A 54,444-nucleotide genomic window follows, 5' to 3' on the forward strand; every position below is an offset into this window, starting at 1 on the left:
CCCCACGGCCAGCATGACCACCCGGCCGGCCGGGTGGTCATGCTGGCCGTGGGGTCCGTGCTGCTGCTGGTCGGCACGGGCCTGCTCGGGGCGGGGGGCACCGCGCTCGCCGCCGACATCGGCGCCCGCGACGATGCCGGGTTTCTCAGCTCCGACGTGCAGCGTGCCGCGTCCCCCGGCTATGCCCTGCGCAGCGAGCCCGTCGTGCTCGCCGACGGCCCCGCCGACCCGTCCGGGCTGGCCCGCTTCCTCGGCGACGTGCGGGTCCGGGCCCACGGAGCAGGGGACCGTCCGCTGTTCATCGGAGTGGCACCCGCCGCCCAGGCCGCCGGCTACCTGCACGGCGTCGGGCAGGGCGTGCTCCGTACCGACACCGCCCTCGGGCTGTCCGTCACCTCCGACGACGGCGTTGCACCCGCCGGCCCTCCCGCCGAGCAGCGGTTCTGGGCCGCATCCGTCACCGGAGCCGGAACCCAGTCCCTGACCTGGTCCCCGGTCGCCGGCGACTGGATGGTCGTGATCATGAACGCCGACGGCGGCGCCCCGGTCGCCGTCGAAGGGACCGTCGGGGCCACCGTTGCGGCGCTGCGCGGCCTCGCGATCGGCCTGCTGGTCGGCGGCGGGCTGCTGCTGGTCGCCGGGGTGTGGCTCGTCGCGGCGGGCGCCCGGCCCGAGGACCGTTCCGCTGCTGCCGGTGTCCATGCCGGGGAGCCGGTATGACGGGCCGTGTACGCCTCCCCGAACCGCCCGGAGTGAGGTAGTCATACCGGATGGTGAGAACGGTGCGTGAGACCGAGCGCAAGTACGAAGCCGGGGACGGCGGGGTGGACCTGCCTACGCTGGTGGGGCGGCTGGCCGGCGCGGTGGGCGGCCCCGTGCCCGCGGGGCCCGCGCAGCTCGCCCTCTCCGCGGTCTACTACGACACCGACGACCTGAGGCTGGCCCGCGCCGGGCAGACGCTGCGCCGCCGCCGCGGCGGTGACGACCCGGGGTGGCACCTCAAGCTGCCGGTCGGCAGGGACACCCGCGACGAGGTCCGGTTGCCGCTCGGCCGCTCCAACCGCCCGCCCGAGCAGCTGATCGAGCTGACCCGCGCGGCCCATCGCGGCGCGGCGCTGGCGCCGGTCGCGCAGCTGGACAACCGCCGCCGGCAGTGGGTGCTCACCGGCGACGACGGGCGCCCGCTCGCCGAGGTCGTCGACGACCGGGTGACGGCGACGCGGCCGGGCGACGCGTCCGCGCCGATGTCGTGGGGGGAGATCGAGGTCGAGCTCGCCGAGGGCGCCGATCCCGAGATCCTCGACCGCATCGAGACCGAGCTGCTCGCGGCCGGGGCCCGGCGCTCGGCCTCGGCGTCCAAGCTGGGGCGGGTGCTGGCCGACCGGCTGGGCGACGGCCCGCCGCAGCCGCGCGCCCGGCGCAAGAGCCCCGCCGGCGAGGCGTTGCTGGCCTACCTGTGGCAGCAGGCCGCCGCGATCCGCCGGACCGATCCGGCGGTCCGCCGCGGTCTGCCCGACGCCGTGCACCAGATGCGGGTGGCCTGCAGACGGATGCGCAGCGCGGTGCAGGTGTTCGCGCCGCTGCTGGACGCCGAGCGCGTCGCCGGGCTGACCGACGAGTTGCGCTGGCTGGCCGGTGAGCTGGGTGCGGCCCGCGACCTCGAGGTGCTCGAGGAGCGGATCGAGGCCCGGGTGGCCGAGCTGCCCCCCGAGCTGGTGCTGGGCCCGGTCCCCGCCCAGCTCACCCGCTACTTCGCGGGCCGCCGCGCCGAGGCCGCCCGCGCCGCGACCGCCGCGCTCGACAGCGACCGCTACCTGGAGCTGCTCGGCCGGATCGATGCCCTGCTGGCCGACCCGCCGCTGACCGGGCGAGCCGGCCGGCCGGCCCGCCAGGAGATGCCCGACCGGGTGCGGCGCAGCCTGCGCCGGACCGAACGGGCGCTGCGCGACGCCGACGCACACCCCCCGGGGGAGGCCCGGGACATCGCACTGCACGGGATGCGCAAGGCGGCCAAACGACTCCGTTACGCCGCCGAGGTGAGCGAGCCGGTCGTCGGGAAGAACGCCACCCGGCTCGTCGACGAGGTCAAGGCCGTGCAGGAGCTGCTCGGCGACCGGCAGGACGGTGTGGTCGCCCGCCCGGTGCTGCGCGAGCTGGGTGCGGCGGCGCACGCCCAGGGTGAGAACGGCTTCACCTACGGGCTGCTGTACCGCGACGAGGAGGCCCGGGCGGAACGGGCCGAGGCCGGGCTGGACGACGCGTGGGCCCGGCTGCGGGGCCGGGCACAGTGGCTGCACGGCTGAGGGGGGTGCACGGCTGGGGGCGGCATCCCGCGATCCGCCACGTCCCCGTCTCAGCCCGCGCTCGCCGGCGCCGGTGCCGGGCTGCCCGCGCGGCCCAGCCGCACCTGCGGCAGCCCGGGGGTCTGCCCGCGGTGGTGGGTGGCGATCAGTACCGTGCGTCCCACGGTGGCGCGGAGCACCTCGGCGGCCAGCGCAGGGTGCCGGCCGGCCGCCCCCCGGTTCACCCGGGGAGGTGGGCCCGGCCGCGACGGTCGGGGGGCTGATGGCGTCGCGGCCGGGGCAGGAGGGGCCGGCGCGGGGCCGGCCGTGGGGAGTGTGGTGGTGGGTGCCCGCAGCGGGCGATCGGCGATGAGCGCCCGGGCGAGTGCGACCCGCCGCCGCTGCCCGGTGGACAGGGCGGTGCTCCGCTCGCCGACGAGCGTGGCCAGCGGGATGTCGAGGGCGGCCTGCGCGGCGGCGCGGCGTACCCGGCCGCGGTCGGGCCGGCGCAGGCCCAGCGGAATCAGCGGCACCGTCAACCCGATCAGCAGCCCGGAGAGCCGGTCGGCGAACAGGATCCGGCCCGCCCCGATGACGGGCACCACGGCTGCCACGAGCAGTGTCGGCAGGTAGCGGCCGAGGAACGCGCGGTCGATACCGACGGCCAGGAGCTGGGCCTGCGCCATCACCAGGACGGCGGTCGGGACGGCGACGCCGGCGGCCGGCCCGACGTGGCGCCGGGCCGCCGCGGCGTGCCGCAGCAGGCGCGGGTCGAGCGGTCTCACCGGCGGCCCGCCGGCTCGCCGGCGGACGGCCGGGCCGGGCCGTCGGCCGTTGCGGCCGGTTGCCGCGTCCAGGCGCGAGCGGTGCGGGTGAGCGACCCCGGCCGGGTGGTCGCCAGGCGCGCGCGCTTGTCCATCGCTCCTCCTGGCTCGGTTCGGGCCCACCTGGAACTGCGGGCTTTCCGGCTCGGGGAGCAGCCTGACGTGTGGGGGTCGGCGGTCGGCAGGGTCCATCGGCCCCCCATTTGGCGGGGATGCGCAGGCCGTTCGGGACCTGGGCCCGGCGATATGCGCCGTCGGTCGGCTCCGGGCCTCTCGCGCGGATCGTTCTCAAGCCTGCGACCAGGCGCGATGCCGGTTCTGGCCCGGTGAGGGACCTTGGACCCTATCGCCGCGGTGGCCGACGGGAGTGCACTCGGCCCTCGGCACGGAGCCGGTGCCGTGTGGGGGCGGTGGGGACAACGGGGCACACCGACGGCACCGGCTCCGTGCCGAGCCGTCTGTCCGGACGGCGGCGACGCCGGGCCCGCCCGCAACGGCCCACGGCCGTTGCGGAGGCTGCGAGACCTGGGACAGCCCTGGGGGACACGGTGGGCCGGCACGGCTGGTCCGGTCGCGGACCGTCGCGGCACAGGCCCGGCTCGGCGGCGCGATGCGCATCCAGGTCCGGCGCGAGATCGACCGCCGATGCACGTCCCCGGACGAGCTGATGGCGACGGCAGTGGACACCTTCTCGGGACACCTTCTCGGCGATGGAGACGTGGCTGGGCCCCCCGACGGGCGGACGGGCCGGCCGGCCGGGGCGACGCCGGGCGCCTCCGCCCGGGTCCACCGGCCGACCTGACCGACTGCCCGCGAACCGGTCATCCCCGGCGGCGTCCGGCCGCACGGGGTGCTGTTGTGCGCGCCGGCCTGTGCGAGGTCGGCGGAGGCGGCCGAGGTCCCGGGCCGGAGGGCCCGGCGGGCGCGGCCCTCCGGACCTGGCCCGGGCGCGCGGCCCTGCCGACGATGAGCGCATCACCGCCGCGCAGGTGCGGCGGCCCACGGAACGAGGGAGGCCCGATGACGACCGGTGTCCGGCAGACCCGCCCGTCCGATCCGGTCCGCCGGATCATGGTCAGCCCGGTGGCGAGCGTCGACACCGGCTACACGGTGGCCGAGGTCGCGGCCGAACTGGCTGCCGACGAGATCGGCGCGGTCCTGGTGGAGAACTCGCACGGCGCGGTCGGAGTCGTCTCCGAACGTGACGTCGTCACGGTGCTCGGCACCGGCGGCGACGTCGACACGATGCAGGCCGGGGACCTGATGAGCACCGACATGGCCTGGGTCGACCCCGAGGACCCGATCTCCGCGGTCGCCGAGCTGATGTGCGAGGCGGGGGTGCGGCACGCCCCCGTGCGCGAGGGCGGCACCGTGGTGGGCATCGTGTCGATCCGCGACGTGCTGCCGGTCTACATGGCCGGGGGCTGACCCAGGCACAGCCCGCTGCTGCTCCGCGCGCCGCCGCGCCGGCGACCGCCGCGGAGCCACCGGGCCGGCGTCACGGTCCTTCGGGCGTCACGGTCCTTCGAGTGCGGTGCGCGCCACGAAGTCGGCGACGTCGCAGGCCGCCGGGGTGCAGCCGCCGGGCACGGTCGCCTGGCGCCGCGGCGCGGCCCCGGCGACCTGTGCGGTGCACACCGACCAGCCGTCCCGGGCGTTCCAGTAGGCCCAGACCGGCAGCCAGGACGGCCCGGCGGCGGTGGCCGGCACATCGAACAGCACGGTCCCGTGGTCGCCGTGCACGATCGCCCCGTCCACCAGCAGTTCGCGGCGCACCAGTTCCTCCACCACGTCCCACAGGTAGCGCGCCGCCAGGTCGTCGCCGGGCGCCGGCTGGTCCGGCACCGGGACGGGCCCACGCAGTGCAGTCATCGTCGAGTCCTGCCTGTGATGGCCGGCGTGGCCAGCTTGCTCAACCGCCCCGGGTGCCGCCGGCGAGCACGGGGCGCAGACGGTCCGGCAGCGCCGGACGGGGGCCGACGACCGCGACCGGGCAGGCGCCGCCGTGCAGCAGAGCCCACGTGGTGCGGCCCAGGGCACGCCGGCCGTGCCCACCACGGCCGACCACGAGCAGTTGCGCGGAGTCGGAGAGTTCCAGCAGCGACCAGGTGGGGCTGCCGCGCATCACCTCCGGGTGCACGGTCAGCCCGGGATGCAGTGCCGCGGTCCCGGCCAGGCAGTCGGCGAGCAGCCGACGGGCGGCCTCCCGCGCCGGCTCGTGTTCGCGGCGGCACAGCCGGCGCAGCGCGTCGGCCGGGCGTTCGAACCACACGTGCACCGCGACGAGCACCCCGCCGCGTTCCCGGGCGATCTGCGCGGCCACGTCGACGGCGGCCCGGCTGTCCGGCGATCCGTCGACCGCGACGACGATCGGCCGCGCCCGGTCGGGCACCGGGCGGCCCGCGGCGGCACGCACGACCAGCACCGGGCACGCGGCGCGGCGGCCCACCGTCACCGCGACCGAGGAGTGGGCCGGGCGGTCCACGCCGCCACCGCCCCGGTGCCCGACGACCAGCAGACCCGCCTCCCGGGACAGCTCGGTGAGCACCTCGGCCGGTCGGCCGGCCCGGCACCGGATGCGTACCGGCACGTCGGCGACGGCGCGGGCGATCGTGCGCGCCCGGTCGAGGATGCCGGCCGCCGTGTCCGTCGGCTCCGACACACACACGATCTCCAGTGGCCTGGCGTGCAGGGCGGCCTCCTCGGCCGCCCACGCGACCGCCCGCAGCGCGGGTCCGGAGCCGTCGGCGCCGACGAGCACGGACGGCACGGACGGCATGGACGGCACGGACGCGGGAGGCGGGCGCCCCGGGCCAGGGCTGCTCACCCCGCTCGGCCCGTCGTCAGCGGCACCAGGACCACCGGTCCCTCCGCCTCCCGGTGCACCTGCGACGCCACCGGCCCCAGCTTGTCGGGCGCGCCGCCCTCACCGAGGACCAGCACGGAGGCCTCGCGGGCCTCACCCAGCAGGGCGTCGGCCGGGGGCTGGTCGGTCAGGGTGACCGTGATGACGAGCCCGGACCGCCCGGTCGTGCTGTAGCGGGCCACCCGTGCGGCTCCCGCGATGATCGCGTCGATCCGCCCCGGGTCGTCGTCGGGATGAACGGCATAGACCAGCCGCAGCGGCACCCGGCGGCGTTCCGCCTCCATGGCGGCCGCGGCGACCGCGCGTAGCGAGCACCGCGACCCGTCGACCCCGACCACGACGTTTCCGACGGCCGTCGTCCTCATCGCCCTCGCCCGTTCTCACCCGTCCACATCCTGGCCCGGCCCACACCCCGACCCTGCCCGGGGCCGGCGCCCTGCGGCAGGGCCCAAAGACCCCGGGTCGAGACCGGGCTCGGAGGATCAGCCGCGGCCGACCTGCTCCCGCGGCACGACGTGCGAGTCGGGACCCGGGTAGTAGATCGATTCGTGTCCGTCCTGCCAACGGACCCGGTAGTGGCACATATCCGCGACGCCGAGGACCTCGAGGACCTCGCCCCGCCGCGGGGGCTGGTCCAGGGTCGTCGTGGCGATGACGATCTCGTCGCCGACCTGGGCCTCCATGGGCGTCTCCTCTCCTCGGCTCGACCGAATGGTGCTCCGTTGCGCCGTCCCGGCCAAGGGCCGGAGGTCACCGGGGCTCGGGCCGGTCGGACCTCGCGGTCGGCAGTTGATGACCGCGCCGGCCTGCGGCCGCTCGGGACCTTCCGCTCTGGCGCCCGGTGGGCCGGGCTGGCAGCCTTCCGCGCGACCCGTCGGCGCGGGAGGACCACCATGGCCGATTCGGGATTCCCGACCCCCGGCACGATCGCGTGGCTGGACCTGATGACCGACGACGTGGAGGTCGCCGAGCGGTTCTACACCGGCGTGCTCGGCTGGACCTACGCGACGGCGTGGACCCCCCTCGGCGACTACGGGGTCGCCCGGGTCGGGGACCGGGACGTGGCCGGGCTGATGACCACCGACCCCGGTGTGCCGGGCCCGGCGTCGGCCTGGGAGGTGTTCGTCGAGGTGGCGTCGATCCAGATGACGCTGGCGTCGGTCCGGGCGGCGGGCGGCACGGTGCTGCAGGAGGCGGTCGAGGTGCCCGGCGGTGGGCGGATCGGGGTGTTCGCCGACCCGACCGGCGCCGTGCTGGCCGTCGTCGAGTCGCCGCCGGGGGCGGGACCGCCCGCGAGCGGGGTGCCGGGCGGGTTCGCCGGCGTCGAGTTGCGGTCCGCCGACCCGGAGGTCGCGCGGGCGTTCTACACCGCGGTGCTGGGCTGGCGGACGGAGCGCAGCCTCCCGGATCGCACCACGTTCCTGCTCGAGGGCAGTCCGGTCGCCGGGCTCGCCGCGACCTCCGACGAGGTCGCCTCGTCGCGCTGGCTGGCGTGCTTCGCGGTGGCCGACATCGACGAGGCGTTGCTGGCCGCTGCGCAGCGAGGCGGCTGGGTCGCCGGCCCGGTGACGGTGACCAGCACCGGTCGGATGGCGGTGGTGGAGGATCCCCGTGGTGCCTGGTTCGCGCTCGTCGAACCCGCCGGAGTGGCCGGTTGACCGCGCTCAGCGCGCGGTGCTGGGCTCGGGCATGAGCAGGTTCTCGACCGGCCGCCGCGGGGTCGCCGCGACCGGCCACCCGTATCCGATGCGCAGCACCGCCTGCGGCGGGTGCGCGCCGCTGATGAGCCTGCGCAGCTTCTCGCGGATCTCGGGCACCTCGGTCAGCTGGGACAGGAACGACACGGCCAACCCGTGCACGGTCGCGGTGAGCAGCACGTGTTCCAGCGCCAGGCCGGCCTGCAGTTCGGCGTCCGGTCCGGCGAGGTGCGCGCTCAGCACCGCGATGAGTGGCTCGTTCTCGAAATCCTTGCCGTCGACCCGGGTCCGGCCGCGCCCGGCGGTGAAGTCGCGCAGCACCCAGGTGTCCTGCTCCTCGGGCAGCGGGCCACCGGCCGAGGCCGGCACCCCGTCGCAGCGACCGTCCTCCGCCCCGGTCCACGCGGCGAGCTCGGCCCGGAAGCCCGGGTCGGCCATCTGGATCTCGTGGGCCTGCGCCGCGAGCCGTCCGACCTCGGCCCGCTCGGCCGGCCCGGCCACGATGTGCAGCCACCCGTTCTCGTCGAGCGCTGCCCGGCGCAGCGCGTGCTGTTCGGGCGCCGCGACGGCGGTGTCGCTGAACGGGCGGCGGTTGGTGCGCCGCAGGGGGAGCGCCCGCAGCAGCCGGGTGAGCTGCGGGGTGGGCGTCTTGCGCCCGCCGTGGCGGACGACCGCGAGGAGTTCCGGTTGCCCACGGACGGGGTACAGCGTGACGATCGGCCGGATCCCCAGACCCAGCAGGGCGGTGCGCAGGTTGAACAGCGCGGCGCCGCACGCCAGCCGCAGTTCCCGGTCGTCGGGGTCGGACACCGGCAGTCGCCGCGCCGGGTCGGTGTGCAACTCGATCGCGTGCGGCGTCACCCGGAACCGCCAGGGCTGCGTGTTGTGCACCGACGGGGCCCGGCCGGCGGCGCGCAACAGGCTCGCGACCTGGTCGGAGTCCAGTCCGAGGGCAGCGGGAATCGTGCTCATCGCGCCTCTCCGTCGGGGAGGAGGTCCGGGTCCGTACCGGCCCGGATCGCCCACACCCTGCTTGCCTGCGCCCAGGGCCGATACGGCCGAATGCCCTTCCGGGGCAAGGCGAACCGCCCCACCATCCCGGTGCGCAGGGCTGCTTGCCCGGGTTCGGGGACCGTGACACGGTGGTAGTTCCCCGGGGGGCACGTGGACCCCTGGATGCCGTACGGATCGGGTGTCGATGGACGAGGTGCCGGACGCCCTGCCCGGTCAGAAACCACCTCCGAAGGTGCTGGCCGGGTTGCGGCTCGACGAGTTGTTGCACGGCGTGCAGGAGCGGCTCAACGAGATCATCCAGATTCGGGACCGGATGCAGGGTCTGCTGGACGCGGTGCTGGCGGTGGCCGCGGGACTGGAACTGGACACGACGTTGCAGCGCATCGTGCAGGCGGCGGTCGACCTGGTCGACGCCCGGTACGGGGCGTTGGGCGTGCTGGCGCCGAACGGGGGGATCTCCCGGTTCATCTACGTGGGTCTGGACGACGTGACGCGGGCCCGGATGGGGCCGTTGCCGGAGGGCAAGGGCCTGCTCGGGCAGCTCATCCTGGATCCGCGGCCGTTGCGGCTGCCGGAGCTGAGTGCGCACCCCTCGTCGGTGGGGTTTCCGCCGAACCATCCGCCGATGCGCAGCTTCCTGGGTGTTCCGGTGCGGGTGCGGGAGTCGGTGTTCGGCAATCTCTACCTCACCGAGAAGAACGGTGGTGGCGAGTTCACCGCCGATGACGAGGTGGTCCTGGAGGCCCTCGCCGCCGCCGCCGGGATCGCGGTGCAGAACGCCGATCTGTTCGAGCAGAGCCGGTTGCGCCAGCAGTGGCTGGAGGCGTCCGGGGAGATCCGCGCCGAGCTGTTGTCCGGCGCCACGGCCGGGGACGCGCTGCGGCTGATCGCCCAGCGGACCCTGGAGCTGACCCGCTCCGACGCGACGGTGATCGTGCTGGGTCCCGACCCGGCCGACGACCACTTCGAGATCAGTGCGCAGTGCGGGGCGGAGGAGCCCAATCTGCTCGGCCGCCGCCTCGACGCGGGCTCCACGCTGCTGCAGGAACTCGTGGAGGCCCGCACGCCGGTGATCTCGGAGAACTCCGGTGACCTGCTCGCGGCGATCGACGGCGAACTGCCGCCCTACGGTCCGGCGGTCGCGGTTCCGCTGCAGTCGGTGCAGAACGTCACCGGGGTGCTGATCGGGCTGCGCCGGGAGGGCGCCGAGCCGTTCCAGCCCGGTGAGATCCCCCTGCTCGCGTCGTTCGCCGACCAGGCCACCCTGGCGCTGGAGCTGGGGGAGAAGAACCGGGCCCAGCGCCAGCTCGACGTGTTCGCCGACCGCGACCGGATCGCCCGGGACCTGCACGACCACGTCATCCAGCGGCTGTTCGCCACCGGGTTGCGGTTGCAGAGCACGCTGCGCCGCAGCACCCGTCCCGATGTGCAGGAGCGCATCCAGCAAGCCGTCGACGAGCTCGACCAGACCGTCCGGGAGATCCGCACGGCGATCTTCGACCTGCACTCGCCGGTCACCGGCGTGGACACCGGGCTGCGTCGCCGGTTGCTCGACACCGTGGCCGAGGCGGGCGCGGAGTCCGGGCTGTCACCGTCGGTGCAGATCTCCGGCCCGGTCGACACGATCGTGCCGCCGGAGGTGGCGACGCATGCGGTGGCGGTGGTCCGGGAGGCGGTGAGCAACGCGGTGCGGCACGCCCGGGCCGGGGCGCTGAAGGTGCGGGTGGACGCCGGTGACGACCTCGTCATCGAGGTCGTCGACGACGGGATCGGGCTCGATCCGGAGAGCGCGCGCAGCGGGCTGCGCAACCTGGCCGAACGGGCCGCAGAATGCGGTGGGGCCTTCCTGGCGCGTGCCGAACCGGCCGGCGGCACGCGGCTGACCTGGCGGGTCCCGTTGCGCTGAGCGCTCAGGCGGGCCGGTTGCGGCCCCCGGCCCGGCGGCGCTCGGTCGCGTAGACGGCGGCCTCGGTGCGCCGGGCGAAGCCGAGCTTGTGCAGCAGCGAGGACACGTAGTTCTTGACCGTCTTCTCGGCCAGGTACATCTCGGCGCCGATCTGGCGGTTGGTGAGCCCGTCGGCGATCAGGTTGAGGATGCGCTGTTCCTGGGGGGAGAGCGCGTCGTAGCGCGGGTCGGTGGGGTCGTCGCCCTTGCGCAGTCGTTCCAGCACGAGGGCGGTCGCCTTGGGGTCGAGCAGTGAGCCGCCGGCGGCGATGGTGCGCACCGCGCCGATGAGGTCGACGCCGGCGACCTGTTTGAGCAGGTAGCCGGCGGCGCCGGCCATGATCGCGCCGAACAGTGCCTCGTCGTCGGAGTAGGAGGTCAGCATCAGGCAGGCCGGTGGGGGTTGCACCGAGGAGCGGAGGTCGCGGCAGACGGAGACGCCTTCGCCGTCGGGGAGGCGGACGTCGAGGAGGGCGACGTCGGGGCGCAGGGCGGGGATGCGGGCCAGTGCCTGTGCGGCTGTGCCGGCCTCTCCGACGACCTCGATGTCGTCCTCGGTCTCCAGTAGTTGGGCGATGCCGCGGCGGACGATCTCATGATCGTCGAGCAGGAACACGGAGATGGTCACGGCCGACCCTCCTCCCGGTCCGGTATGCAGACGCTACCCCGGCCGACCGGCCCAGCATCCCGATCACATGACCCCCCTGGCCAGGGCCGATCGGCCCTGGCCGTGCGCGGCCGCACGAGTCAGGCCGGCAGCAGGACGGAGCTGAGCGGCCGCCGGGGGGTGGCGGGCAGCGCCGCGGCGCCGTCGGGCAGCCAGCCGACCCGGAGCATCAGCTGCGGCTGCCCGCAGGTGCGGGGTGGGTGGTCGCCCGGCGGGTGGTGGGCCTCGGGCTGGCGGAGCAGCGTGCTGGCCAGGCCCAGCCGGGTCGCCGCGAGCAGTACCGCGCTGGCCGCCTCGCCGGCCCGGAGCCGGTCGATGATCCCGTCCGCCGCCGTGGTGATCATCAGCAGGTAGCTGCCGTCGGCTGTGCGGGAGATCCGCCGCGGAGCCGGCGGCAGGTCCGCGGCCGCGTCGCCCTCCGGAGGGTCCGGGGCCCATACGACCAGCTCGTCGGAGAACCCGATGGCGTGCCGCGGGCGCGAGGCGGCCTCGGTGAGGGCGGCGTGCAGGCGCGCCCGGACGGTCTCGCCGGTGACCGGGAGCAGGGCGGCCCCGCACGCCGCGGCGTGCGCGCGGAGGGTGTCGAGGTGCGCGCTGCGGACCGGCCGCGGACCGAAGCGGCGCCGGTCGGTGCGGCGATGCTCGATCACGGCCGCCAGGCTCGCCTCGTCGGGGTCGGGTGCGTGCCCCACCACCAGCACGGTCGCCAGGTGCGCGGGGTTGCCGGGATCGGGCAGCCGCAGTGTCCGGGTGGCGCAGTCGGATCCGGCCAGCGCGACCCGGAGATGGTGCAGCGCGGCTCCGCAGCTGAGCACGAGATCGCGCCGGTCCGGGTCGAGCGCGGCCACCTGCCGGGTGTCGTCGGCGTGCAGTTCGACCGTCCTGTCCCCGACCCGCCACTTCCAGGGCTGGGAGTTGCGCGTCGACGGGGCGCGCAGGGCCTGCTCGATCGCCCGGCGCGCCACCTCGCTGCTCGCCGGGCCGGCAGACGCGCGGACGGCCGCTGTGCTCACGGCGCCAGGGTTTCCCGGGTGGCCCGCCGCAATCAGGGCCGAAGGTCCTCTCTCGGTGCTGGCGCAGCGGGTTGTGCCGGGCGGGCTGGAGGACCTGCCCGGGTGGGCCCAGCGGCCCTGGCGCCTCGCGGCGGGCCGTGCCTAGCGTCGGGTCCGGTGCCCGACCCCACCAGGAGGAAACGCATGCGCGTCCGTCAGGTCATGTCCGCCCCGCTGGCCGCGGTGTCCCCGCAGACACCGGTCGAGCGCGCGGCGGCGCTCCTCACCGAGGGCGGAGCGACCCTGCTGCCCGTGATCGACCCCGACGGTCTGCTGGTCGGTGTCGTCGGCCCTCGGGACCTGCCCACCGCCCCGGGGCGCCTCACCGTGGGTGACGTCATGACCACCGACGTGCTCGTCACGCACCCGGAGGAGGGTGTCGCGGACATGGTCACGGTGCTGCGCGAGGCCGGCCTGCGCGCCGCGCCGGTCGTGCAGGGCGACACCCTCGTCGGGATGGTGGACTACCGGGACCTCGTCCACGCCTGGGCCCGTTCCGACGAGCTGATCAGGGCCGACGTGCAGCACTTGCTGGACGACGAGCGCGGGCCCGACCGCTGGCGGGTGTCGGTGCACGACGGCGACGTGACGCTGCACGGCCCGGCTGCGGACGCGGCTGCCGTGCGGCTGGCCGACTCCGTGCTGGGGGTGACCGCGATCAGGGTCGTGGAGGAGCCCCGGGTCCGCGCCACCTGACCGGGCCGGGCTCACGGCTCGGGCACGGGTCCGCCGTCGGCCGGTACGAGGAGGGTGAACGTCGGCGGTGCGGGCCGGGCCAACAGCAGCCGGCCGCCCTCGGCCTCGGCGAGGCTGCGCGCGAGGGCCAGCCCGATGCCGTGCCCCGCGGCCTCACCGGACCGGCGCTTGAACAGCTCCGGCTCGGAGGTGGTGATGCCCGCGCCCTCGTCGGCGACGTCGATCGCGAGCACCCCGCCGCCGCCCGCGTCGCGCACCGTGACCATGACCGTGCCGGCGCCGTGCGCGACGGCGTTGTCCAGCAGCACGGTGAGGACCTGGCGGACCGCGGCCGTCGACGCCCTCGACGGTGGCGCGTCGGGGGCGGGATGGATCCGCAGCGCGCGCCCGGCGGCCGCGAGCGGGCCCGTCCACTGGTCGCGGATCTCGTCGAGCAACGCGCCGAGGTCCAGCGGGCCGTTCTGCGAGGTGGCGTCGCGGGCCAGTGCGAGCAGGTCCTCGACGGTCTGCTCGAGGCGGTCGGTGGCCGCGACGCCGGCGGTGATCGCGTCCCGCAGGTGGTCCGTGCCGGGGGTCTCGAGCGCGGCCTCGAGGCCGAGCCGCAACCCCGTCAGCGGGGTGCGCAGCTGGTGCGAGGCATCCGCGGAGAACGCGCGCTCACGCGCCAGCAGCACGCCGAGCCGCGCCGCGGTGCTGTTGAGCGCACGGCCGACCGCGTCGATCTCGGTGACGCCGACGGGGCTGGTCCGCACGCTGAAGTCACCCTCGCCGAGCCGCCCCGCGGCGGCGGCGAGGTCCTCGAGCGGCCGGGCCATCCGGGCGGCCAGACTGCGGGCCACCGCGAGCACCAACCCGAGGACCAGCACGCCCAGTCCGAGCATCGCCACCCAGACCACCGCGGCCCGGGCGAACACCTCGGCGCGCGTGGTCGCGGCGCGCACGGTCCAGGTGCCCTGCCCGTCCTCCACCACGGGGACGGCGACGACGAGGTCCCAGCTGTCGTGCGACGCGGAGATCTCCCCGGAGCGGGCGGCGAGCGCCGTGGTCTCGTCGGCCCCGGCCGGGCCGGCCCCGAGGAAGCGCCGCCCGGCGGCGTCGTAGAGGCCGAGGGCGACGGTGGAGTCGGCGTTGCCGAGACTGCTCGGGGTGCGCCCGCGGGCGAGGTCGACCGAGACCGTGAGCGCCGAGACGTCGGCGATGCGCTCGAGCTCGGCGCGCTCGTCGTCGAGCAGGTACTTCACCACGCCGGCGGCCAGCGGAATCCCGAACAGGGCGATCGCCAGCACGGCGGCGAGCACGGTGAGTCCGACGATCCGGCGTCGCACCGAGAGGTCTCCGTTCTGCTCCGGTCGCCGCGCGGTCCGGGCGACCGACGCCAGCATGCCGTCCGGCCTCGAGGGCGGTGCGGGCGGTGTGCGAATCGGCGTCCGGTGTGTCGCGGACGCCACTGGTGGGCGGCGGCTGCGCCGTTCAGACCTCGTCGTCGGACGGGATCTCGAGGCGGTAGCCGTGCCCGCGCAGGGTGACGATCCGCGGCACGGCGGCACCGGTTGCCTCGACGTGCTCGGCGATCTTGCGGCGGAGCGCGGCGACGTGCACGTCGAGGGTCTTGGTCGAACCGAACCAGTGCTCGTCCCAGACCTCGGCCATGAGGGTCTCCCGCCCGACGGCGACGTCGGGCTCGGCGGCCAGCCGGGCCAGGAGGTCGAACTCCTTGGCGCGCAACCGCAGCTCGCGGCCGGCGATCGTGACCCGCCGGCTCGCCGGGTCGACCAGCAGGTCACCCAGCGGGCGGGCCGGGGTGGCGGAGGGCTTGGGTGCGCCGCGGCGCAGGTGTGCCCGTACCCGGGCGTGCAGCTCGGTGAGCCGTACCGGCTTGGTCAGGTAGTCGTCGGCCCCGGCCTCCAGCCCGACGACGACGTCCATCTCGGTGGTCCGCGCGGTCAGCATCACCAGCACCGTCCCGGGCTGCGCGGTTCGCAGCCGCCGGCACACCTCGACGCCGTCCAGATCGGGCAGGCCCAGGTCCAGCAGCACCAGGTCGAACTCGGTCGTCGTGGCCCGGCGCAGCGCCTGCACGCCGGAGCGCTCCCAGACGACCTCGTGACCGTGCGCGCGGAGACTGGACTCCAGGACCTCTCCGATGGTCCGGTCGTCCTCCACCACCAGTAGTCGACTCACGCGCTCAGGGTAGTGAGCCGGCTCCGACGTTCGTCGCAACGGCGCTGCGATCGGGGCGCCGGTGCGGGTCCTGCGCCCGGTTCCGGCGGATGCGCGGTGTGCCGGCCGCTGTCCGGAGCAGCCGCACAGGCCCGAACCGAGTAGTTCTCGGGGCCGACTCTATCCCCTCTGACCTGCGGGAACGTTACGATCCGGGCAGCGCGACAGCTGCGTAACGGACGGGGCTTGTCCGGAGAGTTCACCGGTGTCCGTCAGCGCTCGCGCGGGGGGTGGCCGGTATGACGATCCCGGCGGGAACCGAGGTTCCGATCCGCCGGCGGCGCGCCGCACGGGTGGCGCGGGCGCTGGTCGCGCTGGTCTCTGCGCTGGTCATCGCGATCACCGGATACGGCTGGTTCCAGGTGCACGGCCTGGTGACCGGGCTGACCGGAGCCGATGTCATCGCCCCCGGGGCCCGCACGGCGGAGCAGAACATCCTGCTGATCGGCCTGGACAGCCGCACCGACGCGCAGGGCAACCCGCTACCGCAGGACCTGCTCGCCCAGCTGCACGCCGGAGCGAGCACTGACGGTGGCGGCCTCACCGACACGATGCTGCTGGTGCACATCCCCGCGGGCGGTGGGTCGGCCACGGTCATCTCCATCCCGCGCGACTCCTACGTGCGGATCGCCGGCGGGTACGGCACCCACAAGATCAACTCGGCGTTCGCATACGGCCGCAACACCGCCGTCGACGCGCTGAAGGGCACCGGGATGAGCGGGCCGGCGCTGGAGACCCAGGCCGACGCGGCCGGCGCGCGTACCGCGATCGCGACGGTGGAGCAGCTCACCGGCGTGCGGATCACCCACTTCGCCGCGGTCAACCTCGTCGGCTTCTACGACATCAGCCAGGCCGTGGGCGGGGTCCCGGTCTGCCTCCTCGCCCCCGTGCACGACGAGTTGTCGGGGGCCGACTTCCCGGCCGGCCCGCAGACCGTCCAGGGCGCCGCCGCGCTCGCCTTCGTGCGCCAGCGGCACGGCCTGCGCAACGGCGACCTGGACCGGGTCCGCCGCCAGCAGGCCTTCCTCGCGGGGCTGGCCCGCACCGTGCTCTCGGCGGGCACGCTGACCGATCCGGCCGCCCTGGGCAGGCTCGCCGCGGCTCTGCAGCGGGCGGTCACCATCGACCAGGGCTGGGACCTGACCGCGTTCGCCGGGCAACTCCGGCTCAACCCCGGCACGATCACCTTCACGACGATCCCGGTGGGCACGCTGGCCCTGCAGACCCCGTCGGACGGCGAGGCGGTCCAGGTCGACCCGCAGGAGGTGGCCGCGTTCGTCCGGGCGGTGGATGCCGGGTCGCCCGCGCCGGCGGTGCCCGGCTCGGCGCCCGTCGCCCCAGGGCCTGCGAGCAGTGGATCGGACCTGGTCCCGCCGGTGCCACGGCCGTTCACCGCGTCCGCGCCGGCCTGCGTGAACTGACCAGGGCGCCCGCGACGCCACCACGGCCGGGCATGGGGAGAATCGTGCCGAACGCTCACCGGAGGTGAGGCCGGCGCGATCCGCGCCCACCTACGGCCCGCGAACCGGTTCCGGCGAAGGAGATGGTCCGTTTCAACGTCTTCCGGCCCGACGTGCCGGGCACCGGCCCGGCCCGGCTGCTGCCGGGCATGCCCAGCGGCCCGCAGCACTACCCCGCCCCGGACCAGCGGGACTTCTTCGCCGCCGGGCTGGCGCCCGTCGCCACGCCGGTCCGGGCCCGCTGACCCCGCTCGGCGCCCGGCGCCTGCGCGGCACACGCACCGCGGGGCCCCGGGTGGGCTGTGCACCCGGCGGCCGACGCTCAGCGGATCCGCGCAGCGCCCCGGGAGCCCTCCGCGGTGGGCAGCGTGATCCGCAGGGCCGCCCCGGGGCCCGGCCGGTCGAGCACCGTGACCCCGCCGCCGTGGGCGGCCGCGATCTCGCTGACCAGGGCCAGCCCGAGCCCGTAGCGGCGCTGCCCATCCGTGGCCCGCGCCCGCCCGGACACGAACCGCTCGAACAGCCGGGGTGCCAGGGCCGGGTCGATGCCCGGCCCGTCGTCGGTGACATCGATCAGCGCGTGCCCGTCACGAACGGCGAGGGTGACGCCGACCTCGTGCCGGGCGTGCCGCACGGCGTTGTCGACCAGCGCGGTCAGCGCCCGGCGCAGCGCGACCGGCGACCCCGGCACCCGCAGCGGGTCGGCGGGCTCCGGGCCGCTGAGCCGGACGTCGTGCTCCGCGGCGGCCGGGCCGGCTGCGTCGAGGACAGCGGCGGCGACCTCGGCCAGGTCGACCGGTTGCCGGGACCGCGCGGCGACCGGGTCGGCGGCCAGCAGGAGGTCCTCGAGGATCTCCCCGAGCCGGGCGCTGTCGGCGACGATGCCGGTGGCGTCCGCCAGCGCGGCATCGGGGTCCGCGCCACCGCGCAGTCGTCTGCGCAGCAGTTGGGCGCGGGTGCTCAGCAGCGTCAACGGGGTGCGCAGTTCGTGGCCCGCATCCGCGACGAAGCGGCGCTGCAGCGCGAGCGCCGCCGACAGCGGCCGCAGCGCCCGGTGGCCGAGCCACGCCCCGGCCAGGGCAGCCAGCAGCAGACCGGCGATGCCGCAGGCCAGCATCGTCGTGATCAGCCGGTCGCGTTCGGCGTGGTTCGCGCTCAGGTCCAGCACGCCCTGCACGACCGTCCCGTCGTGCTGGCGCGCCGTCTCGATGAGGTACGCAGCGGCGCCGACCCGCCGGTCCACCACCTCGGGTGCCCCACCGGCGGCGGCCCGGGTGAGTGCCTCGGAGTCGGGCAGGCCGGCCGGCAGACCGGGCGTCGTGGCCGACCCGGCCGGGCCGCGCAGGACGAGCCAGACCCCGGACGGCGGGTCGGTCGTGTCGTCCGCGCGGGTCACCGCGGCGTTCAGCAGCGTGGTGGCCGCGGTGTGCTGGCTGTTCACCACCACGAACACGGCCGCGGCACACAGCAGCACCACGATCGCCGAGACGAGCAGCGCCGCCTGCAGGCCCAGCCGCATCGCCGCGCGCCGCAGCAGAACGGCCTCGGCAGTGGCGCCCCTGCTCACGGGCGGGGGCCCCGGCCCAGCCGGTAGCCGCGGCCCCGGACGGTGTCGACGACGCCGCGGCCGAGCTTGCGCCGCAGGTAGTGCACGTAGGTGTCGACCACGATCGGGCTCTCCGCCTCGGAGAACACCGTGGCCAGCAGGTCGTCACGGCTGAACACCTGGCCGGGGCGACCGGCCAGCGCGGCGAGCAGCGCGCACTCCCGCTCCGACAACCGGACCGGCCCGGGCAGATCCGGGTGGTCCGGGCCGGGGTGCACCTCGCGGGTGTCCAGGTCCAGCCGCGCCGTGCCGATCGGCAGCACCCGTGCGGTGTCGAGATGCCTGCGGCGCAGCGCGCGGAGCCGGGCCAGCAGCTCGTCGATGTCGAAGGGCTTGGCCAGGTAGTCCTCGGCGCCGGCGTCGAGGCCCGCGACCCGGTCGGCGGGATTGCCGAGCGCGGACAGCACGAGCACCGGCGTGGCGATTCCGTGCCGGCGCCAGCGGGTCATCAGATCGAGCCCCTCGATGGCGGGCAGGCCCCGGTCCAGGACGATGACGTCGTAGCGGCGGGTGAGACCGAGGTGCAGCCCGCGCTGGCCGTCGGCGGCCTCGTCGACCTCGTAATCCTCGTCGGTGAACAGCTCGGTGAGCATGCCCCGCAGCTGCGGATCGTCCTCCACCAGCAACAACCGGGCCCGCGCGGCGATGCGGGGAGCGATCGGGTCCACGGCCGCCATCCTGGTCCCCGGGCGCGACGGTGCGCCAGCGGGTGCCGCCCGCCCACACCGCTTTCAGGTCTTCCGGCCCTGCCGGCGGTTTCCCGCCACCGCGACCGTTGGCCCGGTGGCCTCCGGGCCACGCGCACGGTGGCCGAGCTGCTCGGAGGAGGCAGGCGATGGCCCGATGTGGCGTGTGCGGCAACGATGACGACCAGGCCTTCGAGGTTCGGGTGCAGGACGCGGTGCACGTCTTCGACAGCGTCGAATGCGGTCCACCGGTTGGCCCCCCGGTGCGAGCATCGCGAGTGCGCGATCATCGGTCACGGGGTCCAGGTGAACGGCCACATCTACTGCTGCGCCTCCTGTGCCGCGAGGGCCGGCGCAACCGGGCTGCGCGACCGGGTGTAGCGCCCGTCGTCAGCGTCCCCCCGATGCGATGCACCCTGCCCAGGTGCCCGGTCGGCGGACGCCGCCGCGACGCCGGCGATGTGCCGCTGCACCCGGTCGCCGGTGGGTCGGTCGGCGGGCCCCGTCGAGCCGCATCGGCGCCGGGGCCGGGGTTCAGATGTCCACGGTCGCTTCGCACGACCAGCCGGCCCGGTCGTGCCCGAGCCGCAGCCGGTGCATGGTCACGGCCTTGGGCGCGGGACCGATGATCTCCACGTCGGCGAGGGGAACGAGCCCGAGGTGCAGCCGTAGACCACTCGCGGTGGGCTCGGCCCGGACGCTGACCGGCACGGCACCGTCGGTGTCCAGGAGGAAGATCGTCTCCTCGAGCGCGCTCAGGAGGGCGTCCTCGTCGGTGCTCGCGTGGATCTCGGCGAGGGCCGTCCGCTGCGGGGCCCGGCCGGTCACGTCGGCGAAGGCGGCCACCAGGGCGCGGACCGCCTCGGTCACGCATTCCTCGCGGCTGGGGGCCCAGGCCTGCAGCCGCAGGTCCGCCGTGTGGGGCAGGCTCCGGTGGCCCCGCCTGCCCTCGGCCCCGCCGGCTGGTGGGGAACTCATCGCTGGGCCACCTCCATCGAGCCGCTCCTCCCGCCCCGCCGCCCGGCGTCCCGGCGACCACGCCCAGGGTCCGGCAGCCGGGCCCGGGTGCCCAGGGGGCGCACGCCCTGTGTTCATCGGGCACACGCCCTGGTCCCGGGCTGGTGCGGCGAAGGAGCCCGGCCGGTGCACCGGTCGGGTCGAGCGTCGGAGGAACGGTCATGGTCACCGCGGCAACGCTGACCCTTGTCGAGGAGACGCCTTACCGCTGGCGGCTGGACCGGCGGGGTGCGATGCGCGTCCCGGGCATCGTGTTCGCCACCCAGCGGCTCCTCCCGGAGCTGGTGGGGGACCGCTCGCTGGAGCAGGTGGCGAACGTCGCGACGCTGCCCGGCATCGTCGTGGCCTCCTACGCCATGCCGGATGTGCACTGGGGGTACGGCTTTCCCATCGGAGGGGTCGCCGCCACCGACGTGGACGACGGCGGCGTGGTCTCCCCCGGGGGTGTCGGCTTCGACATCTCCTGCGGGGTCCGGTTGCTCGTGTCACCCCTGCTGCGCCACGAACTCCGGCCGCACCTGGCCGACCTCATGGACGCGCTCAGCCGGCGCATCCCGCGCGGCCCCGGGCCCGGCGGGGTCTGGCACCTCTCCGGCGGCCTGCGCGAACTCGAGGAGGTGCTCCGGGGCGGCGCCCGCTACGCCGTGGAGCGCGGGCACGGCGTCCCCCGCGATCTGAGCCGCTGCGAGGACCAGGGCGCGGTCGACGAGGCGAACCCCGCACAGGTCAGCGTCCGGGCGCTTCAGCGGGGGCTCGGTCAGGTCGGCAGCCTGGGTTCGGGCAATCATTTCCTGGAGGTGCAGGCGGTCGACGCCGTGTTCGACGAGGCCGCCGCAGACATCTTCGGACTGCGCATCGACCAGGTCGGTGTGATGATCCACTGCGGCTCGCGCGGGCTCGGGCACCAGATCTGCTCCGACCAGGTACGGGTGATGGCTGCGTCGATGTGGCGGTACGGCATCAGCGTGCCCGACCCGCAGCTGGCGTGTGTACCCGTCCGGTCCCCCGAGGGTGCGGCGTATCTGGGCGCGATGGCCGCCGCCGCGAACTACGGGCGGGCCAATCGGCAGCTGCTCACCGAGGCCACCCGCGAGGCCTTCGGCCTGGCGACGGGCACGTCCGGGCTGGACCTGCTCTACGACGTCTCGCACAATCTGGCCAAGCTCGAACGGCACCCGGTCGACGGGACCGAACGCGTGCTGTGCGTGCACCGCAAGGGCGCGACCCGGGCCCTGCCTCCGCTCCACCCGGAGCTGCCGCCGGACCTGGCACGAGCCGGCCAGCCGGTGCTGGTGCCCGGCTCCATGGGCACCGCCTCCTACGTGCTCGCCGGCACCCGCGACGGTGCGGCGTTCCACTCCACCTGCCACGGCGCCGGCCGGGTGATGAGCCGGCACGCCGCACTGCGCGCGATCACCGGACGAGAGCTGCGGCAGGAGCTGGAGAGCGCCGGAATCGCGGTCCGGGGTACGACCCAGCGGGGCCTGGCCGAGGAGGCGCCGTTCGCCTACAAGGACGTCGACGAGGTCGTCGGCTGTTGCGAGCTGGCCGGCCTGGCCCGCCGGGTAGCCCGGCTGCGCCCTCTCGGAGTCGTGAAGGGCTGAGGTCACCGCCGGCGCGGCCGCGTCGTCCCGGGCCGGCCCGCCGCCCGGCTCGGCCGGCCCGCGTCACTCGCTCGCACCCAGCGGGATCTGATGCGCATGCCGGGCGGCCCGGCCGGCCGGCGGCTCCTCGGCCAGCACCGTCTCGATCTGACCGGGCGAGCAGTGCCGGTCCGGCGCCGTGGTGACGGCCCCGGCCGCCTGCCGCGCTTCGGCCAGGGAGATCCGGGCCCGGTGACGTCCTGGCTCAGCGACATGGTGAAGCCCCGTTCCGGCGCCTTCCCGCGCCACTTCGCGGTGATCGTGTTGAGCTGCGTGGTGAGCGTGGGGGAGGCGTCCGACCCGGCGATGATCGCGAACCGGTGGCGTCGTCCGGCCCGGCGCACCGCGGCCCGCAGGCTCTTGCGCCCGGGCCCGTCGATGCTGAACGTGTCGCAGTGCAGAATCGCCTCGTCACCGAGAGGTAGAAGGTCCGCAGCCCACGCGAGACGTAGAACTCGGCGTCGCTCTCCCGGACCGCGAGGAACGCCGGCTCGCAGGCCCGCGGCGTGCACATCGTCAGGAACTCCTCGACGACCCGGGCGCACGACCCCGCCGGCTAGGGGCCGACGGGCTCGTCGGGCAGCGCCGTGCAGTCCCGGCCACCGGCGCACACCGGGAACTCCCGGTGGTGTGCCAGCCACAGGCGGATCAGCGACGCCTCCAGGTCGCGCAGGTCGAGCCCGGCCTGCCCGGCGACAGCGCGCAGGCGTTCGAGTGGTTGATCCTGTGTGCCGACGAGCCCGGCGTGCTGCGCCGCCTCCGCGGCGCGGTCGTCCGGCGGCGGATCGACGTCCGGCCAGACACCGCGCAGCTCGCGCAGGAACAGTGACACGGTGACCGGCCCCCACCCCGGTAGCTCGTCCAACGCGGCGCGCCGCTCACCGAGGCTGCCCTTGCCCAGCATGTCGATCCGGAGGCCGCGCAGTGTCGCCGCGAGCTTCTTCAGGCGCAGCGCCGTGCGGTAGTCGTACCGGGCGTACCCGCCGCGGTCCAGCAACTCGACGAGCCCGTTCGTGCTCGTGGCGTCGACGTCGGTGAGCGTGCCGACACCGGAGGCGGCCAGCAGACGGTAGGTCCGGACCGCGATCGCGGTCGAGATCCGGGTACCGAACAGCGTCGCGGCCAGCAGCCACCGCTCGATCTCCCGAGGACCGCGGTCGACGGCGATCCCCATCTCGGTCGAGAACCGTCCGCCGTAGGTCTCCACCAGGCGCTGAGCGCGGATCGACACATCGGTGACGTCCGTCCTGCGGGTTGGCATACGACCTCCTCCGTACTCACAGGCATGGGCGGCCCAGCCGGTGTACGCGATCCGGCCCGGCCCCACCGGCTCAGATGGATGTACCGCAGGCCCGGCGATCGCGCCCGGCCCGGCATGCTCCGACCCGCCGTGTGGCGAGGACATCCGGTCAGACGCTGGGCTGCGGCGCCGGGACGAGGTGGTTGACGAACCAGTCACGCGCGAGCCCCGCGGCCTGGTCGAGTGTCCCGGGCTCCTCGAACAGGTGAGTGGCGCCGGGGACGACGGCGAGCCGGTTCTCACCGCGCATCAGGGCCTGAGCCCGCCTGTTGAGGTCGAGCACGGCGGTGTCGTGGCCGCCCACGATGAGCAGCGTCGCCGCGCGCACCTCGCCCAGCCGCGGGGCGGCCAGGTCGGGGCGGCCTCCGCGGGACACGACCGCAGCGACGTCCGCGTCCGGAGCCGCGGCGGCCCACAGCGCCGCCGCCGCACCCGTGCTCGCGCCGAAGTAGCCGATCGGGAGGTGCCGGCACGACGGCTGGCCGCGCACCCACGCCACCACCTCGGCCAGCCGGCCGGCCAGCAGTTCGACGTCGAAGACCATGGCCCGGCTGTGTTCCTCCTGCGGGGTCAGCAGATCGAACAGCAGCGTCGCCAGGCCCGAGCGCTGGAGAATCCCGGCGACGTAGCGGTTACGGGGGCTGTGCCGGCTGCTGCCGCTCCCGTGCGCGAACACGACGAGTCCGGTGGCGTGCTCCGGCACGGTGAGATGCCCGGCCAGCCGCACCGGCCCGGCGGCCACCTCGACCTCCTCATCGACCGCCCGATCGCCCGGGGACGGATCGGCACCGGCGGCCGCCGCCGGCGCGGGGACCGCCTGCGCAGAGCGCTGCAACAGCTCCACGACCTGCTCGTCCGAGACCTGCCGGAAGTCGAGGTAGAACTGCCCGACGGCGAAGAACCACTCGGGGGTCTCCAGGCACACCATCTCGTCGACCTCGCCGCGCAGCCGGAGGGCGCTGTCGGGCGAGCAGACCGGCACCGCGAGCACGACTCGAGCCGCGCCCTGGGCTCTGGCCACCTGACACGCGGCCCGGGCCGTCGAGCCGGTCGCAATCCCGTCGTCGACCACGACCGCCGTGCGGCCGGCCAGCGACAGCCGGCGCCGATCCCGGCGGAAGCGCCGGGCCCGCCGCTCGAGCTCGGCTTGTTCCGAGCGCTTCACCTCGGCGATCTCGGCCTCGCTCACAGCAGCCATCTGCAGCACGCGCTCGTTCAGCACGAGCACGTCGCCCTCGCCCACCGCGCCCATCGCGAGCTCGGGCTGGTAGGGCAGACCGAGCTTGCGCACGACGATCACATCCAGTGGCACGTCGAGTGCCTGGGCCACCTCGAACGCGACCGGAACCCCACCCCGGGGCAGCCCCAGTACGACGACGTCCTGCCCCTGAAGGTGCCGTAGCGCCTCGGCCAGCTGCCGCCCGGCCTCCATACGATCGATGAACGGCATCACGGCCTCCCTCGCTCAGGCGGTCATTGTTCGGGGCGCGGGCTCGTGATGACAGGGACGTTGGACCCGGTGGGCGGGAGCACCCCGGCAGCTCGGCTTTCCGCGCCGGCGCGGACCGCCGGCGCGGACCACGCCGTGAAACGGCGCTCACCGGTGCGGGATGCGGCCATCACGGTGGCTCCGGCCAGGCCACCGAGTCGACACCACCGGATGCCGCGGTTCGCGTCAGCCGATGTACGGATCCTGCCGGCCGAGACCTTCGGCGACCTCCTGCGGGTCGAGGTTGAAGCTCCGCAGGAGGTCGGCGTCGCGTTCGGTGTCGACGTGCTCTGGAAGCTCTGCATGGGCGCGGTCCGCCGCCTCACGGCCGCTCTCGGTAGCGATCCGCTCCACCACCATGCCCTTGGGGATGTGCATGACGTCAACCTCCTCTGCGCGACGTTCTCGGTCAGTGTTGTTCAGTCACCGGCAGGTGCCGCAGCAGCGAATGTCCCGCCAGGAGCAGGAGAGACTGTGGCGATGTCGGGGACCTACGGCTCTGTCTGCCGGCGACGAGTCGTCGGGCAGCACTGCCGGGCGATGGCCGGCCGGCCGCTCGAGCGGATCTCCACGGCCTTGCGTTCGCTCCGGTCGAGCTCCGTCGGCGTGTGACTCACCGGCCGAGGCGGTATGTCCGGCCCTCGACGTCCCACTCGCCGAACGGCGGGAGGCGTCCGTCGTCCAACGCCCGGATCGACGGCCGGCCGATGTGTGCGAAAACCAGGCGGCACAGCACCCCCGCACCCCGGGGCACGTAGCCGGGGCGCACCACGTCGACCGCCACCGTCAGCCCCATGCGTCCCAGCAGTGGGGTGCGTCAGGGGAAACGGCAGAGCGCCCCGATGCCCTCCAGTGGTGCCTCCGGGCCACCGGTGGGCGCCAGGACGCGGACGCCGGCCCCGCTCAGCAGCGCCGAGCGCACGGCGACGTCGACCAGGGGGCCGCCTTCCGGGTGCAGCCCGGCACGCTCCAGCAACTCCGGCTCGGCGGCCACGTCCGCCGGGCCCGGGCCGTACCAGGCCATACGGGGCTCCCCGGTGTCCGGGGTGAGCAGCAGGATCCGGGCGCGGCCCTGTGCCAATGCCGCCAGGGTGGGCTCCACACCGTCTACGGCGCACCCACCCGGACGCCGTTCCTCGTCGAGCTGGCCCAGCAGCAGAGCGGTCTGCGCCGCCACCGCCAGACGTACGTCGTCGGCGACCTGCTCGGCTCGCAGTTGCCACGATCCGTCGGGGCTGCGGCCGCCGGAGACGCGGTGGATGACGATCTTGTGCTTGATCTGCGTGGGCAGGTGCTTCTCCAGGTACTGCAGCGCGCGCACGTCCCCGGCGAGGATCAGGAGCCGGATGGCGTGCCGGCGGATGTGGGGCGCCAGTACCTCGGCCACCCGGGTGGCGTTGTGCTCCCAGGAGTCCTCGGCCCGGTGCTGGTAGCGGCCCTGCGCCCAACCTCCCGGCGCGTTGCGTTCGATCTCGTCGTCCGGGCCGCTGACGGCCTGCCGGACCGGGGTGGCCGTGCCACCCGGGTGGACGGTGATGTCGGCGCCGGTGCGGTCCACCAGGGCCACGACGTAGGGAGGCCGGTTCTGCAACCAGTCCAGGAGCGGCAGGAAGTGCGGCAGGCCGCCGTACCTCGCCAGGTCCGGCTGGTCGGCTTCGGACATGTGCGCGCTGAGCAGGACCTCGTCCCCGGCGACGAACGTCGCGAGCACGCCGGACCCCGGTACGGCCCCCAGGACACGGCCCCGCACCGTCTCGATCGTCGTGTCCCCGGCACCGTGGTGGGCGAGTTCCCTGGCGATCACATGCCAGCGCGGCAGCGCCTCTTCCTCTCCCGTCGCCCGAAGGCTGAAGTAGACCGACGCGATCGGGCCGGGCCGGGAGTACATGTCGCGCAGCACGTGGGTGCCGTGGCTGGTGAGCTTGTGCATGACTGCACCGTCGGTCGCGGCGATCGGCACGGTAAGAGCCCAAGGGCGATCCATCGGGGGTCCGAGGTCCATCGGGTACGGGCGCCGACCTCGGGGCCGGCCTCGCCTGCCGGATCCCGAGGCGATGGTCAGGACCGGACGGGCACCATCGCCCCTGTTCCGGTTCGCTGCGCTGGACGTCCGGGCGACGGCTTCCTCGGTGCTCAGCAGGGGAGCGCGGTGCCGGCTGACGGTGAGGGGGAGTGTGTGGTGGGCCAGGTCCTGCGGGCGCGGGTCGACCTGGGCCAGGCGGTAGCCGGTCGGGCCGTCGCGACAGAGCCCAGCGTCGGTGACCGGCTCAGGAGGTTGGTGACGACGGGTCCCCTTCGCCCCGAGCGATCGGAGCGTCGGCCGACCGAATGGCGTGCACGAGAACAATGCGCGCGGCGCGAATCGGGCAGCATGGTGCCATGCAAGAAGGATCAACCTGCGCCACCTCTTTCGCCTCGCTGTACCGGCACGGCTTCGTGCGCGTGGCGGTGGCCGTCCCGGAAGTGCGCGTGGCTGATCCCGCATTCAACGTCGAGCGGTCGCTGGACCTGGCGCACAGGGCGGCGCGCGAGGGCGCCATCATGACCGTGTTCCCGGAATTGGGCCTGTCCTCGTACAGCGCAGAGGACCTGTTCCATCAGGACGCCCTGCAGGATGCGGTGGATACGGCACTGGATCGGTTCGTCGAGGAGAGCAGGCGGATAACCGGAGTGCTCGTCGTCGGCGCCCCGATGCGACTCGACGGCCGCCTGTTCAATTGTGCTGTGGTCGTGCACCGCGGTGAGATACTCGGCGTGGTCCCGAAGAGCTATCTGCCCAATTATCGGGAGTTCTACGAGAAGCGGCAGTTCGTCGCGGCCCGGGACACAACGGTCGACCGGATTTCGGTCGGAGGGCGGTCGGTGCCGTTCGGTAACGACCTGCTCTTCGACGCGTCTACCGTCGCCGGGTTCGTGTTCCATGTCGAGATCTGCGAGGACGGCTGGGTGCCGATGCCGCTGAGCGGATACGCGGCGCTGGGCGGGGCGACGGTGTTGATCAACCTCTCGGCGAGCAACATCGTGGTCGGCAAGGCCGACTACCGGCGGCAGTTGTGCACGGGGCATTCAGCGCGCTACATCGCCGGCTATCTCTATGCCGCGGCGGGTTCCGGTGAGTCGACGACGGACCTTGCATGGGACGGGCACGCGCTGGTCTGCGAGAACGGGGAGGTGCTCGCCGAGAGCGAGCGCTTCGCCGGTGGAGGGCAGCTGGTCACCGCTGATGTCGATCTCCAGCGGCTCGCGGCGGATCGCATGCGCATGACGAGCTTCACCGACAATGCGCGCGATCACCGGGACCGGTTGCGGCTGTTGCGCCGGGTCACGTTCGCACCGACGCTGCCGGACACGGTGGTGCGACTGCGTCGCGAGATCGAGCGGTTCCCGTACGTGCCCGCCGACCCGGCCGGGCGCAACGAGCGGTGCGCCGAGGTGCATCACATCCAGGTGCAGGGACTGGTCACCCGGCTCGCGGCGACAGGCCTGCAGAACGTCGTGATCGGCGTGTCCGGCGGGCTCGATTCCACCCAAGCCCTCATCGTGGCGATCAGGAGCATGGATCGGCTCGGCCTGCCCCGCACGAACGTGCTGGCCTACACGATGCCCGGCTTCGCCACGAGCTCCCGCACCCTGACGAGCGCGCGGCGGCTGATGAGCGCCCTCGGCACGACCGCACACGAGATCGACATCAGGCCCTCGGCGATGCAGATGCTGCGCGACCTGAACCACCCGGCAGCGTACGGAGCCGCCGTCTACGACGTCACGTTCGAGAACGTGCAGGCCGGCGAGCGCACCTCCCACCTGTTCCGCCTGGCCAATCACCACGACGCCCTCGTCGTCGGTACCGGCGATCTCAGCGAACTGGCCCTCGGCTGGTCGACCTACGGTGTCGGCGACCAGATGTCGCACTACAACGTGAACGCCTCGGTACCCAAGACGCTGATCAGGTACTTGATCTCCTGGGTCATCGAGACCGGGCAGTTCGGCCCCCAGGCCGCCGCGGCGCTGCAGGCCGTGCTGGACACCGAGATCTCACCGGAGCTGATTCCGTCCCCGGACCCGGCCTCCGCGCAACCGATGCAGAGTTCCGAGGCCGTCGTCGGCCCCTTCGACCTCCAGGACTTCCACCTCTACTACCTCCTGCGCTTCGGCTACCGGCCCAGCCGCATCGCCTACCTCGCCCAGCACGCGTGGAGCGATCGGACCCGGGGCCGATGGCCCGACCTGGTCCCGCCCGACCAGCGCCATGAGTACGACCTGGCCACGATCAAGCGGTGGCTCGAGGTGTTCCTGCGCCGTTTCGTGCAGACCAGCCAGTTCAAGCGCAGCGCCCTGCCGAACGCCCCCAAGGTCGGCTCCGGTGGGTCGTTGTCCCCGCGGGGCGATTGGCGAGCACCCAGCGACGCCAGCGCGCAGGCCTGGATCCATGAGCTCAGCCACGACGTACCCGGCTGAGGAGGGGCCGGCCGGTGCCTCGTGAGCGGGGGCCCTCGGTCTCTTCGCACCCGCTGGACCGTCTTCTCTCCGATGCGCGGGAGCGCCATCCCCGGGTGCCGGTGCGTCACGTGGTGGCCGTCGACCGGCCTGCGCAGGCGCTGCTGGACGAGACCGTCGGCGCCACTCTGCTCGTGGTCGGCCGTCACGGGCGTACCCGAAGCCCCGAGGCGCCGCTGGGGCCGGTGAGCCACGCCGAGGTGCACCACGCCCGCTGTCCCGTCACCGTCGACGGCCGACCCGCGTGGCCACGAGGGCGAGAGGTGCCGGTCCTAGGAGCGGGCCGCCAGCAGCGCGGCGCCGATGATGCCGGCCTCGTTGCGCAGCGTCGCCGGCACGATCGGGGTGCGGATCTGCACGGCGGGCAGCCACTTCTCGGCCTTCTTGCTGACCCCGCCGCCGACGACGATCAGGTCGGGCCACAGCAGCGCCTCGACGTGGCTGTAGTAGCGGGTCAGCCGCTGTGCCCACTCCTCCCAGGACAGCCCCTCGCGCTCGCGCGCCGAGTCGGCGGCCCGCGACTCGGCGTCGCAGGAGTCGATCTCGAGGTGGCCGAGCTCGGTGTTGGGCACCAGCACTCCGTCGACGACGAGGGCCGATCCGATTCCGGTGCCCAGCGTCGTGACCAGCACGACGCCCTTGTGGTCCTTCGCCGCCCCGAACCGCACCTCGGCGGCCCCGGCGGCGTCGGCGTCGTTGATGACCAGGGCCGGCCGGCCGGTCTTGGAACGCAGCAGTTCGTGCGCGTCGACGCCGATCCAGGACGTGTCCACGTTGGCCGCGGTCTGCACGATCCCGTGCTGCACGACGGCCGGGAACGTGCAGCCGAACCGGTCGTCCCAGTCGAAGTGGTCGAGCACCTGTCCGACGGCCTCGGCGACGGCCTCCGGGGTGGACGGCTGCGGGGTCGGGATCCGCACGCGTTCGGCGGCGAGCTTGCCCTTGTTCAGGTCGACCGGGGCGCCCTTGATGCCGGACCCGCCGATGTCGACGCCGAATCCGAGGTGCTTGTGCTTCTTCGTCACGGTGCCGATCCTCCCGCCTGCGTCGCGTCGATCGTCCTCGGAGGGTGATCAGCCGCGCGCTTCGGGGCCCAGCGCCGTCGCGACCACCTCGCGGGCCTCCTCCTGGATGCGGGAGAGATGCTCGGGCCCGCGGAAGCTCTCCGCGTAGACCTTGTACACGTCCTCGGTGCCCGAGGGCCGGGCGGCGAACCAGCCCGACTCGGTGGTGACCTTGAGCCCACCCAGCGCCGCGCCGTTGCCCGGCGCCGTGGTCAGCCGGGCGACGATCGCTTCCCCGGCCAGCTCGGTGGCGCTCACGTCGTCGGCGGAGAGCGTGGCCAGCCGGGCCTTGGCCGCCCGGCTGGTGGCCACGTCGATCCGGGCGTAGGCCGGGTCACCGAACCGGCCGGTCAGCTCCCGGTAGTGCTCGCTGGGGGTGCGGCCGGTGACCGCGGTGATCTCGGCGGCCAGCAGCGCCAGGATGATCCCGTCCTTGTCCGTCGACCACGGCGTGCCGTCGCGGCGCAGGTACGAGGCGCCCGCGCTCTCCTCGCCGCCGAACGCGATCGACCCGTCGCGCAGCCCCGGGACGAACCACTTGAACCCGACCGGGACCTCCAGCAGGTCACGGCCCAGGTCGGCGGTCACTCTGTCGATCATCGACGAGCTGACCGCGGTCTTGCCGACGGCCGCACCGCCCGGCCACCCGGGCCGGTGCGTGTACAGGTAGCCGATCGCGGCGGCCAGGTAGTGGTTGGGGTTCATCAGCCCGCCGTCGGCGGTGACGATGCCGTGCCGGTCGGCGTCGGCGTCGTTGCCCGTCGCGACCTGGAAGTCCGCCTTCCGGGCCACCAGCGACGCCATCGCGTACGGCGACGAGCAGTCCATGCGGATCTTGCCGTCCCAGTCCAGCGTCATGAACCCGAACGTCGGGTCGGTGCGCGGGTTGACCACGGTGAGGTCGAGCCGGTGCCGCTCGGCGATGGCCGCCCAGTAGTCGACGGCGGCGCCACCGAGCGGGTCGGCGGCCAGCCGCACCCCGGCCGACCGGATCGCCTCCAGGTCGACCACGGCGGGCAGGTCGTCGACGTAGGTGCCGAGGAAGTCGTAGGCGCGGACCTCGTCGCTGCTGCGGGCCTTGCCCAGCGGTACCCGGCGCACGCCGGACAGGCCGTTCTCCAGCAGTTCGTTGGCGCGCCCGGCGATCCAGCCGGTCGCGTCGGTGCCGGCCGGGCCACCGTCGGGCGGGTTGTACTTGAAGCCGCCGTCGGCCGGCGGGTTGTGCGACGGGGTGACGACGACGCCGTCGGCCAGGCCGGTCGTGCGGCCGCGGTTGTGGGTGAGGATCGCGTGCGAGATCGCGGGGGTCGGGGTGAACCCGTCGACGGCGTCGACGAGGACCTGGACCCCGTTGGCGGCGAACACCTCGATCGCGGTGGCCCACGCCGGCTCGGACAGCGCATGGGTGTCGCGGCCCAGGAACAGCGGCCCGTCGATGCCCTGCGCGGCCCGGTACTCGCAGATCGCCTGGCTGGTGGCTGCGATGTGGTCGTCGTTGAACGTGCTGGTGAACGCGGATCCGCGGTGCCCGGACGTCCCGAACGCGACCCGCTGCCCGGGGACGGCCGGGTCGGGGTGCTGATCGTGGTAGGCGGCGACCAGCTTGTCGACGTCGACCAGGTCCTCGGGTTGCGCGGGGGTACCCGCGCGCGGGTGCACAGCCATCACTTCTCCTCGAACCGGGCGGCGGGTCCGCGTCCGGGCTGCCCCCAGCCTGCCCGATCCGTGCGCTGACGCAACCGGTCGCACATGGTTCCACCCGCGCGGTGTGGGAACCCCGGTCCGCAGCAACGCCAGCGGAGGATGCCGTGGACCCGACCGGTCACCTGCTCGCCGACGCCACCCAGAACCTCTATCCGGCGCGGATGCAGATGGCGCTGTCTCTGGGGTGGCACATCGTGTTCGCCTGTTTCGGCATCGCCTTCCCGGTGCTCGTGCTCTACGCCGAGTGGCGGGGGCACCGCGACGACGACCCGGCGCTGAGCGATCTCGCCCACACCTGGGCCAAGGCGATGGGGCTGATGTTCGCCGCGGGCGCCGTGTCCGGGACGATCCTCTCGTTCGAGATGGGCGTGCTCTGGCCCGGGCTGATGGCCCGCTTCGGCGCGGTGTTCGGGTTCCCGTTCCTGCTGGAGGGTTTCTCCTTCTTCCTCGAGGCGATCTTCGTCGGGGTGTACCTGTACGGCTGGAACCGGCTGCCGCCCCGGGTGCACATGCTCACCGCGCTGCCGATCATCGCCTCCGGGCTGGCCGGGGCGTTCTTCGTGGTCTCCGCGAACTCGTGGATGAACACCCCGCAGGGCTTCACCCTCGATGCGACGGGCCGGGTCGTGGACGCCCACCCCGTCGCCGGGATGCTCAACCCGTCGACGGCGCCGGAGGTCGTGCACATGCTGCTGGCCGCCTACATGGTCACCGGCTTCCTCGTCGCCTCGGTCTACGCCGTCGGCATGCTGCGCGGGCGCCGCGGCCGCTACCACCGGCTCGGGATGGCGATCCCGCTGACCGTCGGCGCCGTCGCCGCGCCGCTGCAGGTGATCGTGGGCGACTGGATCGCCAACACCGTCGCCGATCACCAGCCGGTCAAGCTCGCGGCGATGGAGGGGCTCGCGCACACGCAGCGTGCGGTGCCGCTCTCGCTGGGTGGTGTCTGGGTCGACGGTGATCTGCACGGTGCGCTGCGCGTCCCGTACGGGCTGTCGCTGCTGGTCACCCACAGCCTGGACGGCACGGTCACCGGGCTCGACGTCGCGCCGGTCGACCTGCGGCCACCGGTCGACGTCGTCCACCTGTCCTACAACCTGATGGTCGGGCTGGGCTTCGCGCTGGTACTGCTGGCGGTGTGGCTGGGCTGGGTCTGGTGGCGCCGCCGGCGGCTTCCCGGGTCCCGCTGGTTCCTGCGCGCGGCCGCCGCGTCCGGGGTGGCCGCGGTGCTGGCCATGGAGGGCGGCTGGGTGACGACCGAGGTCGGCCGGCAGCCGTGGATCGTCTACGAACTCGTGCGCACCGCCGACGCGGTCAGCCCGGCCCCCGGCCTGCGGTACGGCTTCTACGCCGTGCTCGCGGTCTACACCGTGCTCACCGTGGCGACCGTCTACACGCTGCGCCGCCTCGCGGGCAGGCACGACCGGCCGGTGGCCCCGCAGGAGGACGTACCGCAGCCCGAGCCGATAGGGACACGATGACCCTTGCCGACGTCGTACTCGCGCTGATGTGGCTCGGCGTGATCGCCTACGCGCTGTTCGCCGGGGCCGACTTCGGCGCGGGCATCTGGGACCTGCTGGCCGGCGGGACCCGGCGTGGCGCACCGCAGCGCGCGCTCATCGAGCACGCCATCGGGCCGGTCTGGGAGGCCAACCACGTGTGGTTGATCTTCATTCTGGTGGTGCTGTGGACCGCCTTCCCGCCCGCGTTCGCCGCGATCGCATCGACGCTGTACATCCCGTTCACGCTGGCCGCGTTCGGGATGATCGCCCGCGGGGCGGCGTTCGCGTTCCGCTCCGGCGTCGACACCCCGAACGCCCGCCGGCTGCTGGGCGCGTCGTTCGCGTTCGCGTCGCTGTGCACACCGTTCTTCCTGGGCGCGATCGCCGGCGCGGTGGCGTCCGGCCGGGTGCCGCCCGGGATCGCCGCCGGTGACGTCATCACCAGCTGGGTCAACCCGACGTCGATGTTCTCCGGGGTGCTCGCGGTGGCGGTGTGCGGCTACCTGGCCGCGGTGTACCTGTGCGCCGACGCCCGCCGTGAGCACGAGCCGGAGCTGACCGAGCGGTTCCGGGCCGGGGCGCTGCTGAGCAGCCTGGTCGCCGGCGTGCTCGCCCTGATCGGGATCGCGGTGCTGCGTGCGGATGCGCCGCAGTTGTTCGCGGAGCTGCGCGGCCGGGCGCTGCCCGTGGTGGTGGTGTCCGCGCTGGCCGGTCTGGTCTCGATCGGGCTGCTGGTGCAACGGCGCTACGCCCGGGCCCGGGTGGCCGCCGCGGTCGCGGTGGCGGCGGTGCTGTGCGGCTGGGCGGTGGCGCAGTATCCGTACCTGCTGGAATCCCAGCTGACCATCGCCGACGGGGCGGCCGGGCGGTCGACCCTGGTGGCCGTGCTGGTCGCCCTGGTGGTGGGCGGTGTCCTGCTGGTCCCGTCCCTGGTGTTCCTCTACCGGCTGTTCCAGCACCGGGCCCCGGTGGCCGTGGCGGCGGACCCGGCGGCGGGCCCGGCATGATCGGTGCGAGCGGGCCCGGAGCCGCACAGCCGGGTCAGCCGCGGACCAGCCGGGGAAGCAGCGCGGATGCGACGGCGATCATCGCCGCGGCGGCGCCGACGAGCACCCCGAAGTCCAGCAGGAGCCGGGCCGGGGTCCCGACGAGCAGTCCGCGCAGCGCATCGACCTCGTAGCTCAGCGGGTTCACGTGGTTGATCACCTGCAGCCATTCGGGCATCAGCTGCACCGGGTAGAGCGCGTTGGAGGCGAAGAACAGCGGCATGGTGATGGCCTGCCCGATGCCCATCAGCCGGTCGCGGGACAGCACCAGCCCGGCGATCGTGATCGACAGGCAGCAGAAGAACGCCGAGCCCAGCAGCAGCGCGACGACTACGCCGAGCAGCGCGAGGGGGTTGGCCGTGAGGGTCACCCCGAGCACCAGGGAAAGAACGAGGACGACGATGGCCTGGGCGACCGCGCGGACACCGGCCGCGAAGGCCTTCGCGCTGACCAGCGCGGCCCGCGGGGTCGGGGTGACCAGCAGTTTCGCCAGTACGCCGGCGTCGCGTTCCCAGATGATCTGGATGCCGTAGAAGATCGCGATGAACAGGGCCGACTGGGCGAGGATGCCCGGGGCCAGGAAGTCCAGGTACGGCGTGGAGCCGGTGGGGATGGCGTGCAGCCGGGTGAACACCTGACCGAAGATCAGCAGCCACAGCGCGGGCTGCACGGCGCGGGTGACCAGCTCGGACCGGTCGTGGCGCAGCTTCTGCAGCTCCACCAGGCACATCGTGGCGACCCGCGAGAACCAGGTCCGGACCAGCCGGACCGGGCCGGGCTCGGTGTCAGCCGACGCGGCCGGCGGTGCGACGGGCAGCACGGACATCCCGCATCCCTCCTGTCTCATCCTCGAGTCGATCACCGGTGTAGTGCCGGAACACGTCGTCCAGCGTCGCGTCCGGGCCGAGCGTGCCGCGCAGCTCCGCGGGGCTGCCCAGGGCGCGGATCCGGCCGCGGTGCATGAGCGCGACCCGGTCGCAGTGCTGGTCGGCCTCCTGCATGGAGTGCGTCGTGACCAACACGGTCATCCCGGTCGCCGCACGGATCTGATCGATCCGGTTCCACACCCCGTCCCTGGCGACGGGGTCCAGGCCGACGGTCGGCTCGTCGAGGATCAGCACCCGCGGCGCGCTGACCAGGGCCTGGGCGAGCTCGAGGCGGCGCACCATGCCCCCGGAGTAGGTCTTGGCCGGGCGGTCGGCCACGTCGGCCAGGTCGACGGCCTCGAGGACCGAGGTCACCTGCTCGGCGCGGGCCCGGCGGGGTACGTCGTAGAGCCGGGCGAACAGGGCGACGTTCTCCCGGCCGGTGAGCGTGCCGTCGGCGGACAGTTGCTGGGGCACGTAGCCGAGCAGCCGGCGCACGGCGGTGCGGCGCCGGGCGACGTCGAGGCCGAACACCTCGATCGCCCCCGGTGGCGCCGGCAGCAGGGTGGTGATCATCCGGATGGTGGTGGTCTTGCCGGCGCCGTTGGGGCCGAGCAGCCCGAACACCTCGCCGGGGGTCACCTCGAGGTCCAGCCCGTCGACCGCGACCGTGTCACCGAACGTCTGCCGCAACCCGGTGCAGCGCACCGCCGCCTCCGTCACGGGGCCTCCTCCGCAAGTTCGTCGAGCAGCTTCCGCAGCGCGGGCAGCGCAGCGGCCACGGTGGCGACCTCGTCGGCCGGCAGCCGTCGCAGCGCGTCACCGACCATCCGGCTGCGCGCCTCCCGCCAGCGCGCCAGCCGGGCGGCCGCGGTGTCGGTGAGCTCCAGTCGGGCGGCGCGCCGGTCGGCCGGGTCGGTCTCGCGGCGCAGTAGCCCGGCGTCGACGAGCTGGTTGACCAGCGTGCTCACCGAGTTGCCGGCCAGGTGCAGGGACCGGGCGGCGGCCGCGACGCCGATGCCGGGTTCGGCCTCGACCAGCTGGAGCAGCTCGACCTGGGCCCCGCGCAGCCGCGGCCCGGGCAGGTCGGCGCGCAGCCGGCGGCGCACGACGCGGCGCAGGCCGAGCACGACCGCCATGAGCTCGTCGGCGGGGTAGGGCGAGATCGTCACGCGGGAAATATACCTCTGCATGAGAGGTATTCGGCTGCAACGGGGCCTGGCCGCGCCCGGTGCCCGGGCCGGCCTGACCTGGCGCGAGCGGGCCGTCGCCGCCGCATGATCGCCGGTTTCGGAACCGTGCGGCCATCGGTGACCGGAATGTCCCGTCGGCGTCGATCATGCTGCGGCCGGTGCCGGCGACGCGCGGAATACCGCGCATTTCGGGCAGTGCCCGGCGAATCCGGCTCCTGTTGCTGAAGATGTACCCCGTCCGTCACCCCACCGATGCGGTGACGCGGAGCCGGGGGAGGCCCATGACCTCGCAGATGTCAGCACCGGCGGTGTCCGCCCGGCTGGACCGGCTGCCGATCACCCGGCGGCACCGGTTCGCCCTGGTGGCGGTCGGCATCGGGATGTTCTTCGACCTCTACGAGGTGTTCCTCGCCGGGACGCTCGCCACCGTGCTGAGCACGGACTTCGGGGTCACCGGGACGAACCAGAAACTGGTGCTCGCGTCGGCGTTCGTCGGGGCGTTCATCGGGGCGGTGACGCTGTCCCGGCTGGCCGACCGGCTCGGCAGGCGTCGCGCGTTCTTCCTGACCCTGGGCGTGTACTCGCTGTTCTCGGTGCTCGCCGGGTTCAGCGTGAACGTGGAGATGCTGATCATCTGCCGGTTCGTGGCCGGGATCGGCATCGGCGCGGAACTCCCGCTGTGCGATGCCTACCTGTCCGACCTGCTGCCGGCCCGGGTGCGCGGCCGGATGATCGCGTGGGCCTACACCCTCGGGTTCTGCGGAGTGCCGGTGGCGGGGTTCCTCGCCCGGGCGATCACCCCGCACACGATCCTCGGGCTCGCGGGCTGGCGGTGGATGTTCATCCTCGGCGGCCTGGGCGCGTTGCTCTGCTGGCTGATGCGCCGGGGCCTGCCCGAGTCGCCGCGCTGGCTGGAGTCGATGGGGCGCCACGACGAGGCCGACGCCGTGGTGCACACGTTCGAGGACGCCGCGCGCCACGAGCACCCCGGCACCAGGCTGCCCGAACCGGTGCCGGTCCCCGCGGCCGCGACCCGCCGGGAGCCGTTCCGGGCGCTGTTCCGGCGGCCGTGGCGGCGCCGCACCGTGATGCTGTGGATCTTCCAGCTGCTCCAGACGTTCGGCTACTACGGCTTCGGCAGCCTGGTGCCGCTGGTGCTCGCCGCGAAGGGCTACGACGTCGTCACCACGCTGACGTTCAGCGCGCTGACCTTCCTCGGCTACCCGATCGGCTCGGCACTGTCGATCCCGCTGATCGAGCGGGTCGAGCGCAAGACGCTGATCATCGCCGCCGCGCTGGGCATGATGGTCCTCGGCCTGGGCTTCGGCTATGCGACCAGCGGCGCCCTGATCGTGCTGCTCGGGGTGGCGTACACGATCGTCAGCAACCTGTTCTCCAACGGCCTGCACGTCTACCAGGGCGAGCTGTACCCCACGACGCTGCGCGCGACCGGCGCCGGCAGCGCCTACTCGCTGAGCCGGCTCGCGACGGCCGTGATGCCGTTCGTGCTCATCCCGCTGCTCGACTCCGCGGGCCCGAACGCGGTGTTCGCCGCCATCGCCCTGGCCATGGTGCTGCTCGCGGTGGACGTCGCCGTCCTCGGTCCGCGCACCACCGGCCGCAGCCTGGACGAGATCACCGCGCAACGCTGACCGCGCCGAGTGCAACCTCAGCGCTGTCGAACCGTGATCGAACCACCGTGAGGTTGCGCTCGGCGGTGCGCACCCTAGGGTCAGCCGGTGCGGATCGCCTCGCTCCTGCCCGCGGCCACCGAGATCGTCGGCGCGCTCGGGCTGGAAGACCAGCTCGTCGCGGTGACCTTCGAGTGTGACCACCCCGTCGGGATCCGCGACCGGCGGCCCGTGGTCGTCGACACCGCGCTGCCGCCCGGCCTGGACCCGGGTGCGATCGACGCCGTGGTCCGCGACTGCGTCGCCCGCGGTCTGCCGATGTACGAGCTGGACCGGGACGCGCTGGCCGCGATCGATCCGGACCTGATCCTCACCCAGGACCTGTGCCGGGTCTGCGCGCTGCCGTCGGGCGCCGTCGACGAGGCGCTCGCGACGATCGGCTGCTCCGCCGATGTGCTCTCGATCGACCCGCACACCGTGGCCGAGGTGCTCGACGCGATCACGGCGGTCGGCCGGCGCGCAGGGGCGACGGCGGCGGCCGCCCGGCTGGTCGCCGAACTCGACGCCCGGCTGGACGCGGTGGCGGCGGCCGTCGCCGGGCGTCCGCGTCGCAGCGCGCTGGTCCTGGAGTGGACCGACCCGCCGTTCGTCGCCGGGCACTGGGTGCCGGAGCTGATCCGCCGGGCCGGCGGCGAGCCCGTCGGGTGCGTCGACGGCGGGCGCAGCACGACGATCGGCTGGGACGAGGTGGCCGCCGCTGCGGTCGAGGTGGTCGTGGTCGCTCCCTGCGGGTTCGGCCTGGGCGCCGCCGTGGAGCAGGCCGGCGCGGTCCTCGACCGGCTGCCCGCGGTGCCGGTGGTCGCGATCGACTCGGCGTCCTACGTGGTGCGGGCCGGGCCTCGGCTGGTCGACGGCGTCGAGGCGCTGGCGTGGGCGCTGCACCCCGGTGCGGTGCCCGAGCCGCCGCCGGGCCGGGTCGCGCGGGTGCGCTGAGCTACCCGCCGGTGCCCCAGCGCCGCCCCACCCAGCGGGCCAGGAACGGCGCGATCAACAGCATGATCATCACCCGCAGCACCTGGACGGCGACCACGAACGTCACGTTCGTACCGGCGGAGATCGCGGTCGCGAGCACCGCGTAGACCCCGCCGGGGGTGGTCGCGAGATAGCCCTCCAGCGGGGTCATCCCGGTCAGCCGGGACAGCAGCAGGCCCAACGTCGCGCACACCCCGACGATGCCCAGGATCAGCGCGGTGGCCAGCGGCAGCACCCGGGCCACCGTGCGGATGCTCTCCCGGGTGAACCGCACCCCCGCCTGCCAGCCGATCACGGCGTAGGCCAGGTCGACCACGAGAGCCGGCGGCGTCGCGCCGAACGACCAGCCGGACAGGGTCAGCGCGAGCGCGACCACCATCGGGCCGAGCAGGGCGCCGGCCGGCACCCGGGTCAGGCGGGCCAGCGGGATCCCGGCCGCGCAGCACACCACCAGCAGGGCCAGCCCGACGTACCACGGGGCGGTGGCCGCGGCCGCACCGGTCGACCCGGCGTGCCCGGCACCGAAGGCCAGCGCGGCGACCACCGGCATCGTCGCGGTCACCATGCCGACCCGCAGGTACTGCACGACCGCGACGAGCCGCTCGTCGCCGCCGAGTTCCCGGCTGACCGCGACCAGGCCCGACGCCCCGCCCGCGGTCAGCGACAGCATCCCGGTCAGCGGCGACACGCCCCGCGCCAACCCCATCAGCAGCCCGGCCGCCATGCTCACCACCAGCGTGCCGAGGCTGACCAGCAGCACCGGCAGCCAGCTCTGCGCGACTGCGGACAACGTCGAGCTCTGCGCGAGCATGCCGATGACCACACCGATGACGGCCTGCGCGAGCGCGGTCGCCCGCCGCGGCACGCGCTCGGGAGCCCGGCCGAGCAACGCGAGCACGGTGCCGACACCCAGCCCGGCGAACAGCGCGGGGGAGGGCGCCCCGAACGCGCCGATCGCCGGCGTGACCACGACGGTGAACGCGATCAGCGGCAGCCAGCGCGCCCATGGCACCGTCCGCAGCCAGCCCATCCGGGTCCTCGCACTCGCCCGCACCCCCCGACCCTGTCAGACGCGCCGTCCGCGCGGGCGGCTGGCAGGCTGATGCAACCCGGCCCCGGTGGCCGGGGTCACCGAGGGGGTGCCATGGTCACTGACCGTGTCGGTCGCCGGGTGTGGGCGCTGTTCCGGCCGTACCGGACGGGGATGGCGGCCATCCTGCTCGCCGTCCTGGTCAGCAGCGGGCTCGGCATCGTCACGCCGTTCCTCACCCAGGCCGCCTTCGACAAGGCGCTGTTCCCGCCCGGCCGCGGCGTCGACGTGCCGCTGCTGGCCTGGCTGGTGGCCGGGATGATCGCGATCCCGGTGCTGTCGGCACTGATCGGGGTCTGGCAGACGTGGCAGACGACCCTGCTCGGCAACCGGGTCATGGCCGACCTGCGCGGGCGGCTGTTCGAGCACCTGCAGCGGATGGACCTGTCGTTCTTCACCGCGACCCGCACCGGCGCGATCCAGTCGCGGCTGGCCAACGACGTCGGCGGGGTGCAGTCGGTGCTCACCGACACCGCCACCTCGATCCTCGGCAACGTCGTCACGGTGGCCGCGGCGCTGATCGCGATGGTGGTGCTGTCGTGGCAACTGACCATCGTGGCGGTCGCGCTGGTGCCGCTGTTCGTCCTGCTGCAGATCCGGGTCGGCCGGGTCCGCCGGCGGCTCGCCGGACGCACCCAGGAGTCGCTGTCGGACATGACGGCGATCACCGAGGAGTCGTTGTCGGTGTCGGGGGTGCTGCTGGCGAAGGTGTTCAACCGGCAGGCCGCCGAGGTGGCGCGCTACCGCGCGGAGAACGCCCGCCAGGTCGACCTGCAGGTCCGCCAGGCCATGACCGGGCAGTCGTTCTTCGCGGTCGTGCAGACGTTCATGGGCGTCACCCCGGCGCTGGCCTACCTCGTCACCGGCCTGCTCATCGCGGCGGGCAGCCCGGTCACGGCCGGGACCCTCGTCGCGTTCACCACGCTGCAGTCGCGGCTGTTGTTCCCGACGATGAACCTGCTGCGGGTGTCGCTGGACGTGCAGACCTCGCTCGCGCTGTTCACGCGGATCTTCTCCTACCTCGACCTGCGCCCGGCCATCGTCGACGCCCCGGACGCGCGGACGGTCGACCCGGCCGCGGTCCGCGGGGAGGTGTCGCTGCGCGGGGTCTGGTTCGCCTACCCGGCGTCCGACGACGCCGAGCCCGACGGCACCGACCCGGATGCCGACGGGAGTGCCCGCCGGTGGGCGGTGCGCGACGTCAGCTTCGACGTCCACCCGGGCCAGCTGGCCGCGATCGTCGGCCCCAGCGGGTCCGGCAAGACCACGCTGTCCTACCTGATCCCGCGGCTCTACGACGTCGACCGTGGTCAGGTGCTGCTCGACGGAATCGACGTCCGCGAGCTCACCCAGGCCTCCGTCGCCGGCGCCGTCGGGATGGTCACCCAGGACACCTACCTGCTGCACGCGACCATCGCGGACAACCTGCGCTACGCCAGATCCGACGCGACGCAGGCCGAGCTCGAGGCCGCGGCCCGCGCCGCCAACATCCACGACCGGATCATGAGCTTCGCCGACGGCTACGACACCGTCGTCGGGGAGCGCGGTTACCGGCTCTCCGGTGGGGAGAAGCAGCGGCTGGCGATCGCCAGGGTGCTGCTCAAGGACCCGCCGGTACTGATCCTCGACGAGGCCACCAGCGCGCTCGACACGGCCGGCGAGCGGCTGGTCCAGCAGGCCCTGGAGCAGGCGACCCGGCAGCGCACCACCATCGCCATCGCGCACCGGCTGTCCACGGTGCTCGGCGCCGACCTCATCCTCGCCGTCGAGAACGGGCAGGTCGTGGAGCGCGGCACGCACGCCGAGCTGCTGGCTCACGACGGTCTCTACGCCCGGCTCTACACCGAACAGTTCGCCGGTGGCGCGGTGCAGGCCCGGTGCGCCGACGGCGTCGTGTTCCGCGACGGGCGCACGCTGCACGAGGAACCGGCGCCGGAGAAGGTCGGCTGACACCGCCCCGTCATGGCAGGGTGATCTCCGCCGGGCACCGTCGCCCGGGGGAGGGGACACCGATGACAGTGGACTCGGACGGGTTTCGGGAGATCGCGCGCGGGCTGCGCTTCCCGGAGGGGCCGATCGCGCTGGCGGACGGATCGGTGCTGCTGGTGGAGATCCAGCGCGGCACCCTGACCCGGATCGCCCCGGACGGCACGGTGAGCGTCGTCGCCGAGTGCGGCGGCGGGCCCAACGGTGCGGCGCTGGGCCCCGACGGCGCGGTGTACGTGTGCAACAACGGCGGTTTCGGCTGGTCCACGCGTCGCGGGCTGACCGCGCCCGGGCGCCAGCCCGACGACTACACCGGCGGGCGCATCCAGCGTGTCACCTGGGACGGCGAGGTCACCGACCTCTACACCTGTGTCGACGGACACGGCCTGCGCGGCCCCAACGACATCGTCTTCGACGCCGACGGCGGGTTCTGGTTCACCGATCTGGGCAAGGTCCGGGCCCGCGAGATCGATCACGGCGGGCTGTACTACGCCAGTGCCGACGGCTCCCGGATCACCGAGGTCGTCTACCCGCTGACCACGCCGAACGGAGTGGGTCTGTCCCCGGACGGATCCCGGGTCTACGTGGCCGAGACCGGGCCGGGCCGGCTCTGGTACTGGGAGATCGAGGGCCCCGGCCGGGTCCGCCGGGAGGCCGATCCGTGGATCCCGCACGGCGGCACCCTGCTGCACGGGTTCCCCGGGCACCAGACGCTGGACTCGCTGGCCGTCGACGCCGAGGGCAACGTGTGCGTCGCGACGCTGTACACCGGCGGGGTCAGCGTGGTCTCCCCGGACGGGGAGCTGCTCGACGTCGTGACACCGCCCGCGTACGACATCTGGGTCACCAACATCTGCTTCGGCGGCCCCGACCTGCGCACCGCCTACATCACGTCCTCGGGCCGGGGACTGCTGTACTCGACCCCGTGGGACCGCCCGGGCCTGCGGCTGAACTTCGCCGCATGACCGGCGAGATCGGGGACCGGGCGGACCGCATCGGCCTCGGCCCGATCCTGGCCCGGCTGACCGCGCCCGGGGGCGAGTTCGAGCTCGTCGACGAGGTCGTCACCGGCATCCCGATGCGGGTCTACCGGCGCGGCCCGGCCACCTTGCGCGACATGCTGGCCGCGACCGCGGCGCATCGCGACCGCGACTTCGTGGTCTATCGCGACCAGCGGTGGACCTACGCCGAGCACCTGCGGCTGGTCGCCGGGCTGGCCCGGCTGCTGCGCGAGGAGTACGGGCTGGTCCAAGGCGACCGGGTCGCGATCGCGATGCGCAACTACCCGGAGTGGAGTCCGGTGTTCTGGGCCGCGCAGGTGGCCGGTCTCGTCGCCGTCCCGCTCAACGCCTGGTGGCCGGGGCCCGAGCTGGCCTGGGCGCTGCGCGACTCCGGCTCGAAGGCGCTGTTCGCCGACGGGGAGCGGGTGGCGGCGCTCGCCGCCGAGCTCGGCGGCCTGCCACCCGTGGTGCGGGTGCGTGGTACGGGGCCGGCACCGGCGGGGGTGCGGGAGTGGACCGACGTGGTCGCCGCGCTGGACCCCGGCGCCGCGCTGCCCGACGTCGCCGTGCACCCGGGCGACGACGCCACCATCCTCTACACCTCCGGCACCACCGGCCGGCCCAAGGGCGCCGTCGCCAGCCACCGCAACCACTGCACCAACGCGCTCAACGTGCTGCTGCAGGCCCGGGCCCTGGCCTGGCTGACGGGTGGCGGCGCGCCGCCACCCGCCCCGGGGCCGGATGCGCCGCAACCCGGCACGCTGCTGACCTACCCGCTGTTCCACATCGCCGGCATCAACGGCCTGTGCGGGGCGGTGCTCACCGGCGGCAAGCTCGCGACGCTGTACCGCTGGGACCCGGACGAGGCACGGGAGCTGGTCCGCCGCGAGCGCCTGACGACCGCGGCGGGGGTGCCGACGGTGATGCGCGAGGTCGCCCGGCTCGCCATCGACCACCGTGCGGACATGGCGTCGCTGACCCGGATCGGGATGGGCGGCGCGCCGATCCCGCCGGAGCTGGTCACCCGCATCGACGCCGCGCTCGGACCTCGGGTCGCCGCCGCCAACGGGTACGGCCTGACGGAGACCACCTCGGCGGTGTGCAACAACACCGGTCCGGACTACGCCGCCCACCCGGACAGCGTCGGCCGGTGCGTGCCGGGCGCGGACCTGCGGATCGTCGATGCCGGGTCCGGAGCGGACCTGCCCGACGGCAGTGTCGGCGAGCTGTGGTTCCGCGGCCCCAACATCGTGCGCGGGTACTGGAACAACCCCGACGCCACCGCGACCGCGTTCGTCGACGGCTGGTTCCGGACCGGCGACCTCGGCTACCGCCGGAAGGGCTGGGTGTACGTCGTCGACCGGATGAAGGACGTGATCCTCCGTGGTGGGGAGAACGTCTACAGCTCGGAGGTGGAGGCGGTGCTGCACGAGCACCCGGACGTCACCGAGGTCGCCGTCGTCGGGGTGCCGCACCCGGCGCTCGGGGAGGAGGTGGCCGCCGTGGTCCGGCCGCGGCCGGGGGCGCTGCGCGACGCCGACGCGCTGCGCGGGCACGCCGCCGCCCGGCTGGCCGCCTTCGCGGTGCCTGCGCACGTCGTCTGGTGGGACGAGCCGCTGCCCCGCACCGCCACCGGCAAGGTCCTCAAGGCCGAGCTGCGGCAGGCGATCACGCGGGTCCGGCAGCTGTGAGCCGCCCGGTCACTCCTCCTCGTGCAACGCGGTGAGCCTGCTCTGCGCCCAGGACAGGGCCGTGGCGGCCATCCGGGCCGCCCGGGCCGCGTCCTTGGCGGCGGCGTCGGCCTCCCGCTTCTGCTCGGCCGCGTCGCGCTCGTGGGCGCGGGCCTCGTCGAGCGCGGCGGTGAGCTCGGCGACCTGCTCCCGGGCCGCGGTGTACCGCCGCGCGGCCTCCTCGCGCAGCGCCTGGTCGGCCTTCTCCCGCTCCTCGGCCTCGGCCGCAGCGCGGCGGGCGTCCGCCAGCTCGCGTTCCGCGGCCGCGAGCTCCCGGGCCCGGCGTTCGGCGCGTTCGCGCTCCTGCCGCGTGCGCTGCCGTTCCCGCTCGCGTTCGTCGGCCTGCGGCTCGGCCTCGTCGGTCCCGGTGTCCGCAGGCTCCGCGACGGGCACGAGCGCCGGGCGGCGGGCGGGCGGGCGCGGGGTGGCGTCCTCGGCGACCTCGGGCCCGAACCCCGAGTAGCTGACCGTGCGGGTGAGCCGCCCGGACCGGAGGTCGGCCGCGATCCGCGGATCGGCCAGCGCCGCCTCGAGGATCCCACGCAGGTCCCGTTCGGTGCCGTCACCGACCCCGTACCCGCGCCGCCCCGCCAGCCGGCGCGCCTCCCGGGCCATCGCCGCGACCAGTTTGTGGCGCTGGGACGACAGCGTGCGCAGGGTGTCGCCGTCGAGGGTGCGCTGGGCGTCGGAGAGCCCTTCGGCGAGGCCGAGCAACCCGTCGAGCTGGTCGGCGCGTTCCCGGGCGAGCAGGTTGGCCAGCCAGGCGGCCTGCGTCGGGCGGCGTAGTCGGCCGATGGCGCGTGCCGACTCCCGGTCGCCCGCCTCCCGGGCCGCGGCGACCCGGGCGTCCCGGGCCGCGATGAAGTCGTCCGGCGACAGGCCGTACAGCTCCTCGGCGGCCTCGTCCAGGGCATCCGCCGGGTGCTCGCCACTCATTGCGCTTCGCCCGGCCGGCGGAAGCGGTTCATCCTCACCCGACTCAGTGTGAGCTGCATCACAGATCGATATACCGGGTACGGATTGTCACTTCAACCATCCGGGCAATCCGTCCCATGAACAGCACCACACTCATCGTAGTGATCATCGTGGCAGTCGTGGTCCTGGCCGCGATCGGTGCGGCCGTCCACATCGTCGGTGGGCGGCGACGCAGCGAACGGCTCAAGGAGCGGTTCGGACCCGAGTACGAGCGCAGTCTGGCCGAGACCGACGACCGCCGGAAGACCGAGGACCAGCTGGCGCAGCGCGAGAAGCGGCACCGCAAGCTCGAGCTGCGTGACCTGGACGAGCGCGAGCGCGCCGAGTTCCACGATCGCTGGCTCGGCGTCCAGCGCGACTTCGTCGACGACCCCGACCGTGCCGTCGAACGGGCCGACGCCCTCGTCGTCGAGGTGATGTCCGCGCGCGGCTACCCGGTCGTCGACTTCGAGCAGCGGGCCGCCGACATCTCCGTGGAACACCCGGTCGTCGTCCAGCACTACCGCGAGGCGCAGCGGATCTCGGCCGCGAACGCCCGCGGCGGCGTGGACACCGAGGACCTGCGCCGGGCCGTCACCTCGTACCGGTCGCTGATCGAGGCGCTGCTCGACCGCGGCGGCGATGACCCCGGTCCGACCCGGCGGCCCGGCGGCGACGGGCGCCGCACCGGCACGGCAGCGCAGAGCGGTCAGGCACGCCCGAGGAGTGAGGAGACGCAGGTATGAGCAGCATGGACGAGTCGGGCCCGCGAGCGCCCGACGCAGACGTCCGCACCCGCCCGGCGGACCACGACCGGCGCGAGCACGACGCCGGGGCCCTGGGCGGGACCGACACCCCGTGGGAGACCTCGCACCCCGGGGAGCGGCGCTCCGACCGCGAGCACACGGCGGACGGGCCCGGTCCTCGGGAGCGGCGGCTCACCGAGCCCGACCGCGGGACCGTCGACGATCCGCCCGACGGCGCCGGCGCGCGGGCGCGGCGCCCCGACGACGCCGGCGGCGGCGGTGACCGGCCCGCGGCGCTCATCTCGCACGACCGGGCGGCCGACTACCGGGCGCGCTGGGAGGCCCTGAAGGCCGGGTTCGTCGACGAGCCGCGCACCGCGGTGCGCGGCGCCGACGAGTTGGTCGGCCAGGTCCTCGACGAGATCGAGGAGGTGTTCCGCCGTCAGCGCGGTGAGCTGGAGCGCGACCTGCACGACGACCAGGCCTCCACCGAGGACCTGCGGCTCGCACTCGGCCGGTACCGGAGCTTCTTCGACCGGTTGCTGGCGTTCTGACCGCCGTGTCCGGCCGGGTGCCGCCTCAGGTCGGCAGCAGCTGCTCCTGGATGACCTTCGCGATCCGGTCGGCGGGCAGCGCATCGGGGAGGTAGGTGTTGGGCGCCAGCATCAGGTTGGTCAGCACGATGATCGTGACGTGCCGGTCCGGCTGGTACCCCATGTAGGTCTGGAAGCCCGGGATCGCGCCGTTGTGGCCGATCAAGAGGCCGAAGGAGCGGTCGACGCCGTATCCGTACTCCGTGTCCCCGAAGTCCAGCCGCCGGGCCTGCGTCTGCGGTGCGAGCAGGACGCCCACGGCCAGTGCCTGCGCCCAGATCTCCAGGTCGTGGACGGTCGAGATCGCCGCGCCTGCTGCGGAGCTGTAAGAGGGGTTCCAGTCGGTCGCGTCGGTGGGCTGCGCCGCCGGCGCGGCCGCCACCTGTGCTGCGGCCCGGTTGCCCGCCTGCGCCGCCGCGTAGGCCTGGGCTCCCTCGACGTTGTTGCCGTAGAGGTAGCCGCGCTGGTGCGGCGCGGGGATCGAACTGTCCGCCGGCGCCGGGAGGGTGGTGTCGGCCATCCCCAGCGGGGCGAAGATGCGCTGCCGCATCAGCTGGGCCAGCGGTGCCCCGCCCACCTTCTCGACGATCTGGCCGAGCAGCACGTAGTTGGTGTTCGAGTACTGGAACGCGGTCCCGGGCGGGAACACCGGCGGGTGCGCGTACGCGATGGCAAGCACCTCGGCGTCGGTCCAGACCCGCCCCGGGTTCGCGTCGAGGGCGGCGTTGAACGCCAGGTCGTCGGTGTAGTTGTAGAGGCCGCTGCGGTGGTCCAGAAGCTGCCGCACGGTGATGGTGTCCCCGTTGGGGACACCGGCGACGTACCTCGCGACCGGATCGTCCACACCGATCCGCCCCTCGTCGACGAGTTGCAGCACGACCGTCGCGGTGAACGTCTTGGTGACGCTGCCGATGCGCATGTGGTCGCCGACCTGCATCGGCGCGCGGGTGCCCAGGTCCCCGGTGCCGAGCGCCGTCAGCCAGGTACCCAGTCCCGGATAGTCCACGTAGACGATCGCGCCGGGGACCCGTAGCTCGCGCATCGTGGCCACCACCGGTGGCCGCAGCGTCGCCGCGTAGGACGGCACCGGCGGAGTCGTCGGCGGGACCACGGGTAGCGACGTCGGCGGGCCCGGCGGCGCCGGTTCCTGGTCGGCCGGTGTGCCGCAGCCGGCGGCGAGGACGACGAGGACGGCGGCCGGGACCAGGGCGCGCAGTATCCGGTGGATGCCCGATCGACGACGCATGCGGCGCTCCTGCTCCCATGATCCCCACGAGTCGGGGGGGCCATGGTCACGGACGCCGCGCCCACCGTCGACGGCCGACCGTCGCAATCTCCGGGGGCCGCTTCAGCGGACGGCCGCCCCGGTTGCGCCGACGGCCGCAGCGACGGTCAGAACGACGCTGTCGGTGTCGCGGAGGCCGTCGGGGTCTCGGTCGGGGAGGTCGTCGCGGTCGGGGAGGTCGTCGCGGTCGGAGCGACGGTCGCGGACGTCGTCGCCTCGGGCGGGGCCGGCGCGAAGGACGGCGGAGCCTGCGGATTGGGAGCGGGCGAGGTGGACGCCTGCTGGTCCGCCGGGGTGCCGCAGGCGGCCACCGCGAGCAGCAATGCGAGCACGCCCACGGCGCGCACCATGCCTGATCGTGTACGCGACATGGCGCTGACCGTACTCGCCGGTATCTGCACTGCTCACGGCGGCCGCCCGCCTGCCCGAGATCAACTCAATGCGACCGCGGCGTCCGGTTCGACGACCCGGAAGGTGAAGCTCTCCTCCAGGTAGAGGTGCACGGTGTCGGCGTCGTGATGGCTGTAGCCGATGGACAGGTCCTGCCCGACGTCGAGCAGGAAGTCCCCGCCACGCTGGCTGACCACCACCGCGCCGTCCACCCCGGGGGCCCACACGATCGACCCGCCGAGGATGCGCTTGAGGTGGTCGAACAGCAGGTAGCCGCCGTGTTCGGTGCTCTCCACGATGCGGGTGTAGCCGGACGGGGCGATGACCAGCGCGTACGGGCCTTCGATGCCGTTGCGGCGCAGCGTGTCCACGGCGCGGGCGACGATGCCCGGGTACTGCTGGCAGTCCGTGCCCAGCTCGACGGACGGGTAGGGCGACACGGCCGCGATGCCCTCGATGCCCGCCTCGGGCCAGCCGTGGAACACCGCACGGTTCTCGATCTCCGCGGCCTGCCGGGCGGCCCGGGCCAGGTCGTCGAACTCGGGGTCGGCGGCGCCGCGCTGCACGTCGTCGATCTCGCGGCGGTCCACCGTGAAGGGCACCCGGAACTCCGCCAGCGGCAGCACCCGGCGCTGCCGGGTCACCACGCCCTCGACCGAGACCCCCGGGGGCGGGCCGTCGAGCGCGGTGGTGCGGCCCAGGCTCGCCGAGGAGTGCGTCCAGCCACCGGGGCCGACCCAGTCGGCGAGGCGGCGCGCGGCCAGCAGCGGGGTGAGCCGCTCGCGGGCCTCGTCGTCGATCTCCTTCCACGCGGTGGTCGGGATCGGCGCGAGCCCGCGCAGCAGGTGATCCGAAACGTTCCCGGTCGTCACAGTGGTCATCGCCCCTTCAGGTTGCCGATACCCAATGACCCGTCGGCCGTGCGGTCGTCCGGCGGGTTGATCTCACGTTCGATGTCGCGCACGTAGCGCTCCGGGTCCTTGTCCCCGGTGTCCAGGGCCTGCGTGGTCTCGTGCTGCGCCATGAACTCGGCGAACCGCTTGCCGAGCGACTCGCGCAGCCCGCTGGGCGCGTTCAGCCGGAAGTCGGCCAGCCCCTCGTTCTCCTCCTCGCCCATGTGTTCGTCGTTGGCCACCCGGGCCCGGCCCACGGCTTCCCACCACGGGCGGCTGCCGATCGGGTGCCGGGCCGCGTCGTGCACGCCGTCGCGGATGTCGTTGTGGTCGCCGATGGCGTCGAGGGTCTCGTCCTCGGCGTCCTCGCCGTGGCGCAGCAGTTGCGGGTAGAAGATCTCCTCCTCCGCGATCGCGTGCACGTCCAGGCGGGCGGCGAGGGGCTCCCAGACCCGTTTCAGCGCGTCGGCGTCCATCGGGGAGTCCGCTCGCAGATCGTCGAGGGCGGCGAACTCGCGGCGGAACCACTCGTGATCGTCGAGGATCAGCTGGGTGATATCGGGCACGGCTGGGGACGGTACTTGTTCCGGGCCCGCGCGGCGCGGTGAAGTGGTCACCGTCCCGGGTGGCGTACCGGCAGCGCCAGCGGGTCCCACAGCCGGGAGCGGCCTGCCGCGGGCGCGATGACGACACCGTCGGTGAGCGGGGCCGGGCCCGGGGTGTCCGTGCCGGCCGTGTGGGCCTCGACGAGCGCCCGCATCCGCTGCCCGGCCCGGTGGTAGAAGCGCAGCTGGGTGCCCCGTCCGAAGACCCGGAAGCCGAAGCGGTACACCGGGTTCGGGATCGGCGCGCGCCGGGAGTAGGCGTGGATCCAGAACGTCACGGCGCCGGTGCGGAGCTGTTTGACGACCTCGTAGCTCAGCCGCCCCTGCTCGAGGTGCCCGTCCAGGGTGCGGTAGGTCCAGCCCCAGACCCGCTCCGGGCCGTCCGGGCCCGCGCGCTCGGCGTCCACGACGTCGGTGATGCGCACCCCGAGGTAGAACCGCAGCGCCAGGAACCGGCCCTCCAGCAGCATGTCGCGGCCGAGCAGCGGGTCGTCGGGCCGGTACAGGCCGCGCAGCAGCCGGGGGTCGGTGAAGTCGTAGGTCCGGACGAGCCGGCACCCGGCCTCCCACGGCCCGTCGGGGACGGGCGCCCCGGGCGGTTCCTCGCCGAGCCGGGCGTGCCCGGAGTCGACATGCCAGTCCGGGTCGCCGGCACGGCGGGGAGCGTCGCGCTCGTCGTAGTTGAACCCCCGGTGGCGCAGCCCGTCGAGCTCGGCGGCGAGTTCCGCGGCTCTCAGCGGGGGCCACCCGGTTCGTACCGCCCGACCGACTCACCGATGAGCCAGAACATCGGCGGCCACAGCCCGACGAACAGGGCGCGGCGCTCGGCGTTGCCGCGTTCGTCCTGGTCGACGGTCTTGGCCCGGATCCAGAGTCCGATGCACAACCCGATCGACGCCAACGACGTGGCCTGTAGATGCACCGAGCGGAGGCCGCCGCGGTGCAGGAGCTTCCCGACCGTCACGTCGGGCACGTTCCCCGTCGGTCGTGTTTTCATGCCCGAATGTCGGTACTGCGCCGTGAAGCGGCGACCGGGACCCGCCGCCACCGCCGGGTGGCCGCGCTGGTGCGCTGGCCCGCCGGAGTGGCGCTGGTGTCCTGGCGCTACCTGTGGCGGACCACCCCGATCCACCGGGCCGAGGAACCGGGTGGGACCGCGGACCTGCCCCCGGGCCTGCCCGCCGAGCACACCGATGACCGGGTACAGCGGGTCGCCGACGGCTACGGCCCGTTGTTGCGCCGGCAGTACACGGTGCGCATCGCCGAGCCGGACTGCGACGCGGAGGAGCTGATGGGCCGGCTGGCTGCCGATCCGAACCGGGTCGCACCCTCGGAATTCGCGGTATTCCGCCGGACCCGCGGCACCGACGGCACGCTCACCGCGGGTGACGAGTTCCTGATCCGGCTGCCCGGCCCGTGGGACGGCCCGGTCCGGGTGATCGACAGCGGACCGACCGGCTTCCGGTTCGCCACCCTGCGCGGCCACCTGGAGGCCGGGCAGATCGAGTTCCGGGTGCGCCCGGACACCGATCGCGGCCCCGATCTGCGGTTCGAGATCGAGTCCTGGGCCCGCCCCGGCGACCGGCTCTCGCACGTGCTCTACAACCGGTTGCGGCTGGCCAAGGAGGTGCAGCTCACCATGTGGATGCACGTGCTGCTGCGGACGGCCCGGCTGGCCGGCGGCCGCCCTCGTGGCGGCATCACGGTGCACACCCGTCGAGTGGCCGAGCCGCTGCCGGGAGGCGACGATCATCGGTGATCGTTCGCGTTGTTCCGCACTGGGAGGACCCCCACGCCATGTCCCGGTTCGCTCGCGTCCTCGGTGTGCTCACCGCCGCCTACGGCCTCGGCACGCTGGTCCGTCCGTCGCTGCTCGCGGGGCCGGCGGGCCTGAGCCCGAAGGGTGGCGGGCCGTCGCGTGCGGTCGCCACACTGGTCCGCGCCGTCGGCGTGCGTGAGGTGGCGTCCGGGCTGGCGATCGCGCTGGCCCCGGAGGGCAGGGCACTGCAGACCGCGCTGACCTTCGGGTTCGCGCTGCCCGACCGGTCGGCCGCGCTCACGGCGGTGGGGATCGCCGGGGGTGGGGCGCGCTGAACGCCCTCGCCCTCGCGGCGGCGCGTTGACCGGCGTGCCAGAAGCCGGACGCGGTCGGGGCGTCCGGGTCGTAGCAGGTCACCACGAACGACCGGGTGCCCTCGGGAAAACCGCTCCAGGACGGCTGCGGCGACCGGTCCTGGCCCCCGGGGACGCCGAAGATGCCGGACAGCTGCGGCGGCGGCAGCGTCCGACCGTCCGCGACGTCGGTGCTGGTGACGGTGAACGACGGCGCGGCGGGCAGCTCGTCGTAGGGGTTGCGGCTCACGAGATGCTCCTCTCGGTCGCGCGGTGGGCGAGCCACGCTGGTCCCGTACGGGTTCCGGTGCCGAACGATGCCCCGGAGCGCGGGCCGGGTCTGACAGGCTGACCGGGGTGGACAGCCTGCTGCTCATCATCGGGTTGATGCTGGCCGCCGTGCTGCTGGTCGGAGCCGGAGACCGGCTGCAGTTGCCGTGGCCCGCGCTGATGGTGGTGCTCGGGGTGGTGATGGCGTTCGTGCCCGGACTGCCCGATCGCTTCGAGCTCGAACCGGACCTGATCCTGCCGCTGTTCCTGCCCCCGCTGTTGTTCGCCGCGGCGCAGCGGACATCGTGGGCCCTGTTCCGGGCCCGCTGGCGCAGCATCGCGCTGTTCGCGGTGGCGCTGGTCGGCGTGACGATCGCGGTCGTCGCCGGCACCGCGCTGGCGCTGGTCCCGGGGATCACCGTGACCGCGGCGATCGCGCTGGGTGCCATGGTGGCGCCGCCGGACCCGGTGGCGGTGGAGGCGGTGGCGGCGCGGGTGCGCATCCCACGGCGGCTGCTGGCGGTACTGCAGAGCGAGGGGCTGTTCAACGACGCGACGGCGCTGGTCGTCTTCCAGGTCGCGGTGCTGACCACGATGCAGGGCCAGACGCTGAGCGTGCCGTTGCTGGCGGTGCGGTTCGTGCTCGGCGTGGTCGTGGCGATCGCGCTGGGCGTCGCGGCGGCCTGGCTGGCGCGGTTCGTGATGTCCCGGATCACCGACACCGCCGGGCGTACCGCGCTCACCCTGATCCTGCCGTTCGCGGTCTATCTCGCGGCCGACCGGCTCGGCGCCTCCGGGGTCGTTGCCGTGGTGGTCGCCGCGCTGCAGCTGCGCGGCTACAGCGAGGCCGATGAGGCGGCCGAACGGCTCACCCAGCGGTCCTTCTGGGACGTGGTGGAGCTGCTGGTGACCGGGGTGGCGTTCGGGCTGATCGGGCTCGACCTGCGGCAGGTGATCGACGCGGCGGGTGCCGGCCTGTGGCGGATGCTCGGCCACGCGGTGGTCATCTGCATGGTCGTGGTGGGGACCCGGGCCGTCTGGATGGCCGGCGCGTGGCGGCTGGTCCAGCACTCGCCGGACCCGTCGGCCGCCCCGCGCACCGGTCGCGAGACCGTGGTGCTGACCTGGTGCGGGATGCGCGGGCTGGCGACGCTCGCGCTGGCCTTGTCGCTGCCCCCGACGACTGCGGACGGCAGCCCGTTCCCGGCCCGGTCGGAGCTGATCGTCATCGCGTGCGCGGTGCTGGTGGTGACCCTGCTCGTGCCGGCGTTCACGCTGCCGGTGCTGGTGCGCGCGCTCGGGGTCGCCGAGGAGGCCGACGCCGAGCAGGCCGCCGAAGCGGTGGTCGCTCGCCGCGCCCAGCAGGCCGCGCTGGCCCGGATGGTCGAGCAGCAGCAGCTCGGCGCGCTACCCGACGAGCTCGGTGCGCCGATGCGCGAGCGGATCGGCCGACTGCAGGCCGTGCTGTGCGGTGAGCCGATCACCACCGAGGAGCGCGAGCGGCTGCGGACCCTGCGGGAGGGCCGGGCGATGTTCTCGGCGATCCAGGCCGATGCGCTCGGCGCCGCCCGGCAGGAGGTGCTGCGGGCGCGGCGCGAGCCCGGCATCGACCCGGCGGCCGCGGACCGGGTGCTGCGCCGGCTGGACCTGCGCACGGTGCTGCTGGACTAGATCGTGGACCTCGAGGCCGTGCGCACCGGCGTCGCCGTCGCGGACGCGGGCCGGTTCCAGGAAGCCGCCGCCGACCTGGCGATCATCCGTCAGGCCGTCTCCGAGCGCGTCGCGGCGCTGGG

55 protein-coding genes and 3 pseudogenes (1 of these 58 only partly in view) are annotated in these 54,444 nt (G+C 74.1%); 24 read left to right on the forward strand and 34 right to left on the reverse strand.

The genetic code is table 11. From position 1 onward, the window contains the following. Positions 1 to 720 (forward strand): annotated as a pseudogene (locus tag HF526_RS09850) (DUF4389 domain-containing protein); the annotation flags it as partial. Positions 721 to 782: 62 nt separating this feature from the next. Beyond that, the gene (locus HF526_RS09855; protein ID WP_338051391.1) at positions 783 to 2,303 is read left to right on the forward strand and encodes a CYTH and CHAD domain-containing protein; all 1,521 of its coding nucleotides are present in this window, start codon (positions 783 to 785) and stop codon (positions 2,301 to 2,303) included. A 50-nt stretch (positions 2,304 to 2,353) separates the two neighbouring features. Here the strand turns inward: HF526_RS09855 and HF526_RS09860 are convergent, their stop codons facing one another. Both HF526_RS09860 and HF526_RS09865 read right to left on the reverse strand, forming a co-directional pair. Beyond that, positions 2,354 to 3,067, reverse strand: a complete 714-nt coding sequence (locus tag HF526_RS09860) for a hypothetical protein (protein ID WP_169381064.1) — start codon at positions 3,065 to 3,067, stop codon at positions 2,354 to 2,356. Continuing rightward, positions 3,064 to 3,201: a hypothetical protein gene (locus HF526_RS09865; RefSeq protein ID WP_169381068.1), complete on the reverse strand. Its 138-nt coding sequence runs from the start codon at positions 3,199 to 3,201 to the stop codon at positions 3,064 to 3,066. Before HF526_RS09865 ends, HF526_RS09860 begins: the two co-directional genes overlap by 4 nt. Before the next feature lie 925 nt (positions 3,202 to 4,126). Here HF526_RS09865 and HF526_RS09870 point away from each other — a divergent pair. Then, on the forward strand, positions 4,127 to 4,534 hold the full coding sequence (locus tag HF526_RS09870; RefSeq protein ID WP_169381069.1) for a CBS domain-containing protein: 408 nt from the start codon (positions 4,127 to 4,129) through the stop codon (positions 4,532 to 4,534). A gap of 87 nt (positions 4,535 to 4,621) precedes the next feature. Here HF526_RS09870 and HF526_RS09875 read toward each other — a convergent pair whose 3' ends face one another. From HF526_RS09875 to HF526_RS09890, 4 genes are all read right to left on the reverse strand, one after another. Then, complete coding sequence (locus tag HF526_RS09875; protein WP_169381070.1) at positions 4,622 to 4,978, reverse strand: hypothetical protein; 357 nt, start codon at positions 4,976 to 4,978, stop codon at positions 4,622 to 4,624. A 40-nt stretch (positions 4,979 to 5,018) separates the two neighbouring features. Continuing rightward, entirely contained in the window at positions 5,019 to 5,885 is an 867-nt protein-coding gene (locus HF526_RS09880; RefSeq protein WP_169381071.1) for a universal stress protein, read from the reverse strand. 44 nt (positions 5,886 to 5,929) lie between these two features. Then, complete coding sequence (locus HF526_RS09885) at positions 5,930 to 6,337, reverse strand: universal stress protein (protein ID WP_169381072.1); 408 nt, start codon at positions 6,335 to 6,337, stop codon at positions 5,930 to 5,932. A 117-nt stretch (positions 6,338 to 6,454) separates the two neighbouring features. Then, positions 6,455 to 6,655 carry a DUF1918 domain-containing protein gene (locus HF526_RS09890; protein WP_169381073.1) on the reverse strand — a complete coding sequence of 67 codons (201 nt, stop codon included), beginning with the start codon at positions 6,653 to 6,655 and terminating at the stop codon, positions 6,455 to 6,457. A 210-nt stretch (positions 6,656 to 6,865) separates the two neighbouring features. Between HF526_RS09890 and HF526_RS09895 the strand changes: the two genes are divergently transcribed. Then, positions 6,866 to 7,630 carry a VOC family protein gene (locus tag HF526_RS09895; RefSeq protein WP_169381074.1) on the forward strand — a complete coding sequence of 255 codons (765 nt, stop codon included), beginning with the start codon at positions 6,866 to 6,868 and terminating at the stop codon, positions 7,628 to 7,630. Between the two features lie 6 nt (positions 7,631 to 7,636). Here the strand turns inward: HF526_RS09895 and HF526_RS09900 are convergent, their stop codons facing one another. Beyond that, positions 7,637 to 8,641 carry an Acg family FMN-binding oxidoreductase gene (locus HF526_RS09900; RefSeq protein WP_169381075.1) on the reverse strand — a complete coding sequence of 335 codons (1,005 nt, stop codon included), beginning with the start codon at positions 8,639 to 8,641 and terminating at the stop codon, positions 7,637 to 7,639. Positions 8,642 to 8,867: 226 nt separating this feature from the next. Here HF526_RS09900 and HF526_RS09905 point away from each other — a divergent pair, with 226 nt between their 5' ends. After that, positions 8,868 to 10,589 carry a sensor histidine kinase gene (locus HF526_RS09905; RefSeq protein WP_169381076.1) on the forward strand — a complete coding sequence of 574 codons (1,722 nt, stop codon included), beginning with the start codon at positions 8,868 to 8,870 and terminating at the stop codon, positions 10,587 to 10,589. 4 nt (positions 10,590 to 10,593) lie between these two features. On the opposite strand, the gene HF526_RS09910 is transcribed toward HF526_RS09905, so the two are convergent. Continuing rightward, positions 10,594 to 11,256 carry a response regulator gene (locus tag HF526_RS09910; protein ID WP_169381077.1) on the reverse strand — a complete coding sequence of 221 codons (663 nt, stop codon included), beginning with the start codon at positions 11,254 to 11,256 and terminating at the stop codon, positions 10,594 to 10,596. 119 nt (positions 11,257 to 11,375) lie between these two features. Continuing rightward, a complete protein-coding gene (locus HF526_RS09915) occupies positions 11,376 to 12,308 on the reverse strand; it encodes a nitroreductase family protein (RefSeq protein WP_169381078.1) in 933 nt (310 codons plus the stop codon). A gap of 183 nt (positions 12,309 to 12,491) precedes the next feature. Between HF526_RS09915 and HF526_RS09920 the strand changes: the two genes are divergently transcribed. Further along, on the forward strand, positions 12,492 to 13,043 hold the full coding sequence (locus HF526_RS09920) for a CBS domain-containing protein (RefSeq protein ID WP_169381079.1): 552 nt from the start codon (positions 12,492 to 12,494) through the stop codon (positions 13,041 to 13,043). 11 nt (positions 13,044 to 13,054) lie between these two features. Here the strand turns inward: HF526_RS09920 and HF526_RS09925 are convergent, their stop codons facing one another. Both HF526_RS09925 and HF526_RS09930 read right to left on the reverse strand, forming a co-directional pair. Next, positions 13,055 to 14,425, reverse strand: a complete 1,371-nt coding sequence (locus HF526_RS09925; RefSeq protein ID WP_211177014.1) for a sensor histidine kinase — start codon at positions 14,423 to 14,425, stop codon at positions 13,055 to 13,057. An 88-nt stretch (positions 14,426 to 14,513) separates the two neighbouring features. Beyond that, positions 14,514 to 15,224, reverse strand: coding sequence for a response regulator (locus HF526_RS09930; protein ID WP_169381080.1), 711 nt, complete (start codon positions 15,222 to 15,224; stop codon positions 14,514 to 14,516). A 278-nt stretch (positions 15,225 to 15,502) separates the two neighbouring features. On the opposite strand from HF526_RS09930, the gene HF526_RS09935 reads away from it, so the two are divergent. Further along, a complete protein-coding gene (locus HF526_RS09935) occupies positions 15,503 to 16,684 on the forward strand; it encodes an LCP family protein (RefSeq protein ID WP_169381081.1) in 1,182 nt (393 codons plus the stop codon). Positions 16,685 to 16,806: 122 nt separating this feature from the next. Continuing rightward, positions 16,807 to 16,968 carry a hypothetical protein gene (locus tag HF526_RS09940; protein ID WP_169381082.1) on the forward strand — a complete coding sequence of 54 codons (162 nt, stop codon included), beginning with the start codon at positions 16,807 to 16,809 and terminating at the stop codon, positions 16,966 to 16,968. A 77-nt stretch (positions 16,969 to 17,045) separates the two neighbouring features. Here HF526_RS09940 and HF526_RS36870 read toward each other — a convergent pair whose 3' ends face one another. The 3 genes from HF526_RS36870 to HF526_RS09960 all read right to left on the reverse strand — a co-directional run bounded on the left by HF526_RS36870 (position 17,046) and on the right by HF526_RS09960 (position 19,993). Continuing rightward, positions 17,046 to 18,290, reverse strand: coding sequence for an ATP-binding protein (locus HF526_RS36870; RefSeq protein ID WP_169381083.1), 1,245 nt, complete (start codon positions 18,288 to 18,290; stop codon positions 17,046 to 17,048). Continuing rightward, complete coding sequence (locus HF526_RS09950) at positions 18,287 to 18,997, reverse strand: response regulator transcription factor (RefSeq protein ID WP_338051392.1); 711 nt, start codon at positions 18,995 to 18,997, stop codon at positions 18,287 to 18,289. The genes HF526_RS36870 and HF526_RS09950 overlap by 4 nt, the downstream gene beginning before the upstream one ends. Positions 18,998 to 19,549: 552 nt before the next feature. Next, positions 19,550 to 19,993 (reverse strand): archease, encoded by a 444-nt coding sequence (locus tag HF526_RS09960; RefSeq protein WP_169381085.1) that lies wholly within the window; start codon positions 19,991 to 19,993, stop codon positions 19,550 to 19,552. A 200-nt stretch (positions 19,994 to 20,193) separates the two neighbouring features. Here HF526_RS09960 and HF526_RS09965 point away from each other — a divergent pair, with 200 nt between their 5' ends. Next, entirely contained in the window at positions 20,194 to 21,636 is a 1,443-nt protein-coding gene (locus tag HF526_RS09965; RefSeq protein WP_169381086.1) for an RtcB family protein, read from the forward strand. A 2-nt stretch (positions 21,637 to 21,638) separates the two neighbouring features. Here the strand turns inward: HF526_RS09965 and HF526_RS37360 are convergent, their stop codons facing one another. From HF526_RS37360 to HF526_RS09995, 6 genes are all read right to left on the reverse strand, one after another. Next, positions 21,639 to 22,316 carry a phosphatidylglycerol lysyltransferase domain-containing protein gene (locus HF526_RS37360; protein ID WP_420821606.1) on the reverse strand — a complete coding sequence of 226 codons (678 nt, stop codon included), beginning with the start codon at positions 22,314 to 22,316 and terminating at the stop codon, positions 21,639 to 21,641. Continuing rightward, entirely contained in the window at positions 22,232 to 22,936 is a 705-nt protein-coding gene (locus HF526_RS09975; RefSeq protein ID WP_169381088.1) for a hypothetical protein, read from the reverse strand. The genes HF526_RS37360 and HF526_RS09975 overlap by 85 nt, the downstream gene beginning before the upstream one ends. A 148-nt stretch (positions 22,937 to 23,084) precedes the next feature. Beyond that, positions 23,085 to 24,425, reverse strand: a complete 1,341-nt coding sequence (locus HF526_RS09980; protein WP_169381089.1) for a phosphoribosyltransferase — start codon at positions 24,423 to 24,425, stop codon at positions 23,085 to 23,087. A 225-nt stretch (positions 24,426 to 24,650) separates the two neighbouring features. After that, positions 24,651 to 24,842, reverse strand: a complete 192-nt coding sequence (locus HF526_RS09985; RefSeq protein WP_169381090.1) for a hypothetical protein — start codon at positions 24,840 to 24,842, stop codon at positions 24,651 to 24,653. A gap of 235 nt (positions 24,843 to 25,077) precedes the next feature. Further along, complete coding sequence (locus tag HF526_RS09990; protein WP_169381065.1) at positions 25,078 to 25,260, reverse strand: hypothetical protein; 183 nt, start codon at positions 25,258 to 25,260, stop codon at positions 25,078 to 25,080. A 21-nt stretch (positions 25,261 to 25,281) separates the two neighbouring features. Beyond that, entirely contained in the window at positions 25,282 to 26,394 is a 1,113-nt protein-coding gene (locus HF526_RS09995; protein WP_169381091.1) for a baeRF2 domain-containing protein, read from the reverse strand. 449 nt (positions 26,395 to 26,843) lie between these two features. Between HF526_RS09995 and HF526_RS10000 the strand changes: the two genes are divergently transcribed. Both HF526_RS10000 and HF526_RS35255 read left to right on the forward strand, forming a co-directional pair. Next, positions 26,844 to 28,919 carry an NAD(+) synthase gene (locus tag HF526_RS10000; RefSeq protein WP_169381092.1) on the forward strand — a complete coding sequence of 692 codons (2,076 nt, stop codon included), beginning with the start codon at positions 26,844 to 26,846 and terminating at the stop codon, positions 28,917 to 28,919. A 14-nt stretch (positions 28,920 to 28,933) separates the two neighbouring features. Further along, positions 28,934 to 29,176 (forward strand): annotated as a pseudogene (locus HF526_RS35255) (universal stress protein); the annotation flags it as partial. A gap of 54 nt (positions 29,177 to 29,230) precedes the next feature. Here the strand turns inward: HF526_RS35255 and ppgK are convergent. Both ppgK and pgm read right to left on the reverse strand, forming a co-directional pair. Next, positions 29,231 to 29,983 carry a polyphosphate--glucose phosphotransferase gene (ppgK, locus tag HF526_RS10010; protein WP_169381093.1) on the reverse strand — a complete coding sequence of 251 codons (753 nt, stop codon included), beginning with the start codon at positions 29,981 to 29,983 and terminating at the stop codon, positions 29,231 to 29,233. A 48-nt stretch (positions 29,984 to 30,031) separates the two neighbouring features. After that, entirely contained in the window at positions 30,032 to 31,687 is a 1,656-nt protein-coding gene (gene pgm / locus HF526_RS10015) for a phosphoglucomutase (alpha-D-glucose-1,6-bisphosphate-dependent) (protein WP_169381094.1), read from the reverse strand. Positions 31,688 to 31,830: 143 nt separating this feature from the next. Here pgm and HF526_RS10020 point away from each other — a divergent pair, with 143 nt between their 5' ends. Both HF526_RS10020 and HF526_RS10025 read left to right on the forward strand, forming a co-directional pair. Next, positions 31,831 to 33,207: a cytochrome ubiquinol oxidase subunit I gene (locus HF526_RS10020; RefSeq protein WP_338051393.1), complete on the forward strand. Its 1,377-nt coding sequence runs from the start codon at positions 31,831 to 31,833 to the stop codon at positions 33,205 to 33,207. Next, positions 33,204 to 34,235, forward strand: coding sequence for a cytochrome d ubiquinol oxidase subunit II (locus HF526_RS10025; protein ID WP_169381095.1), 1,032 nt, complete (start codon positions 33,204 to 33,206; stop codon positions 34,233 to 34,235). The genes HF526_RS10020 and HF526_RS10025 overlap by 4 nt, the downstream gene beginning before the upstream one ends. Before the next feature lie 34 nt (positions 34,236 to 34,269). On the opposite strand, the gene HF526_RS10030 is transcribed toward HF526_RS10025, so the two are convergent. The 3 genes from HF526_RS10030 to HF526_RS10040 are packed head-to-tail and all read right to left on the reverse strand — an operon-like array spanning position 34,270 to position 36,312. Further along, on the reverse strand, positions 34,270 to 35,100 hold the full coding sequence (locus tag HF526_RS10030) for an ABC transporter permease (RefSeq protein WP_169381096.1): 831 nt from the start codon (positions 35,098 to 35,100) through the stop codon (positions 34,270 to 34,272). Then, on the reverse strand, positions 35,060 to 35,863 hold the full coding sequence (locus tag HF526_RS10035; protein WP_169381097.1) for an ATP-binding cassette domain-containing protein: 804 nt from the start codon (positions 35,861 to 35,863) through the stop codon (positions 35,060 to 35,062). The genes HF526_RS10030 and HF526_RS10035 overlap by 41 nt, the downstream gene beginning before the upstream one ends. Continuing rightward, complete coding sequence (locus HF526_RS10040; RefSeq protein WP_476705397.1) at positions 35,860 to 36,312, reverse strand: MarR family winged helix-turn-helix transcriptional regulator; 453 nt, start codon at positions 36,310 to 36,312, stop codon at positions 35,860 to 35,862. Before HF526_RS10040 ends, HF526_RS10035 begins: the two co-directional genes overlap by 4 nt. A gap of 302 nt (positions 36,313 to 36,614) precedes the next feature. Here HF526_RS10040 and HF526_RS10045 point away from each other — a divergent pair, with 302 nt between their 5' ends. Further along, positions 36,615 to 37,985 (forward strand): MFS transporter, encoded by a 1,371-nt coding sequence (locus HF526_RS10045; protein ID WP_239028510.1) that lies wholly within the window; start codon positions 36,615 to 36,617, stop codon positions 37,983 to 37,985. Between the two features lie 87 nt (positions 37,986 to 38,072). After that, complete coding sequence (locus tag HF526_RS10050; RefSeq protein WP_169381099.1) at positions 38,073 to 38,957, forward strand: ABC transporter substrate-binding protein; 885 nt, start codon at positions 38,073 to 38,075, stop codon at positions 38,955 to 38,957. 1 nt (position 38,958) lies between these two features. Here the strand turns inward: HF526_RS10050 and HF526_RS10055 are convergent, their stop codons facing one another. After that, positions 38,959 to 40,050 carry an AbrB family transcriptional regulator gene (locus tag HF526_RS10055; RefSeq protein ID WP_338051394.1) on the reverse strand — a complete coding sequence of 364 codons (1,092 nt, stop codon included), beginning with the start codon at positions 40,048 to 40,050 and terminating at the stop codon, positions 38,959 to 38,961. 90 nt (positions 40,051 to 40,140) lie between these two features. Here HF526_RS10055 and HF526_RS10060 point away from each other — a divergent pair, with 90 nt between their 5' ends. The 3 genes from HF526_RS10060 to HF526_RS10070 all read left to right on the forward strand — a co-directional run bounded on the left by HF526_RS10060 (position 40,141) and on the right by HF526_RS10070 (position 44,764). Beyond that, entirely contained in the window at positions 40,141 to 42,036 is a 1,896-nt protein-coding gene (locus HF526_RS10060; RefSeq protein ID WP_239028511.1) for an ABC transporter ATP-binding protein, read from the forward strand. Positions 42,037 to 42,098: 62 nt separating this feature from the next. Next, entirely contained in the window at positions 42,099 to 43,037 is a 939-nt protein-coding gene (locus HF526_RS10065) for an SMP-30/gluconolactonase/LRE family protein (protein ID WP_169381101.1), read from the forward strand. Continuing rightward, a complete protein-coding gene (locus tag HF526_RS10070; protein WP_169381102.1) occupies positions 43,034 to 44,764 on the forward strand; it encodes a class I adenylate-forming enzyme family protein in 1,731 nt (576 codons plus the stop codon). Before HF526_RS10065 ends, HF526_RS10070 begins: the two co-directional genes overlap by 4 nt. A 9-nt stretch (positions 44,765 to 44,773) precedes the next feature. Here HF526_RS10070 and HF526_RS10075 read toward each other — a convergent pair whose 3' ends face one another. After that, on the reverse strand, positions 44,774 to 45,739 hold the full coding sequence (locus tag HF526_RS10075; protein ID WP_169381103.1) for a hypothetical protein: 966 nt from the start codon (positions 45,737 to 45,739) through the stop codon (positions 44,774 to 44,776). A gap of 140 nt (positions 45,740 to 45,879) precedes the next feature. Here HF526_RS10075 and HF526_RS10080 point away from each other — a divergent pair, with 140 nt between their 5' ends. Then, on the forward strand, positions 45,880 to 46,503 hold the full coding sequence (locus HF526_RS10080) for a hypothetical protein (protein ID WP_211177016.1): 624 nt from the start codon (positions 45,880 to 45,882) through the stop codon (positions 46,501 to 46,503). Next, positions 46,500 to 47,057 (forward strand): hypothetical protein, encoded by a 558-nt coding sequence (locus HF526_RS10085; protein ID WP_169381104.1) that lies wholly within the window; start codon positions 46,500 to 46,502, stop codon positions 47,055 to 47,057. Before HF526_RS10080 ends, HF526_RS10085 begins: the two co-directional genes overlap by 4 nt. Before the next feature lie 25 nt (positions 47,058 to 47,082). On the opposite strand, the gene HF526_RS10090 is transcribed toward HF526_RS10085, so the two are convergent. The 6 genes from HF526_RS10090 to HF526_RS10115 form a co-directional block, all read right to left on the reverse strand. After that, entirely contained in the window at positions 47,083 to 48,342 is a 1,260-nt protein-coding gene (locus HF526_RS10090; protein WP_169381105.1) for a serine hydrolase domain-containing protein, read from the reverse strand. Positions 48,343 to 48,488: 146 nt separating this feature from the next. Next, complete coding sequence (locus HF526_RS10095) at positions 48,489 to 48,752, reverse strand: hypothetical protein (protein WP_169381106.1); 264 nt, start codon at positions 48,750 to 48,752, stop codon at positions 48,489 to 48,491. Positions 48,753 to 48,812: 60 nt separating this feature from the next. Then, positions 48,813 to 49,652, reverse strand: coding sequence for a family 1 encapsulin nanocompartment shell protein (locus tag HF526_RS10100; RefSeq protein WP_169381107.1), 840 nt, complete (start codon positions 49,650 to 49,652; stop codon positions 48,813 to 48,815). Next, positions 49,649 to 50,230, reverse strand: coding sequence for a hemerythrin domain-containing protein (locus HF526_RS10105; RefSeq protein WP_169381108.1), 582 nt, complete (start codon positions 50,228 to 50,230; stop codon positions 49,649 to 49,651). The genes HF526_RS10100 and HF526_RS10105 overlap by 4 nt, the downstream gene beginning before the upstream one ends. Before the next feature lie 47 nt (positions 50,231 to 50,277). Beyond that, positions 50,278 to 51,006, reverse strand: a complete 729-nt coding sequence (locus HF526_RS10110; protein ID WP_169381164.1) for a DUF1990 family protein — start codon at positions 51,004 to 51,006, stop codon at positions 50,278 to 50,280. After that, complete coding sequence (locus tag HF526_RS10115; RefSeq protein WP_169381109.1) at positions 51,003 to 51,266, reverse strand: hypothetical protein; 264 nt, start codon at positions 51,264 to 51,266, stop codon at positions 51,003 to 51,005. Before HF526_RS10115 ends, HF526_RS10110 begins: the two co-directional genes overlap by 4 nt. Before the next feature lie 6 nt (positions 51,267 to 51,272). Between HF526_RS10115 and HF526_RS10120 the strand changes: the two genes are divergently transcribed. Together HF526_RS10120 and HF526_RS10125 are read left to right on the forward strand one after the other, a co-directional pair. Beyond that, positions 51,273 to 52,028: a DUF1990 family protein gene (locus HF526_RS10120; protein WP_169381110.1), complete on the forward strand. Its 756-nt coding sequence runs from the start codon at positions 51,273 to 51,275 to the stop codon at positions 52,026 to 52,028. A 38-nt stretch (positions 52,029 to 52,066) separates the two neighbouring features. After that, positions 52,067 to 52,363, forward strand: coding sequence for a hypothetical protein (locus HF526_RS10125; RefSeq protein ID WP_211177017.1), 297 nt, complete (start codon positions 52,067 to 52,069; stop codon positions 52,361 to 52,363). A gap of 34 nt (positions 52,364 to 52,397) precedes the next feature. Here HF526_RS10125 and HF526_RS10130 read toward each other — a convergent pair. Beyond that, a pseudogene (locus tag HF526_RS10130) lies at positions 52,398 to 52,631 on the reverse strand (YbhB/YbcL family Raf kinase inhibitor-like protein); the annotation flags it as partial. Positions 52,632 to 52,738: 107 nt separating this feature from the next. Between HF526_RS10130 and HF526_RS10135 the strand changes: the two are divergent. Both HF526_RS10135 and HF526_RS36275 read left to right on the forward strand, forming a co-directional pair. Continuing rightward, a complete protein-coding gene (locus tag HF526_RS10135; protein WP_169381111.1) occupies positions 52,739 to 54,322 on the forward strand; it encodes a Na+/H+ antiporter in 1,584 nt (527 codons plus the stop codon). 3 nt (positions 54,323 to 54,325) lie between these two features. Next, on the forward strand, positions 54,326 to 54,444 hold the 5' portion of the coding sequence (locus tag HF526_RS36275) for a LysR family transcriptional regulator (RefSeq protein WP_169381112.1). The gene runs 193 nt beyond the window's last position; 119 of the gene's 312 nt are visible here — the first part of the coding sequence; it begins with the start codon at positions 54,326 to 54,328; its stop codon lies beyond the right edge, outside the window.

The sequence above is a fragment of the Pseudonocardia acidicola genome (assembly GCF_012911935.1).
GTDB lineage: Bacteria > Actinomycetota > Actinomycetes > Mycobacteriales > Pseudonocardiaceae > Pseudonocardia > Pseudonocardia acidicola.

Coding starts and splice junctions, on each gene's coding strand:
- HF526_RS09865 (WP_169381068.1), bottom strand. CDS start 3,201: ATGGACAAGCGCGCGCGCCTGGCGACCACCCGGCCGGGGTCGCTCACC.
- HF526_RS09870 (WP_169381069.1), top strand. CDS start 4,127: ATGACGACCGGTGTCCGGCAGACCCGCCCGTCCGATCCGGTCCGCCGG.
- HF526_RS09875 (WP_169381070.1), bottom strand. CDS start 4,978: ATGACTGCACTGCGTGGGCCCGTCCCGGTGCCGGACCAGCCGGCGCCC.
- HF526_RS09880 (WP_169381071.1), bottom strand. CDS start 5,885: ATGCCGTCCGTGCCGTCCGTGCTCGTCGGCGCCGACGGCTCCGGACCC.
- HF526_RS09885 (WP_169381072.1), bottom strand. CDS start 6,337: ATGAGGACGACGGCCGTCGGAAACGTCGTGGTCGGGGTCGACGGGTCG.
- HF526_RS09890 (WP_169381073.1), bottom strand. CDS start 6,655: ATGGAGGCCCAGGTCGGCGACGAGATCGTCATCGCCACGACGACCCTG.
- HF526_RS09895 (WP_169381074.1), top strand. CDS start 6,866: ATGGCCGATTCGGGATTCCCGACCCCCGGCACGATCGCGTGGCTGGAC.
- HF526_RS09900 (WP_169381075.1), bottom strand. CDS start 8,641: ATGAGCACGATTCCCGCTGCCCTCGGACTGGACTCCGACCAGGTCGCG.
- HF526_RS09905 (WP_169381076.1), top strand. CDS start 8,868: ATGGACGAGGTGCCGGACGCCCTGCCCGGTCAGAAACCACCTCCGAAG.
- HF526_RS09920 (WP_169381079.1), top strand. CDS start 12,492: ATGCGCGTCCGTCAGGTCATGTCCGCCCCGCTGGCCGCGGTGTCCCCG.
- HF526_RS09925 (WP_211177014.1), bottom strand. CDS start 14,425: ATGCTGGCGTCGGTCGCCCGGACCGCGCGGCGACCGGAGCAGAACGGA.
- HF526_RS09935 (WP_169381081.1), top strand. CDS start 15,503: ATGACGATCCCGGCGGGAACCGAGGTTCCGATCCGCCGGCGGCGCGCC.
- HF526_RS09940 (WP_169381082.1), top strand. CDS start 16,807: ATGGTCCGTTTCAACGTCTTCCGGCCCGACGTGCCGGGCACCGGCCCG.
- HF526_RS09960 (WP_169381085.1), bottom strand. CDS start 19,993: ATGAGTTCCCCACCAGCCGGCGGGGCCGAGGGCAGGCGGGGCCACCGG.
- HF526_RS09965 (WP_169381086.1), top strand. CDS start 20,194: ATGGTCACCGCGGCAACGCTGACCCTTGTCGAGGAGACGCCTTACCGC.
- HF526_RS09975 (WP_169381088.1), bottom strand. CDS start 22,936: ATGCCAACCCGCAGGACGGACGTCACCGATGTGTCGATCCGCGCTCAG.
- HF526_RS09980 (WP_169381089.1), bottom strand. CDS start 24,425: ATGCCGTTCATCGATCGTATGGAGGCCGGGCGGCAGCTGGCCGAGGCG.
- HF526_RS09985 (WP_169381090.1), bottom strand. CDS start 24,842: ATGCACATCCCCAAGGGCATGGTGGTGGAGCGGATCGCTACCGAGAGC.
- HF526_RS09990 (WP_169381065.1), bottom strand. CDS start 25,260: ATGGGGCTGACGGTGGCGGTCGACGTGGTGCGCCCCGGCTACGTGCCC.
- HF526_RS09995 (WP_169381091.1), bottom strand. CDS start 26,394: ATGCACAAGCTCACCAGCCACGGCACCCACGTGCTGCGCGACATGTAC.
- HF526_RS10000 (WP_169381092.1), top strand. CDS start 26,844: ATGCAAGAAGGATCAACCTGCGCCACCTCTTTCGCCTCGCTGTACCGG.
- pgm (WP_169381094.1), bottom strand. CDS start 31,687: ATGGCTGTGCACCCGCGCGCGGGTACCCCCGCGCAACCCGAGGACCTG.
- HF526_RS10025 (WP_169381095.1), top strand. CDS start 33,204: ATGACCCTTGCCGACGTCGTACTCGCGCTGATGTGGCTCGGCGTGATC.
- HF526_RS10030 (WP_169381096.1), bottom strand. CDS start 35,100: ATGTCCGTGCTGCCCGTCGCACCGCCGGCCGCGTCGGCTGACACCGAG.
- HF526_RS10045 (WP_239028510.1), top strand. CDS start 36,615: ATGACCTCGCAGATGTCAGCACCGGCGGTGTCCGCCCGGCTGGACCGG.
- HF526_RS10060 (WP_239028511.1), top strand. CDS start 40,141: ATGGTCACTGACCGTGTCGGTCGCCGGGTGTGGGCGCTGTTCCGGCCG.
- HF526_RS10065 (WP_169381101.1), top strand. CDS start 42,099: ATGACAGTGGACTCGGACGGGTTTCGGGAGATCGCGCGCGGGCTGCGC.
- HF526_RS10070 (WP_169381102.1), top strand. CDS start 43,034: ATGACCGGCGAGATCGGGGACCGGGCGGACCGCATCGGCCTCGGCCCG.
- HF526_RS10075 (WP_169381103.1), bottom strand. CDS start 45,739: ATGAGTGGCGAGCACCCGGCGGATGCCCTGGACGAGGCCGCCGAGGAG.
- HF526_RS10085 (WP_169381104.1), top strand. CDS start 46,500: ATGAGCAGCATGGACGAGTCGGGCCCGCGAGCGCCCGACGCAGACGTC.
- HF526_RS10090 (WP_169381105.1), bottom strand. CDS start 48,342: ATGCGTCGTCGATCGGGCATCCACCGGATACTGCGCGCCCTGGTCCCG.
- HF526_RS10095 (WP_169381106.1), bottom strand. CDS start 48,752: ATGTCGCGTACACGATCAGGCATGGTGCGCGCCGTGGGCGTGCTCGCA.
- HF526_RS10100 (WP_169381107.1), bottom strand. CDS start 49,652: ATGACCACTGTGACGACCGGGAACGTTTCGGATCACCTGCTGCGCGGG.
- HF526_RS10115 (WP_169381109.1), bottom strand. CDS start 51,266: ATGAAAACACGACCGACGGGGAACGTGCCCGACGTGACGGTCGGGAAG.
- HF526_RS10120 (WP_169381110.1), top strand. CDS start 51,273: ATGTCGGTACTGCGCCGTGAAGCGGCGACCGGGACCCGCCGCCACCGC.
- HF526_RS10125 (WP_211177017.1), top strand. CDS start 52,067: ATGTCCCGGTTCGCTCGCGTCCTCGGTGTGCTCACCGCCGCCTACGGC.